The organism is Hungatella sp. L36 (assembly GCF_014288035.1).
The window spans coordinates 461,374-505,330 of the sequence record NZ_JACOPC010000004.1 but is presented as its reverse complement, the minus strand read 5'-3'; the positions used below and the strand labels follow the sequence as shown (position 1 = coordinate 505,330).

Below are 43,957 nucleotides of genomic sequence, written 5' to 3'. Positions count from 1 at the left end.
ACCTCCATCGCCAGGATCTGAAAAGAATACTGGTCCGCCAGTTCTGTCAGCATCTCCTTACATTGAATATCGATTCCATCTGTTAATACCTTCTTCCGATATTTGGTACACCAGATAAGGTGGTACTGTAAAGAATATACATATCCACGACCATATGTTAATTTTGTTTTCTCTGATATTTCATATACTTTTTCCATAAATCAATTGTACCATATGTGCATAAATTGTACAATAAAATTTTCGAATGTATGTTCTGTTTTTGTATAGAAAAATGTCTGACTATTTCAAGTACTATTTAAGATGATTTACTATGTTACAGTCAGGAAACTGACAATGGATTTTTTTAAAGCCGTGCTGACAGACACATATATTTACATGCTGCAAAAGCGAATCCGGAACAAACCCTGCCGGTTAACTCACGATTTAAATCACGAAAATGCACCGGCAAAATTTTCAAACGCCAGAACATATGATATCCGCTGTCACCCTGGATACAGTTTTTCTTAGTTTTTATTAACGCCCTCTATAACCGGTCATACCCGACGCTGTCGGCATCCACCCCAAGCTTTTTAATCTCATGATCCAGGTGGCGCTTATATGCTTCCACGAACCGGAGCATCCCATCGAGTTGTTCCTCAGTCACCTGATCGAACACCACTTTATCCCGATCCTCGAACTCCTGATGCAGTTCCTCATGAATCTCAAAGACCTGTTCGCCCTGTTTTGTAAGTCTAAAGTAGATTTCCTTCCGGTTCTCCGGTTTCTGGTAGCTCTCAACGACTCCCTTTTCCATAAGTTTCTTTGTAATTTTGCTGATTGCACTTCTGGTCATATAGAAAGCCTCAGCAAGCTTTGTCACATTAGAGTCCGTATTTTTCCCAATATATTCGATGCAGTGCACTTCCGAAGGCTTATACCCCTTCAGCAGTCTTTTCATCTTATACTCATCCAGAAAAATCCTCTTATTAAACAAATCCCAGAACCCGCCAAAAACCTGTTCTTCCTTACTCATGCCCCAGCCTCCCATTTTCCACGTGCTGCTTTATATAAAATACTTTATCAAATCTTCTATATCCCACTGCCCCTATCCTTTACTTCCCACCGCCTCCGCATTTTTTCCAGCGCAGCCGGTGCCAGCGGACCTTTCACAGCCTGGCCGCCTTCTCTTTTCCCCAACTGCCTGCGCAAAGTCCGCGTCCCCCCGTCCAGCCCTAATTCTGACTAATTACCGGCACAAACACCCGGTTACTCACCGGGTCCATTTTCCCCAGCTCTGCTTCCACGTTTTTTACCGCTTCCTCGCAGAACTGATCCTGGCTGCACACCAGCACCTTGCCGCGTTTATCCGGCTTCTCATACGTTCCATCCGGTTTCAGTATATGAGCCTTCACATTGTCCTCCAGCTGAACCTTTAAGACATGCATAACCTGTTCCTTTAAGGATTCCTCCTCCACAGGGAACATGATCTCCACACGCTTATCCAGGTTTCTCGGCATCCAGTCGGCGCTGCCCATATAGATCTCCGGACTTCCGTCATTTTCAAAATAGAAGACACGGGCGTGTTCCAGGAAATTACCGACAATGGAGTGTACCTCGATGTTCTCGCTCAAATTAGGAATGCCGGCCTTTAAGCAGCAGATTCCGCGGATCACCATCTCAATTTTTACGCCAGCACAGGAGGCCTCGTATAGCGCGGCCGCAATCTCCTTGTCGCAGAGAGAGTTCATCTTTGCCATAATATGTGCCGGTTTCTTCTTTAAGGCGTTCTGCGTTTCACGGCGAATCATCTTTAAGAACCGGTTTCTCAGCCAGATAGGCGCTACCACCAGTTTATTCCAGTGCAGCGGCTCGGAGTAACCGGACAGCATGTTAAAGACCGCCGTGGCGTCCTCGCCGATCTGCGGGTTGCACGTCATGAGCCCAAGGTCCGTATAGAGCTTTGCTGTGGAATCGTTGTAGTTGCCGGTTCCCAGATGCACATAGCGGCGGATTCCGTCTTCCTCCCGGCGCACCACCAGGGTGATCTTGCTGTGGGTCTTTAAACCCACCAGTCCGTATATAACGTGACAGCCCGCTTTCTCCAGCTTCTTTGCCCAGTTAATATTATTCTCCTCATCGAAACGGGCCTTTAGCTCCACCAGAACGGAGACCTGTTTCCCGTTGTCGGCCGCTTCAGCGAGGGCCGCGATAATCGGGGAATTGCCGCTGACGCGGTAGAGGGTCTGCTTGATGGCGAGCACATCCGGATCCTTAGCCGCGCTCTTTACGAAGTTTACCACCGGACCGAAGGTCTCGTATGGATGGTGCAGCAGAATGTCGCCCTTTCGGATATTCGTAAATATGTCATCCTCGTTCATCAGAGCCGGAACCCGCTGCGGAACGTACTTCGGAGCCTTTAAATGCTCGAAGCCCTCAAGTCCGTACATCTTCATCAGGAACGTCAGATCGAGCGGCCCTCCGATCTCATAGATGTCGCCCGAGCTGATGGAAAGCTCTCTCTTTAATATCTTCAGCAGGCTCTTGTCCATCTTCTCGTCGATTTCCAGACGGATGGCCTCGCCCCACTGGCGCTTCTTTAACTGCTTCTGGATCTCCTCCAGTAAATCAACCGCCTCTTCCTCGTCGATGGTCAAATCCGCGTTCCTCATGATACGGAAGGGACTGTAGGCGACCACATTATAGTTTAAGAACATGGAACCGATGTTGCGTTCGATGATCTCCTCCAGAAGGATCACGGAACGGCCGGATTTCCTGTCGGCTGGGATCTCCACGATTCTCGGCAGTACGCTGGGTACCTGAACCATGGCGAACTCTAAGTCCTCTTCTCCGCTCTTCTTCTGAAGAAGCGCCGCGATGTTTAACGTCTTGTTCCGGATTAACGGAAACGGGCGGGACGAGTCCACAGCCATCGGGGTCAGAACGGGATATACATTTTCCCGGAAATACTCATCTACGTAGGCGCCCTGTTCCGCGTTTAAGTCCGCATGGGTCGTGACCACACACAGGCCATTCTGCTTTAACGCAGGGAGTATTGAGCGGTTGTAGGTGGAATACTGCATGGCTACCATCTCGTGCGTCTTTACGCCGATCTTTTCCAGCTGCTCTGAGGGCTTTAAACCGGCGATATCCGGCTTCGTATATTTTGCGTGGACCATGTCCTTTAAGGAGGCGACACGGACCATGAAAAATTCGTCCAGGTTTGACGAGGTAATGCTTAAGAATTTCAGCCGTTCAAACAGAGGCAGGTTCTTATCCCTGGCCTCACTCAGCACGCGGTAGTTAAATTCCAGCCAGCTCAGTTCACGGTTTACATAATTATCAGGATTGTAGAATCTTTCATCAATATCTGCCATCAGGACAACCTCCTCTTCTGTTTTAATACAGGCCGGATTCCGAAAATTTCCTCGAAGAAATCCGCTTTCTGGGCAAATGCCACCGCCTCCAGGGTAATATCCCCTCCATAGGTCGTGGTCACCAGCAGCTGGCCTTCCTTAACACTCAGACGGCAATCGTGAAGCTTCTGCTTATGGCTCCGGTCCATGGCATTGGCCAGCCGCAGAATCGCCGTCAGCTTGGCGATCAGTATGGTCACGTCGTTATGGGTCAGCTCACCCTTTGTATCACGAAACAGGTCTTCATTAAATGTGACCTCATTGTAATCGAAATCAATGCTGTTATAGCGCACCACATTGGCGATGATCTCACGCTCCATATGGGATAAACCGATGATCTCCGTCGACATGATGATATTATACCCCGACTCTCCCGTGTACTTCATACCTATGAATTTGCCGCAGGAGTGGATGATGGCGGAGATCTGCAGCAGGAGACGCTCTCTCTTTCCCATGCCGTGGTACCGCTTCATGCTGTCAAATATATCGAGAACGTGTTTCTCCATATCCGCCGTGTGGGAAGCGTGACATTTGTAGCGCTTCGCCATGTTACGGGACGCCGCAAGGATATCCTCGGTGAAATCGTGGGTGAATTTTACCGCCCTGGTCTCCTCCGCATATTCCGCGGCAATGCCGTCGCAGAGACGGATTCCGGGTATCCAGAACATCTCGGCCCCGGTCAGCTCTAAGACTCTCCGGTAAATAATGGCCGCCGGCATTAAGAGGGCCGCGTACTCGCTGTTCACCCCGAAACGCTCTTCGATCTGGTAGAGAGGCATATCCACCAGCTTCTCATAGAATGCCTTGAAATCTTCTGCGGTCACCCGGTCCACAGGTTTCCCCGTTCCGCTTCCTCTGGATAAATAGAGGATACATTCCCCAATGCCGATTAAATTCTTGATCTCTCGGTCCTTTAAATACATCTTTTTAAAAGTCACAAGCTCATTATCCACCAGTTCCTCGATGAGAGTATTCTCCATCCGGATGTCAGCCTGGATATTGGACATCATCTCCCGTATCCTTAAGACGCCCAGGAGAAGGTTCTGGGTGGAGATCAGTGCATCCTTATCGAACAGGGATATCTGCATGCTGCCGAAGCCCACGTCCACAATGGCTGTACCTTTCTGAATTGTCTTGTTAAATTCCGCGTCCTTGGAGGCAATGGCCTTATAGCTGATAAACCGCTGTTCCGAGTTGCTGATGATCTGTACTTCAATCCCTGTCCGAACCCGGATCTGATCCAGTACGATCTGGTTGTTGCGGGCCTCGCGCATGGCGCTGGTGGCATAGGCGCGGTACTCTGAAATCTTGTAGGCCTCCATAATCTCCGCAAACTGCTGTAAGACGCCGCACATCTCCTCCACCAGTTCATAGCTGATCTTTCCATTATTATAGGTATCTTTTCCAAGGGCGATGACGTGGCGCACATGGTCTACCCGGCGGATTCCGTATTTGGGCGAAACCTCATAGATACCGAGTTCCAGTTCAAATGAACCCACGTCGATGGCTGCGAATAGTTTAATTGCCATACTTGTCCTCCTTACCGCCCAGTACGGGCAACATCCTTTCCATTATACTCTCCTTTTGTCAGGACATGTGTCAAATTTGCGTAAAATCTTCCCGGGTGCCCATCAGGTGTGTGATGAACTGGCTGGCCGTCCTTCCGGACAGTCCTCCGTGGCTTAGCTCCCACTTGTTGGCCTCCGCGTAGAGCTCCTCCAAAGGCATATTTACATGATACCGCTCCGCCAGCTCCCTTACAATGTTCTGGAACTGCTTCTTATCCGGAGAGCCAAAGTATATGGTCACGCCGAATCTGGCTACCAGTGACAGCTTCTCCTGTACGGTGTCGTTATTATGTAATTCATCATCCAGCTCCCTCTTATCACTGAACTTCTCACGGATCAGATGGCGCCGGTTGGAGGTCGCATAAATCAGCACATTCCCCGGCTTCTTTCCGAGACCGCCTTCGATGATGGCCTTTAAATACTTGTATTCCAGCTCGGAATCCTCAAAGGACAAATCATCCATGTAGATGATGAACTTGTAGTTCCTGTCCTTCACCTGCTCCTGTACCTCGGACAGGCTCTTGAACTGGTGCTTGTATACCTCGATGATGCGCAGCCCCTGCTCGTAGTACTCATTTAAAATAGCCTTGATGCTGGAGGATTTCCCCGTTCCGCTGTCGCCGAACAGAAGCACATTGTTGGCCGCTCTTCCCTGGATAAATGCCTCCGTATTCTCGATCAGCTTCTTCTTCTGAAGCTCGTAGCCGATGATATCGTCCAGATAAATGTGCTCCACATTGGTGATGGGATTAATATGGACCTCGTGATCGATCTCCTCGATTCGAAACGCCTTGTTAAGCCCGAACTTGCCGACGCCGAACCGGCGGTAAAACTCCGTCACGGCTTTTCCGAAGGCGGCTACATCCTCAGACCGCTCCAGCTCCACCGCCAGCGCCACGATCTGGTCCCGGATTCTCTTGTTGAACACGCGGCTGTTGCCATTGGCCGCGTGGTAGTCTGAAAGTGCGGACCAGACACCGCCGCCCGTCGGACCATCCCCGCCGTCCAGTGTTTGGATATCGTAATCAAACAGCTCCTTGATCACGTTGAAATCATGGGCAGCCAGTTCATTCAGAGAGCCTTCGATATGGCCCACAATTTCACATGAAGTACTGTATACATTTTCGTTGTTTGCAAGGCAGAATGCTAAAAAACAATGCCAGAGATTCCCCTCAAAGCCGTAAGTCACCGCCATGTCGATCAATTGGCTGGCACAGGCATAGGAATCCGGCATTGTTCTCGGCTTGTCGTCCGGCCCGACGGCCAGAAGTGTGGAAACGTGATCAAACAGTTCCCGGTGCTGCAGATTTCGGTAGATAATGAGTTCCTGCGATTTCATAAGTTCCTCCCTATTTTTTCGAAATGGCCAGGCAGCCTACAGCCGCCTGACCGTTCTTCGTCCCTTAATAATTGCCTAAAATTCTCATGTTAGACGCTTCTTCTTCAATTCCCTTTAACGCATTCTGAATCTGCGCATCGCCCAGGTTTCCCTCGATATCGACGAAGAACCGGTATTCCCAGTTCCTTCCGGCAATGGGCCTGGATTCGATCATGCGCATGTTCACATGATTATAGATAAAATTGCTCAGCATATTGTACAGGGAACCGCTCGTGTGGGGAAGCTCGAAGCTGATGCTCACCTTCGACGCATCCTCCCGGTATATGGGATCCCTGGACAGGATGATGAACCGGGTCGTATTATTTTTGTTATGATTGATGGATGGCTCCAGCACCTTTAAACCGTACAGCCTTCCGGCTGTCTCGCTGGCCACCGCCGCCTGATTCTTCTTCCCGTCATTCAAGACCTTCTTTGCAGACGCCGCGGTGTTCTCCACACTGTACTGCGCCCAGTCCCGATGGGAGTTTAAGTATCGGGAGGACTGCATCAGCGCCTGGGGATGGGAAAATACGGTGGTAATATCCGAAAGCTCCGCCTCCGGAAGTCCCAAAAGCGCATGGCTGACCGGGATGAAATTCTCCGCCACAATGTAATTATGGTATTTGATCAGCAGGTCGTAATTATCGCTGACCGCCCCCGCCGAGGAATTCTCGATGGGCAGGACCGCGTAATCGGCCCGGCCGGCCTCGACCTCCTTCATGGCATCTTCCCAGAACTGCACGTGATAGGCGTCCACATCACTGCCAAAATACTGCAGTGTGGCTTCATGGCTGTATGCACCTTCCACTCCCTGGTACACCACGCGGATTCCCTTCAGAGGAAGCTCCTTCACGGCCTTGAAATCCATCCTGGCTGTCAGTCCGTGTTCCGCCATCAGCTTATACTGATACCGGCGGCTGATCGTCATCATCTGGCTGAACAGTTCCTCCACGGCCTGCTTCTGGAAGCTGTCGTCTGTCATGGCCTTCACGGAGTCCAGCTTCTGTCTCTCCCGCTCTCCGTCGTAGACCGGTTTGCCGTTTTCAATCTTATATTCCGCCACGTCGCCGCATAGGCGCATGCGTTCCTCGAACAGGGTCACAATCTCCCTGTCGACCTGATCCAGTTGTTTTCTGATTTCCTGTAAATCGAATGTACTCATAAATTCTGTCCTTCTGCCAGCTGAAGCCTAAGCATGGCCTTTATCTGTTCTTCCGTGTAAGCCCCCGGGAACTTCTTCACTTCCGGAGGAAGTTCCTTTGTGTGGAACGGCTCTCCAAAGGTGATGGTCACATGGGACGGTTTGATCTTCGGAAAATGCTGTTCAAAGACTTCTGCGGTCCCTGTCAGGGCCACTGGCACCACATAGCAGCCGCTCTTTTCCGCAATCTTTAAGCTTCCCTCTTTGAACGTCAGCATATCCAGCGGGTCGTCGTTCTTATTTCTCGTTCCCTCCGGGAAAATCCATACGGAGACGCCGCGTTTCACCTGTTCAATTCCTGCAAGGATGGTCTTTAAACCTTCCTTTAAATTCACGCGGTCGAGAAAGAGGCAGTTGACCAGCTTCATCCAGGATGAAAGAAGCGGAATCTTCTCCATCTCCTTCTTGGCCACAAAACCGGTCAGGGACGGAACCGTCACATATCCCACCAGGATATCGAAATAGCTGCGGTGGTTCCCCACGTAAAGTACCGCCTGGTCAGTCGGGACATTCTCTCTTCCCTTTACCGTGATCTTCACTCCCGCCATCCAGAGGATCAGCCGGAATACACACTGGATCACGGCCAGACTCTGCACATCGCGCAGGCGGCGGTTTTTCTTACCAATCAGAAATTCCACCAGCATCAGCGGAATACTTAAAATTAAAAACAGAATGACAGTTGCTGCTACAAATATAAAACGTATCATTGGTCTTCCCCTCCATTTTTACTATTATATAAAATGAAGAGTGTAATTACAAGACTTACCCGCCTTTCTTTTTCGTAATTTGCTCAAATAAAAGCCCTGTGGCGAACCACAGCGGAGCAAAATCGAGCCGTATGAGGCCGTCGATATTCGTACTCCGTCCCGTATAGTCCCAGGGACACATTCCCCGTGACCGAAGCCACGCTCCTGAGGCGTATTCGGCCACAAAAATCAGGACCATGTAAAGCATACCGTGGCGGACCGCCAGATCCGACTTTTTTACGCTCAGTGATTTCCCCGGATTGAGCCAGTCGTCGATCCATTTGCCGATCGGTCCCAGAAGCGCTCCGCATCCGTAGATAGGGAACATCAAAAGGGACGTCCTCCCCATCAGCCTCCAGTCGTGCCTCATGATCGATTCCGCTGACGTAAAAAGGACCTCCAGGCACCAGCCTGTAATTCCGCATTTGCAAAAATTGACCGGGAGCTGTTTTAGCTGCAGCGCCGTGCTGCTGATTGTAAATTTTTTGAATGTTGTTGTGTTTAGTGTTGTCGTCTTCATAAGTACCAGTATGTACCCAAAGCGGTAATTTTATGAACAAAAAATGAGGTATAAAAAATATGGAAGCTTTTCAAATAAAGTATTCTTGTTTATCCGCTCTGCATATGATACAATGTAATTGCCAAAGAATGCAAATTCTTTCCATATATTTTAGTATGGACACCTGTATAAGGAGCGTACAGCGGTGTTTCTGGCATCGATAAAAACTTTACAGTGACATCAGTAAATGAAGGAAGCCTGGCTGTCCTGAATGCCGGATAGGTGAAAGGCCTATATGTTGGTAAAGCAACGCAACAAACCAGAATTATTCCTGACAAAGAGTTATGGAACATTCCATGACTCTTTGCTTATCTACGAAAGAAAAGCATGATATCAGAGCAAATCTTAGCTATATTACAAAGGCATATCCAAACATACGACGAAAAATGCAGCAACGATTATTTGATTGTTTTCACAACTGGGAAAAGGCATAATCCCGATTTTTGTGAAATAACATTCAACTTTTATAATTACTGGCATCTATTGGGCTGCGAAACAGCCTCTGAAGATGCCTTTTTAACGTACAAAAATTGTAAAAATTATCAGGATGTGTCAAAGGATATTAACCTTTTGTATGGATTATCCACATTTTACAGAAAAGAACGTACATTTGAACAGGTTTTTGACTTTGTTAAAAAAGCAAAATCAGTAAGACTTGGCTATACAACAATCGGACCCGAACAATATCAACTTACAATGGCAATTGGAAATAGCATCGGGATTATCGGATATGATTTTCCAAAAAGTAATGCCAGAAGATTTATGATTCCGAAAACCTGCCAGGAAAAATCACTTAGGATGGTAACAAATGAAAGCAAGAAAATTTTGTTCATACTCAGTAAAGAATCCGGCCATAAAATCTATGACCGGATTGAATATGAGATAACGAAAGATCTGTCGAAAGAATTCATGAACGGGTTACCAGAAATAATAATAAAATTATAGCAGATCGCCTACGGCACCATTTCACCATTGTGACGAAAGCTTTCGTTTTAAAGAAGCGGCGACAACAGTCTGCTGCACTGCTCCTTCACCCGGATCCACAAGTCTCTCGACGCATAGCCCTCTCTGGTTATCTCTTTGCAAAGCTTTAAATCCTCAATAAAGATATTTTCCAGTTCTTTCGTGGTCTCCTCATCGTAAATGACGGCATTGACCTCAAAATTCAGCTCAAAGCTTCTGATGTCCATGTTTGCCGTGCCATAGGAGCAGACGCGCCCGTCTGTCATCACGCCCTTGGCATGGAGGAAGCCGTTCTCATACGTATAGCACCTGGCTCCCGCTGACAGAAGATCACCCACATAGGAGTAGGTCGCCCAGTATACAAACGGATGGTCCGGCTTGCACGGGATCATCAGGCGGACATCCACTCCGGACCTGGCGGCAATAGAAAGCGCGGATAAGACGGCATCATCCGGAACAAAATACGGCGTCTGGATATAGATATGGTCGCGCGCCTTTGCGAACAACCGGATATAATTGTCCCGGATCTGCCTGCTGACAGCGTCCGGACCGCTGGCAATGATCTGAATCCCCAGCGGATGAATACCTGGATCCACCTGATCCAGCCGGAATAAATCGGCGCCGGTCTCAAAATACCTCATATCCTTAAACAGGTTTTCTCCTGCCGCGTAATTCCAGTCCAGCGCGAAACGAATCTGAAGACTCAGCACAGAACCGCCCGTCAGCTTTAAGTGCGTATCCCTCCAATAGCCGAACTTGGGGTCTCTGGAAATATACTCGCGCCCGATGTTAAATCCGCCCACGTAGCCAACCTTGTTGTCAATAACCACGATTTTCCGGTGGTTGCGGTAATTCATTCGAAGCTGGAGCCGTCCCAGGATGGGCGGAAAGAAAATCCCTACCTTCACACCGCACTGCTTCAGTTCCTCCCATTTCTTCTTCGGCATGAAACGGCCGCCCATACCGTCACAGAGAATACGGACCTCCACTCCGGCTCTGGCCCGTTCGGCCAGGATCGGGCTGATGGAATCGAACAGCTCGTCGTCCTTGATAATATAGTACTGAAGGTGGATAAAACGGTCGGCTTTTCTCAGTTCATTGCGCAGATCCGTATATTTTGCCTCGCCATCCGTAAAAATGCGGACAGTATTGTCGATGGTCAAAACCGCTCCTGAGGTCTCTAAATTGTACAGCACCAGGTCCTCATAGTCACGGGACAGATGAGACTCCAGGCTGGTATCGTGCGTCTTTAAAAACTCCTCCTGGCCGCGCACGGTAAAATAGACGCGGTCCTCCACTTCCTTGACGCGGAACATCTTGCTTTTCCCCATGTCCTGCCCCAGAAGGAGGTAAAACACGAAGCCAAAAATCGGTATGAAATACAGGACCATCAGCCAGGTCCAGACAGATTTCGGATCACGTCTTTGGAAAAATACTATTATGATTGAAAAAATCAGATTGATGTAAATTAAATGCTCCATGATCCACGACCAGACGGCTGTGACCGCCATCCATGCTGTCTCCATATGAAGTCCTCCTTTTTCCCCTTCCTTATTCTTCCTCAGTCTTCCCCGAAATAATCCATATCAATCGTATAGACCAGACGTTCCATCTCCTCAAATGTCGTAATTCCAGCCAGAACCATTTTCACCGCCTCTTCTTTCAGAGTCGTCATCCCATGGCTGCGAATTGCGTACGCTTTCAACTCGTCTTCTTTTCTGCCCTCTGAGATCATGCGCTTCATCTCCGCATCCACGCTTAAAATCTCATGGATGGCAATGCGGCCCTTGTATCCTGTCTCATTGCAGAGATAACAGCCCTTTCCCCGGCGCAGACGTACGTGTTCACCAGGAGCCGCAGGCTTTCCGTACAGAATCTTCAGTTCTTCGGGACGCGCCTCATACTCTTCCTGACAGTAGGGACAAACCTTTCTCATAAGTCTCTGGGATACGATTCCGGCTATGGAGGCCGCGGCCAGATACGCGGGAATTCCCATATCCATCAGCCTCGTAACTGATGATGCGGCATCATTGGTATGAAGTGTGGAAAATACCAGATGACCTGTGATAGCGGCGCGTGCTGAAATCTCAGCAGTCTCCGGGTCTCTTGTCTCTCCGATCATGATGATATCGGGATCCTGACGAAGAATGGAGCGCAGTCCTGTCTGGAAGTTCAGCCCCGCTCTGTCATTGACCTGTATCTGATTAATCTTCGGCAGATTGCGTTCCACCGGATCCTCTATTGTAACAATATTCACAAGGCGGCTGCTTAAATACTGAAGAACCGAATATAATGTCGTTGTCTTACCGCTTCCGGTCGGTCCGGTAAAGTAAATGATCCCGTGCGGGATACGCAGAAGCTGTTTCATCTTCCGGTAGTTATCACCGGACATGCCAAATGCGGCGCTGCGGTCAATCGGCGTATTTGTCGTCAGGAACCGAAGCACACCCTTTTCGCCGTAAAGGGTAGGTACGAAGGATACTCTCACGTTCATCTCCCTGCCATCCAGTGTGACTTTGAAGTGACCGTCCTGCGATTTCCTTTTCTCGGCAATATCCATCTTCGCCAGAATCTTGGTGCGCGCCACAATGCCCTGATGAATGGCAGGAGAAAGCGTCATGTATGGAATCAGCATTCCGTCGCGCCTCATGCGGACAACCGTCTCATTTTCGTAGGGCTCGATATGAATATCACTGGCATTTGTATTGTAGCCCTTCAAAAGCAGGCTGTTTAACAGACGGACGATCGGCGCCTGATCCTCATCGGAGCTTACCATCAGGTTTTCCGCAAAGGTTCTGGAAAATACGGCGTGTTCGCTGGCCAGTCTCGCCGCCGCTCTGGCGTCAATCCCTGAGTAATTCAGCTCGATCGCGTGGCGGATCTGCGTCCGTTCCGCCAGAATCAGCAGGATTCTCATATTGGTCACCAGACGGATGTCCTCCAGCGCATATAAATCCAGAGGATCCGCTGTCGCCACGGTTAAACAGCTTCCTTCCATGGAAACTGCCATAATATTATATTTTATGGCCAGCTGTTTCGGAATTTTCTCCACTGCACGCTCATCGATATGAAAGAACTCCAGATCAATGACTTCGAGTCCCATACTGCGTCCCAGCACTTCCATAAGCTCCCGGTCCGTTATATACCCAAGTTCCGTCAGGACTTCGGCCAGACGCCGGTCATTTGTCTCCGCTTTCAATTGCTTCAGACCTTCATTCAGTTGTTCCTTCGTGATGGCGCCCTGTTCTACCAGCACTTCTCCAATGTGTATTCCCTTCATTTCTCCAACCTCAAACTTCCAACCTCGAACTGTATTTTCAATCAATTCCCATGACGCAGACTCATTGCCTGCTGGAATATCCCGGATCTGTGTAGTAAATATAGAGGGTATTTCCGGCTGTGCCGGCTCCGCCTTCCAGATCACGGCGGATTATATCTTTGCCGTTCAGCTCTAAATTAACTAATTTTACCACAGAGTCTGCGGAATATAAAGCCGTATTCGTTCGATTCTTCCACGTAATCCGGTACTTTAAAACTGGTGCATTTCCTTCTGACGATACAGGCAGAATCTCGCAGAAGACCTTTCTCTTCCGGTAAAATTCCTCTTCGCATATCGCTTCTCCGTCGCAGTAGATCCGGCCATTCCTTGAAAACAGTATTTCATGGCCGTATTCATCACCGGTCAATTCTTCTCTGCTGATCACCAGACTCTCCGCACAGGAAATCCTGTCCTCCAGATAATCGACAACCACCTGAGTCGTTCTCCTTAAGTCGTCGGCGGAGGCGCTCGTTTCAAACATGTTTCCCGTGTAGGTATACATCCGGATCAGGAAGCTCATGAGAATAAATGCGATTGCCAGGGACGCGATCAATTCCGTCAGCGTCATTCCCCGGTCACCGCGCAGACGGCCATTCCATTTTCCACTCACGCTGCACCTCACTCCCTGAATTTCGGCACCGGCCCTACCACCTTCAGGGTGACAGGCGAGGTCTCTCCCTTACCGGTCCATGACACCCCATATTCCATGATCACTGCATCCATGGAAATTGTATGATTGTTTATTTTGAATCTGAGTTTTGTCTCTTTCGTTCTGATCGGTTCCTTTTCCAGTTCCACGCATTCCAGTGCAGCCATATACTGTTTTCTCATCACGGTTCCCCTGCCCAGGGAAGAATGTGCCATTCCCAGGCACTTCAAGAATATCGTGACCGCAATCAATAGAATGGTCCATGCCGCCAGAGACTCGATCAGAGTAAAACCAGCGTTTGATTTGCAGGGGTTTTCTGTATTATTGTGTCTTGCCATGTTACTGTGTTTTTCCATATTACTGCGCCTTGCCGTTTTACCACATTTCACGATTTGCCTCCCATTCGCGGTTATTCCACTTATGCCATCCCGTTAATTTATAAGCTGTGGTTCTCCCCGTTCATACCCGAGGACGATCCATGGCTCTTCCTCCGATTCCGGATCGTTCTGGAGATAAACTGTCATGATCTCGGTGCTGCTGCCTTTCTTCGCAGTAGCGGTCAACATAAGACAGTTCTCTTCCGGCATGTAGTATCCGGTCATCGTACAGCTTCCCATGGTGGCATCTAATTGGAACTTGATGGCGGAGATGGGAATCATGTTGATGATGTCTGAATCGTTGCCGCTGTCTTTTAGAGGCGGCTGGGGAGAAGTGGTGCCTGTTTCTGTGTTGATTTTGGAATCTGATTTATTGGCCGAATCCGTGTTGGATTGCGCGTTTAGTTCTGCTTTTGGTTCTGTGCCAAATGCTCCATTTGATTCGTTTCCAGGCTCTGCTCTGAATTCTCCATCTGGTTCATCTTCCAGTTCCGCGCCTGACTTCTCATCCGGTTCGTCTCCCAGCGCTGCATCTAACTCCTCATCCGGTTCGTCTCCCAGCTCCGCATCTAACTCCTCATCCGGTTCGTCTCCCAGCTCCACATCTGCCCCGCCACCCATAAATCCCGAAATTTCATCTAAAATGGCATCCCGCAGCTCTCCGGAACCGTTGCCTGTAAAGTCTGCAGCCGCAGTCTGTACGATGGAACGTGCCGTTAAATACGCCTGCCTGTCATTGTACTCCCTAAGACTCTGCCGATAATACGCCGAAGTGGCAAACAGAATCCCGGTCACCAGAATCATCAGTATCATGACCATAACTACGACCCAGCCGAGTACGTACCCTTCTTCCCCGTTTTTGCGCCCTGCCATTTAACCACCTCATTTCAGTTTTCTGTCTTTCAGGGCTCACTGATGATTTTCATATCGCTGTATTCACCACTGTTTTTTACTTCCTCACTGTTTTTCACTTCCTCACTGCTTTTCAACTCCAGCATTAAGCAAGTCACCGTCATAGACAGCGTTTCACCTTTGACGCTGCTATCCGTCATTTCTTCCGTTCCATCGGCCTTATCCTCTATGCTGTTTCTGGAATATGAAGTCACAGAGATCCAGTCTCTGCCGTATGCCCAGTCAAGCAGCCGGTATAAATCTTCCATTGCTCCTGATGCCTCTACATGGACAGTCGCCTTATGGATGTTATATCCTGTTTCCGCCGCATCCTTTGTTTCCAGAACCGAAACATCTTCAACCTTAATGGTCTCGGGTACAATTTCAAAGGAGGTCAGATACTCTGCAAGTTCCGGAATCAGCATGGAATTGGTGCGGTACGGCAGATAATCCTCCGTATTTTCACCGATCACGCCCTGTTCTCTGCCAATCTCCTGCTCCAGGACAGATTTTCCGGTCAGATCGTTCTCGGACTCGCGTTCCTGAAGCTGTATAATTTTCAGTTCCGCCTCTGTCCTTACCCGTTTCATATCGGATGGAATTTTCACCAGATAGTAGACTCCCGTTAAAAGCAGAAGAACTACCGCAATATAAACCAGTACCTTTTCTCTCTGCGTCAGTTTTCTCATGGTTCCCTCCTTATTCCGGCATTTTTAATACACACTCCAGTTGAAAATAATACCAGCCATCCTTTTTCTTTGTCACCGGATTGACATTGGTAAATCCGGAATACTTTACCTTCGAGAACAGTCCGCTCTCTTCCAGTCTGTGCGCATAAGCTGATATTTCCTCATAGTTCTGTGAATTTCCGTTAAAAATCAGCGAGCCATCCATGTATTCCGGTTCGGAAAGCTCCAGGCTTCCGCCCGCCGCGTCAAAGATGTACTTCCGCACAGCGCTGTTCATCTTCGCAGTCTTTACCGCCTCTTTCTTTACTGCAGCCTGCCCGGCCGTCAGGGTTCTCAGGGACATCAGTTTCTCTTTCAACTGTTTTTCTTCGGCCAGCGCCTCTTTTCTCCCTTTTTCAGACATGCGTTCTTCAAGAACATGTATCTCTTCCCTCATGCTTTTTACAGCAATCTCGTTATTGGCCGCAATCCCCAGGAAGATACTGATAATTGCCGCAGGTAAAAGACATGCCCCAAGAAAACGGGATCGTTCCTCTTCCCTGCGCCTTTCCTTCTGTTTCGCCGCTCCAATGAGATCCAGAGACTTACGGCCTCCCAGCAGACTGCCGGTGACATACATATACTGGCCCATGGCATAGCTGATGCCGTCTTTCGCTGTAATCAGCGCTTCATCACCGGGCACCGTCACGGTGATATCCTCATTTTTCACAATGCGGGGAATGAGGCTGTCCAGTTCTTCTTTCCCCAGCCCGCAGAGACAGACAAAATCCAGTTCAAATTCATCTTTCTGCATCTTGCAGAAATGGATAACGGACCGGATCACCTTCGCCATCTCTGCCGTACTCTCCTCAGTTCCTCTCTCATCAACCAGACGCATACGGTTCGTATACGTATAGACACCATCGATGTAAAGCGATGTCATCATATTCCGTCCATCCGCGATTGCCATAATAAATGTCTTATTCCGGAAAGACGGCAGGAAATCAACCAGATTATTCAAACCATCTACTGCGACGTCAATCGATTTCAGCTTCAAACCACATTCGGAGAACAGGCTCTGGTACTCAAGAATCACACTGCGTTTCATCGCCACACAGAGGATGGTACACCCTTTGTTATCCCTGTTTTTCCTCCTGATGATGCTGTAATCATAGACGTAGCTGCCCTTCTCTGAGGGCAGAATCAGATCGGAAATCTCCCGTCTCACCAGTTCCAGCATCTGGCTGTGAGGCATACGCGGAGCTCTCAGCACCTTCGTGATAATCTGGTTTCCGCCCATAGTCAAATAAACATGCCTGCGGTATTTACCATACCGCTTCCTGATTCCGTTCAGTACCTCCTTTACAGCTTCCTCTTCTGTCACAACGTCGTTGATTAAGGCGCCTTCCTTTAAACGGATGCTAAGGCAGTCCATAATCTCTATCTTTTTCCCTGACCTTCCAAGCACAGTCCTTATCTCATTTTCCCCTAAATAGACTGATAATCTCATATGTGCCCTCCTGTTTAAGGCCTTATCCGATACTCTGATAATACTGGTAAATGGGAACCATCACAGACAGCATCAAATAACCAATGATGACTGCCATGATAATAATCATAGTCGGCTCCAGAAGCGACAATAGCCGCTTTATCGCTGTCTCTGACCTTATTTCAAAGGATTCCGCGGTGCGTTTCAACATGGAATCCAAATTACCGGATTCCTCTCCTATGTAAATGCTGTGAATTAGTTCGGGACAGAACTCTCTGATCTGAGACAGTGAGTCGGAAAGAAGCATTCCGTTTTTCATATCCTCCATTACCTGACAGAGCCGTTTCTTCATATAGAGGCTGCCCAGCGCATCCGCAGTCAGTTCCAGTGCATTAATAAATGGAACGCCTCCGCCATACAGGAAACTGAAGGTCCTTGCAAATCTGCCAGCCATGATCGTCCTGAGAAGTGTCCCGATCCCCGGAATATGAAGCATCATTTTATCCTTCCATACCACTGCGCCAGGCCGGGTAAATACTCCGGCCAGAATCACTGCAGCCGAAATAATGACCGCGGCGATATCTGTAAAATGATTCCGAAGCCCGTGGCTTACTGCCATCAGAATCTGCGTGGAAACCGGTATTTGCTCCATGGATTCGAACAGCTCGAAAAAGCTGGGAAGGACGGCAGTAAACAGCAGGAGCACCACCGCAGTAACGGTCAGAAAGAGAAAGGCGGGATAGACCATGGCGGTCCCGATCTTCTTCCTCGTCTCATCTTCCCGTTCGAAGTACTCTGCCATTTTCCCTGACGCCTCTGCGAGGCCGCCTCCCGCTTCCCCGGCGCGCACCATGCCGATGAGAATAGGTGGAAATACACCATCCTGCATCTCCATCGCCTGAGAAAAATCCACGCCGTGCAGGATCATATGATAGAGTTTTCCATAGATCTCCCTTAAATCTTTTCTCGATTCCTTGACACTGATTAAGTTCAGCGCCTGCGCCAAAGGTATTCCGGAATTCAGCATGACTGTCAATTCACCCATAAATCGTGACAGAAGTCCATAGCCCAGTGGACGCCTTCTGACTTTTCCGCGCTCTTCTTTGACCTTCACCGGATACAGACCCATGGCCCGGATCTTCGTCCACGCCTGCTCAAAGTCCTGAGCCTGAATCTTCCCTCTCGTGCGCCTGCCGTTAATACTTTTCGCTGTATATTCGTAATCCGCCACAAAATCACCCTTTCTCTCATTCGGCAGTTCCAGCATTTTACCACGTTCAAGAATCTCTACCATTAATCTTTCGGCCTCTCATCCTCTTAAAAACCCCAGATACCAGGCCAGCAGCTTGTCTCCATACAGAAGGGAAATCACGACACCCGCCGCCAGAAATGGACCAAAAGCAAAATGCGATCCGCGCCCGGCCTTATGTGACGCCAGCAGCCAGATTGCATAGCAACCTCCAGACACCACAGCGAGAAAGGCGGCAGCAATGATCCGCGGTCCTCCAAGTATAAGGCCGCAGACAGCCATCAGTTTGATATCACCGCCGCCAAAGCTTTCCGGAACGGCAAGCGTCATGAGATACATGGGCAGGCTGACAGCCAGCCCTCCCATCGCTCTGCTTAAAAGAGTGATTCCTGGCTCCGTTACAAGAGACAGGAACGCAGGAATGAGAAGCGCGGCTGTCATCCGGTTCGGAATACGCATGGTTTTAAAATCCGTATATGCGATCGCCGCTAAAATCAGACATACCATCCATATCATGACTGCACGGAGGCCCAGTCCACCGCAGTGATACCAGGTTATACCCGCCAGAAAAAGGGCCACCGCAGCTGCGACGACCCTCCTGGGAATACTACTGCCCATATGCTCCTCTTCAGTCTTCATAGGTAACGCCCTTTCCGCCGGTGATCGTAATCTTCTTCCCATCTTCCGGGGTATACTCTATTTCCTCAACTTTGTTTCCGTCCAGCGTTATCTTAAAGCTGCTTCCGCTCTCCACGTCATTGCCAAGAAGCGCCTCCACTCTGGCTATGTATTTGGAACCGTCGCCTCTGGTATACTCGACAATCGAGGCCACAGCTATTCCATTATTCGTGCCTTCCTGTTCCAGAGCCGCAGCCTGTGCCGCAACATAGACATTCCGGGCCTGCGAAGTATATGACTTCTTTCTGGCATCACTGATAAACCCACTCATGGTCGGAATAGCAACCGCTGCCAGGATTGCAATAATGACCAGAACTGCAAGCACTTCTACCAGCGTAAATCCATTTCTGTCTTCTCTAATGTGTTTCCATCTGTTCATCTTTGGTATCCCTTTTTCATTTTCTGTCACGGACTTCCACTTCGGAATCATTCTTAATCTCTATTTGATAATCCTTCACATCGTAGATCATACCGTTTATCTTGCCTGTCGCCGGGTCATAAAAGATGCCCCGGATCTGTCCGCCTTTCGTAACACTGCCTTTCAGCATATCGTATAAAGCGTTCTCTTTACTCCCTACCTCCGGGTAAAATATCTCGTTATACATTTCGAAGTCATCGATCATTCCGTCGGCAGCAAGCCGGTCAATGACATACGACTGCATGGCTGCCTTTACCATAAACGTCTCCGCCACATACGACTTTTTCTTTGCATCATCGATAAATGCATTCAGCTCGGGAACGAGATTCGCTGCAAGAATCGCAATGATGGAGAGCACCGCAAGCGTCTCAATTAAGGTAAAGCCCGCATCATCCTTTTGCATACGTTTTCGTTTGCTTTTCACCCATCTAAATAAACTGGTTTTTTTCTTCATTATAATAGTAGTCAATCGAGGCCAGTCCACTGGTTATCTCTTCCTTATCAAGGCCCAGCGACAGACAGCATTCCTCCAGAGAGGGGTAATAGTCGCGAAGCTGTGTATTTAAGAAACTGAGCAGCATGACCGGGTCTTTAGGTACATTTGCCATTTCCGATTCTCCTGTTCTATATCAATGCAATTCATTCTAGCATATATCTCCGGTATTTTCAACGTGCAGAAATCGATTACGGTGCTGCTGACATCAATTTACGAAGAGAATTTTAAAAAGGCCTATACGAATGAAAAAAGTCGTGATACAATCGTTTTCAGCATCATAACAGGAGGAAATTCCATGAAAAAAATATTAATGCTCGGCACTGGCGGCACCATCGCCTGCAAACGCGGTGAATCCGGCTTAAAGCCTCTGATCTCTTCGGAAGAGCTTCTCTCATACGTCCCGGATGCGAAGCAGTTCTGCCAGGCGGACAGCCTTCAGATACTCAATATAGACAGCACCAATATGCAGCCAAAACACTGGCTCACCATGGCGGAGGCCATCGAGGCGCACTATGAAGAATACGACGGCTTTGTCATCTGCCACGGAACGGATACCATGGCCTACACGGCCGCCGCACTCTCCTATCTGATTCAGAATTCCCCCAAGCCCATCGTCATTACAGGCGCTCAGAAGCCGATCGATATGGAAAATACGGATGCCAGAATCAACTTGTGTGACAGCCTTCGTTTTGCCAGCGACGACCGTTCCTGCGGCGTCACCATTGTCTTCGATGGAAAAGCAATTGCGGGTACCCGTGGAAAAAAGGAACGAACTAAGAGCTATAATGCATTTTCCAGCATCAATTTTCCATATATTGCCATGATCCAGGATGGCCACGTCATCTTTTATCTGGATGAAAAAGAGCATTTAACGGACCATGTTCAGTTTTATCGCACTCTGAACCCCAATGTCGCCCTGCTGAAACTGATCCCTTCCATGGGCGCCGATGTGCTGGATTACATGGCGGGCCATTATGACGCCGTCATCATCGAGTCCTTTGGTGTAGGCGGACTTCCCTCCTATGACAGCGGGGATTTTTACAAAGCCATCGAGAAATGGATTTCTCTCGGCAAGACCGTCGTCATGACCACTCAGGTAACCAATGAGGGCAGCAACATGTCTGTCTACGAGGTCGGGCGTTCCATCAAAAAGGAATTCGGTCTCCTGGAGGCATACGATATGACGCTGGAGGCCACGGTGACAAAGCTGATGTGGATTCTGGGGCAGACGCAGGACGCGCATGAGATTCGTGATATGTTCTATCGCACAGTGAATAAAGATATTTTATGGCGGGGTTGAGATCACCCCGTGCTAAGGAAGTATGGCCGCTGAAGCGACCGCACTCCGGCGCGAGAGTCCGGCTCGCCGGACTCTTTCTTGTTCCTGTGAACAACGAGCCAAGTGTCATGCCTGCATGAGCATATGGCGGGCACACTGAAAGTCCAATACCCCACAGTAATCTGCGGGGTATTGGACTGCTATAATTTATTCGGGATATGCGATCAGCTGGTTTCCGTTTTCTGCTACATCGATCACAATTGTATTGCCGGCTCTCACCTCGTCTCCGAGGATGATCTTGGCGGCCAGTGTCTCCACATGCTTCTGGAGATACCGTTTCAGCGGACGTGCTCCGTAAATCGGATCGTAGCCCCGATCCACCACAAACTTCTTCGCAGCATCGGTCAGTTCAATCTTCAATTCCTTATCCCCGATCCGTCTGTTTAAATCCTGGATCATGAGATCGATGATCCCGGCAATATTGTCCTTGGTAAGAGGCTTAAACAGAATAATCTCATCCAGCCTGTTTAAAAATTCCGGACGGAAATGGCCTCTTAAGTCATTCATAACCATGGCCTCGGCCTCCGGCGTAATACTGCCCCTCTCATCGATGCCGTCTAAAAGGTACTGGGAACCGATGTTGGAGGTCATGATAATGATTGTATTTTTAAAGTCTACGGTTTTACCGGTTGAATCGGTAATACGTCCATCATCCAACACCTGCAAAAGAACGTTGAATACATCCGGATGCGCCTTTTCCACCTCATCAAACAGTACAACGGAATACGGTTTTCTGCGGACGGCCTCTGTCAGCTGGCCGCCTTCGTCGTATCCCACATATCCTGGCGGCGCCCCGATCAGACGGGATACGGAGTGTTTCTCCATGTATTCACTCATGTCGATCCTGACGATGTTATTCTCATCATCAAACAGTCTCTCCGCCAACGCTTTCGCAAGCTCCGTCTTACCCACGCCGGTAGGTCCTAAAAACAGGAAGGAACCAATAGGCTTTGTGGGATCCTTGATCCCCGCCTTGGAACGGATAATGGCCTCGGTCACTTTCTCAACCGCTTCGTTCTGACCAATCACTCTCTGATGAAGCTCTTCATCGAGATGAAGTGTCTTATTCCTCTCGCTCTCCGTCAGCTTTGCAACCGGAATGCCGGTCCATTTGGAGACAATCTTTGCAATCTCGTCCTCCGTCACATTTTCATGCACCAGGCTTAAATCCTGGCTCATGACACGGGCCTCCTCTTCCTCCAGCTCCTTCTGAAGCTGAGGCAGCCTTCCGTACTGCAGTTCGGCCGCACGGTTTAAATCGTATTTCTGTTTGGCGTCCTGAATCTCCCGGTTTAAATTCTCTATCTCTTCGCGCAGGGTCGATAAGTGTTCTACTGAAGATTTCTCATTCTCCCACTGGGCCTTAGAAACAGCAAATTCATCGTGCAGCTCCGCCAGTTCTTTCTGAAGCTCTGCCAGCCGGTCCTTACTCAGATGATCTGTCTCTTTCTTAAGAGCCGCTTCCTCAATCTCCATCTGCATAATCTTTCTGGACAGTTCATCCAGTTCTGCGGGCATGGAATCAAGTTCTGTCTTGATCATCGCACAGGCCTCATCGACCAGATCGATTGCCTTATCCGGAAGGAACCTGTCGCTGATATAGCGGTCCGAAAGGGTAGCCGCCGATACCAGAGCCGAGTCTGTAATCTTTACGCCGTGGTATACCTCGTACCGCTCCTTCAATCCACGAAGGATTGAAATGGTGTCCTCCACGGTCGGTTCCGCCACCATAACCGGCTGGAAACGGCGCTCCAGCGCCTGGTCCTTTTCGATGTACTGGCGGTATTCATCCAACGTCGTAGCGCCGATACAATGAAGCTCGCCCCTGGCCAGCATCGGTTTTAACATATTGCCGGCATCCATGGATCCTTCGGTCTTGCCTGCGCCTACAATCGTGTGAAGCTCATCAATAAACAGAATGATCTGTCCGTCACTCTTCTTCACCTCGTCCAGAACGGCTTTCAGCCTTTCCTCAAATTCTCCGCGGTACTTGGCCCCCGCCAGGAGAGCGCCCATATCCAGGGCAAACAGCTTCTTATCTTTTAAGCCCTCAGGCACATCACCGCGCACAATACGCTGTGCCAGACCTTCAACAACTGCGGTTTTACCAACACCGGGTTCCCCGATTAAAACCGGATTATTCTTCGTCTTTCTGGAAAGAATTCTTACTACGTTACGAATCTCACTGTCACGGCCGATAACCGGGTCCAGCTTCTGGTCTCTCGCACGCTCCACCATATCATAACCATACTTCTCCAGTGTATCGTACGTCGCCTCCGGGTTGTCACTCACAACCCGCTGATTACCGCGGACCGTTGACAATGCCTGAAGGAAATTCTCTCGCGTAATTCCATAGGAACGGAACAGCTCCTTTACCATTCTGGAAGGCTGCTTCAGCATGGCAAGAAACAGATGTTCCACGGAAACGTACTCGTCTCCCATGGCTTTCGCCTCATCCTCGGCGCTGATCAATACCTTGTTTAAATCATTGCTGATATAGAGCTGGCCTCCGCTCACCTTCGGCAGCTTTTCTATAGCCTGGGCAGCCTCATTTAAAAATTGTTCCTTCTGAACGTTCATCTTTGTGATGAGCTTTAAAATCAGGCTGTCTTCCACGGTTAGAAGGCTGTACAGCAAATGCTCCTGCTCAATCTGCTGGTTCCCGTATTCATAGGCCAGCTTCTCGCATTTCTGCACCGCCTCAAGTGACTTCTGTGTAAATTTATTAATGTTCATAATATCCTCCTTCTCATCCTATCCGGAGATACAAAGCATTTGTTTTAATTGTTCTATATGTACTATAACAGATGTTTTATGTGATGTCAAGAATTTTTTTATATGTTTGCTTTTATCTGTTTTTTTATCGGCTTTTTGTCTGCTCTTATATTTACTCTTATATTTACTCTTATATTTACTCTTATATTTACTCTTATATCTGCTCTTACATTAATCTTACGTTTTTTTCCGCCTTGTTGTTTTTTGAATTCCTATCCTTTATAATTTACTTAACAGTTAATGAAAAACCTGTTGTCTTACAGAAAAGGAGAGGAAAAGAATGAAATTATATTCTCATTATATAAAGATTAAAAATATAAAAATCAAAAGTATAAGGACCAAAAGTATAAAGATCAAAAGTATTGCCGTGCTTGCGGTCTGCTCCCTGTTCTTTAGCGTGGGGTCCGGAGCGATCACAAGCTTTGCTCATACCCCTGACGAATCTCGTTTTTTAAACGGGACCTGGGAAAAAGACGATCATGGATGGTGGTTTGCCAATAAGGGGAACCCTGACTATTTTACTTCCACCTGGGCCGAATATCAAGGATACTCCTACTATTTTGGTGCCGATGGCTATCTGGTTACCGGTTGGAATTATATAAATAACCACTGGTATCGCTTCAATCCGGAGAAAGGGAATCATGAGGGGGCCATGATGACAGGCTGGATCTATGATCCTGACTATAAAGGCTGGTTTTACACTAACCCCTCCGGAATCCTGGTCACCGGCTGGAATAAGATCGGCGGGGAGTGGTACTACTTTAATCCAGAATCCGACGGAACCTTGGGACTCATGGCTGTCAATCAGGTAATCGACAGCTATTACGTGGACTCCGATGGAAAAATGAATGAGCCGTAGACTGCTGAACGGCTGAATGGGTTGAATTGTTTTTGATAAAAAACAGGATTGGAATCAGAACGCATGACATATATTTCTTAAATGTCCTGTGTTTTGGTTTCAATCCTGTTTTATTGGGTACTTATTTGTTGGCTACTTATTTGTTGATTACTTATTTGTTGGCTACTTATTTGTTGATTACTTATTTGTTGGCTACTTATTTGTTGGCTACTTATTTACAGCATTTATCTTTCACATATTTTAATCATACGATTTCTTTCTCAGGAGACAGAAACCGCCCGTTTTTCGAGTCCGTGGAACCGGAGTGAAAAGACTGCGGCCCGGAATATCCAGTCAATAAACATTCCATACCATACACCCATTACACCCAAATGGAATATCCGCACGAAGAGATACGCGAACGCAATACGGAACACCCACATGGAAAATACTGAAACGGCCATCGTAAATTTTGCATCGAGAGAGGCCCTGAGTGTATACGGTATGGTAAACGCAAGGGGCCAGACAACCATGGCGATACTATGAGCTGTAATCATCTGCCTCGATATCGCAGATGCCTCAGACGACAGCCGGTATATTCCCACCAGCGGACCGCCAAACACAATCATCACGGTACACAAAACAATGAGTATGGCATAATTGATACCGGTCAGCTGACGTGTATACTGCTTAGCCTGCCCCGTCTCGCCGGCACCTACGCACTGGCCCACAATCGTGATCAGCCCCAGACCAATTGCATTTCCAGGCAAATATAAAAGGGTAACCAGATTTGACGCTACCGCGTAGCTGGCAATGGCAGCGGTCCCCAGTGACGAAACGAGACTCTGAAGAGCGATCTTTCCAAACTGAAACATTCCGCTCTCAAGACCGTTTGGAATACCGATCGATAATATATTCCTGATCATATGAAAGTTTGGCCGCAGTTCACTCAGCCGGTTAATCCTGATTATATTATCCGGCTTCTGAATGAGATACACCATCAGCACAGCCGCCACCATTCTGCCTGCCAGCGTTGGATATGCCACACCGGCGACGCCCATATGAAGTCCGAAGATACAGACCGCATTTCCTACCACATTGATTGTATTCATGACAATGGATATTACCATGGATATCCTGGAATTCCCCATCGAACGGAACAACGCTGCGCAGGAATTATAGACGGCAATAAAGGGATAAGAAAGAGCCGTAATTCCAAAGTAAATCACCGCGTCATTCATTACCGCTGTTTCCACTTTTCCAAACACAACCCCCAGGAGATGGCGATTTCCAATTAAAGCCGCCATTGTCACGATCAGAGACAGTATTGTTGTAACTCCAACCAGCTGGCCCGCCGCCCGGCAGGCATTTTCCGATTGTTTTTTCCCCAGATACTGAGCCGACACCACCGCTCCCCCAGTGGCAAGCGCCGCCAGAATCTGAATAATCAGAACACTGATGGAATCTACCAGGGATACCCCCGACACCGCTGCCTCACCGACTGCAGCCACCATCATGACATCGACCATTCCGACCAGTACGGCCAGTATCTGCTCCACGATCAGCGGAGCCAGTAATTTCATTAAATCTTTTCTTGTAAACATGCCTTCTGCCTCTGTGAACAGCCCATTGTTAAACACCAATGAGCTTCCTGCTTCTGCGACCTCGTAACCGACAATCTCCGCAGGCGTTTATTCGGGCAGTCCCTGCCCTATAGATACGTGGTTTTATGCTACTTGTTTTAGATGTTCCCATGCCATAGTATACCACAAAAATACACTCTTGGCTATCTTACCCATTACTCAAACGGATACCGGATTCCCCACTGTTCTCTCAAAGCATCCATGGTCTCCATCATACGAATGGTGACATGGTGGGGCATCTCAGGACATTCCAGACGCTGCTCCCGAATCGCCTTTCGGCTGGCTTCTATCTGGTACTCGTATCCCGATATCTGCTCCGGCCTCGTATAGGTTTCCTTTAACCTGCGTTTTTCATCGAATACCTTAATGGATTCGAAATTATTTATATTTTCAACTTCTATGTATCCTTTTGTACCATAAATAATCCCTCTTCTGTCTGAAAGGACATGGATCGAGCTGTTTAATACCGCCATCTTCCCGCCCGGATAGCAGAAAGTCATACTGTTCTGGGAATCTACCCCGGACTCAGTCTTGATGACAGCGGAATTGATGGAAGTAATCTCATCACCAAATACTAAGGATGCAAATGCGATGGTATAAACACCAACGTCGAGAAGCGCTCCCCCTGCCAGATTTGGATCTACCAGTCTCTGAATCTTATCGATCAGGTAACACAGACTGGCCGTCAGTGTCATTGGCTCCCCTATCACGCCGGAATCGAGCACATCTCTTAAGGTCTTTGCCATCGGCATGTAACGGACCCACATCGCCTCTGTAATAAGCAGTTTCTTTTCTTCCGCCAGAGCAATCATCTCCTTTGCCTGGGCTGCGTTCACCGCAAAAGCCTTTTCACACAGAACATGTTTTCCATGTTCCAGGCAAAGAATCGCATTCTTATAATGCTCCGAATGAGGGGTTGCTATATACACCAGCTCTATTTCCGGATCTGCTACAAGTTCCTCGTAAGAACCGTATGTGCGTTTAACGCCAAACCGCTCTCCAAAATCCTTCGCTTTCTCCAAACTTCTCGACGCCGCACCGTAAAGCTCCACTCCGGGCATCCGGTTCATCGTATCTGCCAGAGTTGCCGCAATCACTCCGGTTCCCAGTATCCCTATCTTAAGCGCTTCCATCCCTTCTCCTCCTGTTTTACGATTGTGATTTTGTCATTCAGTATAACACAACAGCACTGCGTGTACAATCACTCTTTTCCCTTTTCCCAGGCATGTGGACAGTGTAATAAGCGAATCTGTTATTTCAGGCTGGCTGCCCGTTGTATAGAGGGATTTACTTTCCACACTCTTTAAATACGTCTGTTTCTCCTCCTCACTGATAAAATGACTCTGGTATATCCCCATCTCCTCTTCCCGGGCAGTATAGCAGGAAAATATCACATACTGCTGCCAATCCCCCTGTCGGTATATCCATATGCTCCTATGGTTCTGAAAGTAAGCTTCACTCCGATACTGTTTCAAATCTGCAAACATACTTCCATCCTTCATATTATGGCCATAGATAATCTGGTTCTCGGCTTCCTCCAGACAAAATATGGTGCCACAGGGATTTTCCTCTCCACTGAATGTGTGGTTTAAGTAATAACCCGGAATTGTATTTTTTACTGTCGGATAGTTGATGTTCGTCCCCGGAATCCAAATCCAAAATACATAATCCGGATTCCGGGAAGTCATCATGCGCGTCCATTTCTCCTCCTTCTCCATATTCACTTTCGGCGCTGCCGCATCATCGGTTGTACTGCCTGCTGCCAATTCAAACTGCTCCTGCAGCTGCCTGTATTCCTCCCGTCCAGTCTCATAGCTTGTAAGCCTGATAGTCAAGCAGAAGGCAGACAGCCCAAAGCCTGTCAGGAGCATAATTGTTGTTACAAAACGTTTTACTCTGTTCATCTGCTGCCTTCTCTGTCATGCTTTCGAGAATCTGTCCGTCTTAATCTGTATACAAGTCCTGCCAGACATAAGAGCATAGCTGCCAGAACAGCACCAAGCGGATACTCATCTCCAGTCCGTTCACCGGTCGGATGGCTGGTTTCCTCCGCCGCACAGATCATGCCTCTGAATCCCGATTTATAACTGGCCGTTATTCTTCCAACCCGCCTGGTATCATCAGGTTCTTCCGGAGGAAGAGGCTGATCCGCCACCAGAATCATACTATCCCCGGTAACTCTTCCATTCAAGATTGTAAAGGTATAGGTTTCCTCGGATATAAGATATCCAGCCTTTCTTTTTGTCTCCCGGAATGTATAGATCCCATCCGACGGCATAGAGAATTCAGCTTTCCCCTCTTTGTTGGTAATAACGGTATAGGTGTTTCCTCCGGGTCCCGTAACCGTAAATTCAAAGCCTTCCAGCCCCTTTCCTGTCTCTGCGTCCGTCTTCATCAGATACATGGTATTAATTTCAGAATCATGCCGCTTCAAGTCTATCATCGTAACCTCTATCTGCTGATTCTTTCGTGGAACTGTAAATGAAATATCGGCTGCCGGAAGATAACCAGGGGGCGACTGCTTTTCGTGAAGATAATATGTCTCTCCAGCCGTCAGTTTTCCGGTAACCTCCACGGGTTCTCCAGTAGTTTCAAATTCGAATATGATCTTATCTTTTTCGAACGTAAGAACCTGCAGTACAGCTCCTTTTACGGTATTTCCTGACTCATCCTTTTTATTGATCCGTACTCTGGTCATATCATTTTTCATTTCTACCAGATCGGTGCTTCCGTCCTCACTCACGGTAAAAGGAACTTTCTCCGCATAAGCATAGCCAGCTTCCGGAGTTTCCTCGCACAGATAATACGTTTTCCCAGCTATTAATTTTGCTGTAATGTCATGAGGTCTTTCACCGGAAATCCAACGTTCCAAAACCTTGCCGTCTTCATCAAGAACAGCCATATGGTTACCCGGCAGTTCCCGGCTCCCGGTAAGTTCTTTTTTCGACAGTACCACATGGGTAGGCTTATCAACCATAATCACAATATCATGACTTCCATCTCTGCCTACCGTAAACGGCACGTCTTCCGCAAATGCATAACCATCGCGTGGTTTTACTTCATGCAGCCAGTATTCACCGCCTGCTGCCAGCTGACCGCTGATGGTCTTAAATTCCAGCTCTGTAGTAAAGACCAGCTCTTCGCCTGCTTTAAATCCGGAGAAGTCTCTCACCGCTTTAGCAGGACTTTTGTCTTTATTCAGGATCTGTAGTATAAATCCTGGCTTTTGGCGTTCCGCATCCGACGGGCTTGCATTTGCCGGAGACGGCAGAGTGAGCTTCTTCACAATAATTTCTGTTTTTTTATCTTTCATACGTACGGTAATCGTCTCAGGTTCCAATGGAACGGTGAAAACAATGCTTTCGCAGTATCCATAACCCGCCGGCGGCTTTTCTTCTGCCAGCTCATACGTCCTGCCGGCTGCCAGAATTCCCTCTGCCAGAACCGGCTTACCGGAGGCAGTATAACAGAAGACTGTTTCGCCGCTCTCTATATCTCTTACGCAGTAATAGCCGCCTGTAACGGATTCCCCAGTGTCGGCATCCAGCTTCTCCAAATATATTCTGGTCTTTCTATCCTGCATGATTATTGTTTCCGGAATCCCCGCCTCATTGACCGTAAACCGTATATCTTCCTCCCGTGAATAACCGTCAGGCGGCGTACCCTCGCGAAGAATGTACTCTTTTCCTGGTATCAGTACATCTGCCGGAATAAGAACCGGTACAGACTCCGCTTTCGTAAATCTGTAAATCTCATTTTCAGTTTCTGCATCCACCACTGCATAGATACCTCCGGAAATTTCGTCGCCAGCAGCAATATCAATTTTGGAAAAGTATAATTTTACCGGCCGGTCCTCCATGTCCACATTATCAATTTTTCCGGATTCATTTAATGTGAACCGGTATATCCCTGTAGTCTGCTCCATACCGTCCGTGTATCCCGTTGTTTCAGTCAAACGGTAATTGCCTCCTGCAGTCAGAACTTCCCTGACCGTCTCATCGTTTCTGTTATTTTCAAAGACTGCCCCTCGTGCCTCCTTTGATATTGCTCCGGCGAGTTCTCTGGTTACTGTTTCATAATCTCTGTTCACTTCCTGGATAATTGCATATTCAGTCCCATAGGGAAGACCGGGAAAAATAACATACTCGTCCCCCTTCAGGGTAATTTGTCCCATTCCCTTTATCCTGCCTTCTTTTGTTCCGGTATAATTCTGATAACCGGACAGCAGCTTACCTGACGAATCAAGGAAACGCATCTGATATGTAAAGGTATCCTGTGGATTCCTTCCCGTCCCGGAAATGTGATTTCTGACCGTTAGACTTCCTTTCGGTGCGATAGGATTTTCCAATATAGTTTCCGTGAGATTCGTTGGAGAACTGACAGTAAATACCGCTCTTGCTGACGCTCCCATCTGACCGCTTACCAGTGCAGCCAACTCCAAGTGCCCAACAGAGTGTGGTTCTGCATCATGAATCTGCCATGTCAGTATACCTTCAGTTTTTACAGGGTTCCCGGATGATCTCATAAACTCCAGGCCTTTTTCCAGTTTAGTACTGACAATCAGATCCGCTTTTTCAAGACCAGAATTTTCGTATGTGATGACGTACTTTATTACATCGCCGTTTGTGACCGGCATCTGGCCGTTACCCACAGTTCCCGTGACCTCTGCGACGGCACGTTCCTTTGTAACAGGATTTTCTATTACATGCTTAAAACTTCCATTCTCCACGGTCCATGTATCAAGCTCGTCCCGAGCCTGGTTTTCCAATTGAAGCCTGGTTCCAAGATATGTCCTGGATGGCAAAAGAAATGTCCCATTCTCATCAAACCAGATTCTCCTCGTCTCTTTTTTACTCATCTCCGTATTACCATCTGAATAGCGGGTATATTCGGTTATTTCGTACAAATGGCCTTCCTCTATTCCATCATCAGCCGTAAGTAAAATATCAGTACTGCTGATGATATCAGGCAGCACCTCCCCGGTATCCAGGTCCTTCAAAACCGTAAAGGTCTTATCCGCGGCCCTGCCAAAAACAGTGAGTGACTCAATGGTTCCGCCGGCAGAGGAACATTCCAGTACACTGAAATTATTTCTTATATTACTGATGCCGGTTCCAGCCTGATTCACTGTAAAGATAACCGGAGGCGACAAATGGATGCCGGTCGGTGCCTCCATTTCTTCCATAATATAGACATGACCGGCTGATAACTTCTTTTTAATTGTAAATCCCTCCGGCCCGGATCTATTAATTTCAATGGCTTCTCCATTTTTTACGTATTCTCCGTCTATAGCTACTGCATGATAGACAGCTATTTTGGCACCTTCCAACGCCATGCCGGTATCAAAATTGGTCTTTTTGAAATGTATTTGTGTGGGATAGTTTTCCACCGCATGGGTATACGTAACAACCTGACTGTCAGCCGTTCCATCAAAGGTAAAAAACTTCTTTCCCCCCGAGATCTGATAATAATCAGGCGGCGAGACCTCCTCAATTGTATAAGTATAAGGATTTATTGTTCCATCTGCCCGAACTTCGCCTACTGCCAGATTTTTAAGCTCTGCACGTCCATTATGACCGGTCGTAATATACCATTCCTCCTTTGTGTCTCTGTTCGTGATCAGGAATCTGGCATTTTCCAGCAGTTCTCCCGTATCGGCCGCCTTCTTAAGCAGTTCCAGGCGTCCCTGAGCCGGTTGATTCACCACACGGATTATCGTAGCCGTATCACCGCCAATCTCAATTTTTACCGGTTCCCGTTTTGCCATATATGGCGGAACCTCCTCCTCAACAATATAGTAAGTACCATCTGGTATCTTACTGATTTGATGGGGTCTTATATCTCCGACCCGAAAGCCTTCCGGAATATTTCCCAAAAACCACTCTTCTTCTGTAAATCTTCCATCGGCACCCGAAATCCAACGTTCTATCAGATTTCTCTCATCATGAATAAAGCTTCCATCTGTTCCTGGCCGATAGAGGGCCATTTTTACCCCTTCCACGGCATATTCATTGGTTCCGTCAGAAATCACTTTCAATATGGATACATACTTTTCCACATTCTCCAGGCTGAATCGCTGTACACTCCCATTCTCCTCCAGTACAACAGCCTTGGGCTTTGTACGTTCAAAGCCTTCTGGGACCTCAGCCTCAATCAGAACGTAATTACCCACTTTTCGGCCATCTTTTATATCCGTAAACGGCAGATAATCGATTCTGTGAACCCCTTCCAGTGTATCGTAGCTCTTCAGCCCTGCTGCCAGCTCCCGGTAGTTGAACTGATATTCGAAATTCAGGGGAAGCTGTCCGTCTTCATCCAGAGAGCCGTTATGGACGTTTCGATATATGGTGATTCTGATCATCTTACCGTCATCCGTTCTCCACAACTGTACCGCGCTGTCTGTGACGTCCATCTTTATGGAAGAAATTCTCTCTGCGGATTTTTTACCTGCTTTTGTATGCCATGTCAGCCATACAAAATTATCTCCCAACTTCCGGTATGTATTTTCAAAATCCAGTATAAAACTGGATTGATTCACTGCAAGTCCGAAAAAGGCCTTCATGCGGTCCAGCCATTTAGGACTTATCTCATAGTCTTCTGTATAAGCTTTGAGATCGTCCGTCATCCATTCATCTATTAGCTGGTCTTTTACATATTGTGGCTCTCCTCCATTCATCTTAATATTTCCATCTTCATCCGTCTCGGCTCTGTAGAGTGCCAGACCTGCGGAATATTCCATTGGCAGCGGTATCATATTTCCATTCCCATCCATGCAGTATTTAAAGACTTCAAGCTTGGTATGGTCGTCTTTCATATGGAATGTCTGAACTTCTCCTGTTTTCTTGACCTCCAACTCCATGGAATGACGGACATAACCACTGGAAGCTTCTATTTCTTCCAGAATATAGTCACCTGCCGGAATCCCTTCAAAATATTTCGGCTTTCCATCTGTAATCCAGTCTGCTGTCACTATGACTGGTGAATTATCTTCCGAGTTTTCTACAGTCCACTTTGCAGGTGTATTTTCTGTTTTCTCCAGGTAGTAGCCAGAGGGATAAGTGACAGTATCTGTCGTATACTTCCTCCGGGCCTTATAAAGAGCCAGATGGGCCCCTGAAATCTGACCATAGCTGTAAGCGCCCTTTGGTTCCGTTGTCTTCAATATCCCCTGATAATCGCTGATTACATCTATGCGGTACTGATCCGCAGCATCCGTTTTCACGATCTCGATCTTTATTTTTTCATCTTCCAGCTCCGCATTCTGCACCTGTTTTGTTTCTTTCACTGTGATACCAACTGGAAATCCCTTTACATACCCAGCCGGAGGCTCCACCTCCTCCATAATATAAGTTCCCGGAATCACGCGTTTCAGCATGTCTGCCCGCCCTGTCGTAAGATCGACATTAAACGGATCGTTGGGATATTCATCTCCTGACATCCACGTGTTTTCCATAATCCACGCTTCCCCCTGACGATGAAACAATTTCTTATCATCTGCCGGATCTTCCTTTTCGCCTACATTTCGTAAATCCCATTGGTTATTAATCCGGTAAGCGTTCCGGTTAAACGCAGGCAAAAGATCATAGTACCGATACCTCACATAATCGTGGTCAATATCATACACAGGCTCTCCTTTTTTATATACCTGGTCTGATCTCTGATAATAATCCGGAAGGCCATGGCTTCCAACTACCGGATTTACAGACTTTTTAAGCATGGTTCCATCGTAAGTTCCAATCGTATACTCCGCCTCTGTATCTGCGTGAATCGACGCAATCCGGTATGTCTTTATTTTTTCCTGTGCGATAACAGCGCCATTTACCGTCTTGGATACGTTGACTGGCCAGACCAGAATCCGTTCATACTTCTTTCCCCTCTGGTCCGTCCCCACCTCCGTAGTATAGGCCATTCCTGTTGCAGGGTCGATCTTTGCATCTCTGTTTCCATCTGAATCCACATGGTAAAGTTTAGTCCCTTCCTGTAGCTTAAAACATTTATCCAGGGACGAATAGACTGCATGTTCCAAATCTCCACCGGTGAGTTCAAAGACAGGATGGCCGTTTTTTATAGCATAAACGGATTTCTGATTACGCACCTGAATACGGTTTCCATCACGGTCATAGCCATACACATTTCCGTCTCTTCCCAGTTCTGTAACCCTTAGGCCGCCCAATGAATAGTAAAGAATATCCGTATCCTTCCGCTCAACCGTTCGGTAAGTCCAGGTACCGTGACCGGTACTTCCACTAAGGCTTCCTTCAATATCAACTAAATTGACAAACTCCACGGTGTTTCCTGCATATCCTTCCAAAAGCTTTATACTCTGCACATTGTTATTGCGGTCCCGCAACACCTCTACGCCGTCGTAGCCGTAATCACCGCTGTCTCCATTTGATTTGACCTCGACCGCATCATACAAAGCCATCTTCGCCCCCGAAACGTAACGGTTTGTATCATCTGCAGTGTCCAATGGGCGTGTTATCAGGCCGTAACCAGCAAATATGCCATCTATACAGACTGGTTCTACCGCGTCTCCTGCCAGTTTACGGCTCTCTAAGTATTCTGCGGTTCCCTTATACCAGGCATAGTTCAAATAGCTTCCCTCTTTATAAGCAAACTCCAGATTCTCCTGACCATATTTGGCCTTTAGCTCCGTTTCACTTCCGTCAACTCGTGTTTGGGTACGGTAAGTAACGGTCCTGTCCCGGTCCTTTAACTTGGATATCTCAAGCCGTATCGGTGTATTTCCCACATAAACCCGCGCAGTATCTTTTGCCCCCTCCGGCCTCAGTACGGTACCATCCTCATAGACTGCCGCGACAACCCGGCCGTCCTGGTTTCCATTAAGATAGTAGGAAATCTTATCGGAATAAATTTCTATGGCGACCGGCTTCGTTCTGACATAGCCGGACGGCGGCCTCATTTCACACAAAACGTAGGTCCCCGCTCCCAATGGCTGGGGAGTGATCAGATAGCCTGTATTCTGATCCTGCCAGGATTTTTCTGACGGGTTCTCTTCCTCCGCCTGAAGACCATCCCGCGTCGTCGTATACGCTTCAAATCCCCCTGTTCTGCGCCCGTTTGCATTCGTCATGATAATCTGCTCCGACTCTCTGCATACAGGGGTTCCCGCCTCCACAATTCCAGTCCACAGGCCGCCGATTCCCGGAAGTGCTCTGGCCGCCTTTGTAATCTCTTTCGCACCCATCGCCTCTAAGAATTCTCTGGACCCCTTTATCAGGGTATCCGTCTTATAAAACTTTACCCGACCATCTGTTTTCTCTCCATCTTCACGTTCTGCCGCATACACTGTAAAAACTGCCCCATCATGGAGAATATTTTCCCCAGTCTCCGAATCCAATTTTTCTATGCGCAGGCGGCTTCTGTAAAAGGTATTTCGAAATTTCCGGTATCCATATCCCACCCCGGAGGCTGAACCATCCGGGTTCTGTATGGTATCATGTTCTTCACTTACAGGTTCTGTTATGGTCCATGGTACCAGCATGGAGGCATATTTACCATCATAGGCCGTCTGCATACCTTCCATAGCAGATACGTGATCCTGGTATTGCGCTTCATACTCTCCAGAATAAGAAACGGCATCATACGTCTGCTTATTTTCAGAAACAGAACCATAACGGTAGATCCGTTCTATGCCGTCACGTTCGTATTCCGTTCCATTAGGCGCAGTTACCCCATGATTAACATCATCAGCCAGGTAGTGGCTGTTCGGATTTCCTCCGTCTTCTTCCGGAAAAACAATTGTATGATAGTAATCTTTCAGCGGATCATATTCACTCTGAGTAATCTCAAAATGCGGTGTTTTGTAAGGATCTCCCAATGCAGTTCCTGCTATTTTATTGAGATCAAGTCCATACTTATAAATCTCATAATCCCCCAGATATCCATGAGCCTTGATTACATAATCCTTTACGTTTTCATCAATTTCTCCCGGCCACTCCTCATTAAAACGGATAAAATATTTCGCTGTCAGGTCTGCCGCAGACAGATTCGTGTTGTAATTATAGTAACGGCTCAGTCTTTCCGGAGTTATGCCATCCCCTGTTTTTTCGTCTTCATAGACAGCCGGTAACTCAATTTCCTTTGGCGCATCAATTGCATAATGTTTGTTGAGGAAATCTCCCAGTTCCTTATCCATGGGCTGCTGTTCCACTGTTACATAGGTTCCGTAAGGAAGGTATTCCGATATGCCATAACAGTATCCGAAAGCGGCCTCCTCCTTATCCGCACTCAGGGTTGTTTTGTCTTTATCCCTGCCTCCATCTGATTCACTGTCCCACTCAATAGCATAAATCTCATCCAGGTCATAATGAAAGAATGGTTTTAAATAATTTTCGGCCTTTATTACAGCCGCTTTCAGAGCAGTATCATATACCTCATCCTGATAGCCTTCATGGCCGGCTGCAATTTCCGTTTCACCTGTGAAGTTTTCTCTCACCAGTTTTTCTACTTCTCTGTCCAGATACCATTGAATAGCAAATTGCCTAACTGAATCAGATCGGTCACTGTTTTCTTTTGCAATTACAGAAGTATTGGCTTTATTTTGGATTTCCGTATTATTATGCTCTGCCGGATAAATACACTCTGAACCGGCAGTTCCAAACAGAAGGCGTCTGATGAATGCGAAGGGCTTAAAAGAAGTACGCTCCTGTTTTGCTTTGTCCCACTTATCCTGATTTGCAACCCTTACCGCATCAAAAAACTTCTCATAATTAAGTCTTCTGGTCTCCTTCTCATTTCCATTGGCATCCGTTTCATGAGACAGAGTGGTCTCCAGTATTGCAGTATATCCCGTCTCCTGATTTTCATTGATCAAACCATCCGTAAAACCATAAAGTTCCTGGTTGGCGATTGCGTCTCTATTGGATCTTCTGGAATGTAAATCCGTACGATGCAGTACCTTCGTATAGATTTTTTGTACTCTTGCCGGATATGCCGCCCGATACGCAGCAGCATCAACAGTATTCCCGTTTCGATCAAGCCATTCAATCTCTCCATCTTCCGTTCGATACAATTGCTCCAGATTGGATCTTAAATAGATCTTGAAACGGAAATTAGGCCTGAACGATACGTTATCCTTCGTCCCACCCCCGTTCTGTGTAAAATAGTCCTCATGGCCGGAATCAGCAAATGTATTGTCCTCATACCTGGCTCCTTCTTCAACAAGAATATCTTTCACAACCTTTATCTTCTGCATAATAGGACGTTCCATCACATCGGCAGGTTCTGTTCTTGTATTTCCATCCTGCCACGGCTGATCGATGGTCGGCGGTGTAAGTGTTACATTTTGAATATAGGAATCCGCCTCCCGCTGCAAGGGCTGGCAGGCAAAGAAGCTCTGGTCGATGTACGCCTGCTTGATCGAATACTTCCCACTCCCGTCATCAGATACTTTAAGCCTGACAGTATCCGTCTCTTTAAAAGCATCGGATGGAAGCGTAACCACATAGATTTCTTTTGCGGTATCATATGTAGAAGTAAGCCTGATCTTCTTTTCAACCGTCTTAAAGCCCTCCTGCTCCACATAATCCACGATAGTCTCTTCGGAGTATTTAAAATTTCCCGCGTCATCGATCTGCTGCTCACCTGGCGCATATATCCAGTATGATGGTGTCCGGGCGGTCACCATGGCAAATGATTCAGGGAGTTTTGACGGGTAAGACACATTCAGTCCATCAATATTTTGCTCTTTTAATGTCGCCCGCTCCAAAAAACCATTCTTCATACGATAGGACAGTACTGCCGGATTGGAGGCCGGTTCATCGTACGGAACATATACAAAATATCCATTGCCACTGTCTTTTTTTACATAAAGACAGTCTTTCTCCGGATTATAAACAGCATCATCCCGGCTGTCATCGTAAATCTTCCATTCATAACGCATAATAGCATAGAGCTCTCCACCTGTCTGCTCCATATCAGAGATCCTCAGACTGTTAAAATACTGCAGGCTATGCGCTTTCATAGCTTCCGTAATAGAGAGGATCCATTCTGTATCCGTAGTTCCGCTTAATTTTACGCGCACCCATGGAGCATCTGCCTCCGGTTCTTTATATCCAAGGTTGTCGAGTTCCATATTATAGAGTGCTTGAAAGTCTTTCGGAGATCCTCCTGAAAAGAGTTCTGTCACTGCAGGTGTTCCCATAGTATGATAATTCATCGGTTTAACACCAATTGTCTTTTCTTCCCGAGCTGACACGGCATTAACACGGTAACTCTGCCCTTCAGGAAAGGTTACAACATCTCCCCGGACGGCAGCCACTTTCTGTCCCGACTGGTAGACAAAGGTACCTGCCGCCGCCATAACCGGTTTTAATACAGTCCTGTAAACAGGCACCGTAATTTTTTCCGGCACTTTCTCACTGGTGGATAGTTCGAACACCGCTCCTTCCGGAAATTTAATCCCGTGCAGCGTAATATCATGATCCGCCTGATAAGCAGTCACATCAAAATAGTTTCCATTTCCCACCATATCGAGAGTGATTTTTCCAATAGCAACGTCAGCCTCTTGATACTCTCCTTCATAGTTATCTCTGCCATTTGTAATACTATTTGTTTTTCCATTGACGGAGAGCTCATATCCTTCTGATCTGGCCAGTTCCTTTACATAGTATGTGGTTCCATTCTCTTCCACAATTAAAGGCCGCCCTATCCAGCAGTTTCCATTATTCTTATCATTATCCGATACCGGGTATGCAGCATAGCTTCCTTTCAAGCCTTCAATACCGGACTGATTGGAAGAGAATTTCCAGTATCCCGATCCATCACCTGCCACGGAATCTGTCAGATGTATAAAATTGCCTTTTGAATCAAAACCAACATAATTTTCAATATCTTTGACCTTATCCGCATCTGCTCGGTTCCGACAGAGGTTCTGAGGCCCCGGGAATGCTTCCGGCCTTTTTTCAATCTTCCCAGATTTATAATTCCATATCATCCCCGGAGCTTCTGTGAAAGCCATAAAGGAAGCATCACCATTTCGGTCTGTCGACGCCACTGCAACTAAATCATCTTTTTGGTATACGGTACCGGTGCAGCCATCAGGGTGATTAATATCTTTAAGGGCATACAGGCCGTATACCGCGCCCTCCAGGGTACCATCTCCCATCGAATCACCATATGCATAATAATCTTTGTTTTCCCCAGCCTGCAAATAAAGATCACGTTTGTTGATATGTATCTCACCTTCAGTCCGGTGATCATAGACAATAAATGTATGGTCTGTAATCCCTTTATCGCCCGGTACATGCGTCTCCACCTCGGAGGGTTCAAAATTTACGCGTTTCATGACTTCCTCATCGTCAATGAGTAAAGATCTATTATTTATGTTTCGCTCAATCAGAGTTCTTGGCACTTCGAATAGTGCCTTCAGTTTAGTCAAAAGGCCGGTCCTTTTCTTTGCATTGGAGGCGGTGGCATTGGAAGCTGCGGTATTGGATGGTGTGGCGTTAGAAGGGGTGGCGTCAGATGATGTGGCGTCAGATGATGTGGCGTCAGAAGGTGTAGCTATTTTGTCCAATGCTTCCTTTTCCACAAAATTGTTATTTTTCTCTGGCGCAAATGCATCTGATGACTCAGTCCCTTGCGGTTCGTCTTTTGTCTTATGTAAACTTAATTCCTTATTATACACACCGTCCTTATACTCTGAGGACGTAACCGTTTTGATCTCAATTGGAATATCGTCTGTATGGCTTCCATGATTTGTATATCCCGGCCGTGGAGTCAATTCTACTGCTGAGTATTCGTATTTCAGGGAAATAAACTGATTATAGAACTTATCCCGGTCAGCTTCCAGCTGCTCTTTCGCTTCTCCTGCATCAAGGGAATGAAAAAAGCCGCCCTGTTCTGCAAGAGTCTCGCAGTAGTCCACTTCTTTTTGCCATGCCTCCTTCGCAGCAGCTTCATTTTCAGCGTCAATATCCGGATCACCACTTTCTTCTATTTCCGGTTCCGGATGACCGCCGCAGTACCCCTTCGTATAGGTATAAACCTTGGTATCGGTATGCGCCCTCTGTTCAGAAGCATTTTCCTCATTATCCCCCAGCATGAGAATGCCGTCCTCATTTGTTACATTGATATCCCAGGAACACGGATTATTTGCAGCGTCTCCGTCCGGATTCCCTTCTCCGTAATCCCAACCATCCCACTTCAGGAACTGACTCCCGCCCCTGTTTGCCCAGTTATCAGAGGTTTCCAGTGATGTATCGTCAAGCTGGGTATCATCGAATGCTTCAAGAATATCCCACTTAGAACCGGCAAGCGGTTGTCCTGTCTCAGAATCATATTTTCGAAGTTGAATATTATAATGCGCTTCCCAGGTCTCCGTATGCTCATATCGGTGAACATCTATTTCCCAATCCCCGCTCGGTTTTAAAGGAACCCGACCGCCCACAAGAAGCTCTAACGGTTCAGATACTGCGGAAAAATACACCTGCGTATTACCCCAGCCAAAATCGCCGTTTTTACCTCTTTTCGCACAACCGCGGAATCCGGCCAGGCCGCCAACGCCGAAACCACAATTATAAAAACGATCTTCTTCCGAATTTTCCTGAAGTTTCAGAGTTGCTATTGCGTTTCCATCTGACACACCATCTGCTGACTTAAAATCAATGGTACTTCCATCATTGGAATACGCCCAGCCCGGCGCCAGGTTTTCCGCTGTCATTCGTCTGTATACCTCTTTCTCATAATCACTGAGATCCCCATAGCGGAACGTCATATGATACATGCCATCCCCGTCCAATGCAGGCTCTGAAACCGGCAGTACGCTCCCCATATCGACAGAATAATCAAACGACGACAGAAACTTTGCTGCTTTCCAGCAGTTAAAAAAATACTTCTGTGCAGGACCTTCATCTCGAAACGCATCGTAAATTGCCGTACTTCCATATGGATCTGGATTTAGCCTGGAGTTCAGCATTGTCCGTACAAAATACTGGATAAAATCCCAGTCACCCTCCGGCGACTCTCCTGTGAACATGCCCTGATCCACATACTTATCGTTACTCCAGATAGAAGCCCACAGGAGATAATAATACATGGACATCCGATCAGAATCCCTCAAATCCGCTGTAGATGGAGTCTCATAAGCGGCGCTTATCAATGCGACAAGAAGGAGGGCAAACTTTTTTGTCTTCATATCCATAGGGGCATTTTTTAAGAAATCCGGATAGTCACCCAGGTTATTGGTGGGATAATACATCTTTTGGAAGGCGATTTGTGCGCCTACAGGTGCAAAGAAACCGGTGTTATGACTGTCTGCACAGGCAAAGTAACGGTGATGAAATTTTGAAAAATCGAGTTCTGCCGATGTACCGGGAATTGTTATTGTTTTGGCCTTTTCGTCCTGAAACCAAAACTTACTTGTATAGCCTCCCATCAGTGCGGTTTCCTGCTGTGATAATCCGGTGGGAATTAGCCCGACCGATGGAGCCAATGCTGCCGCCTCTCCTTCTGCCTTCCAGGTCCAATTTTTTATTTCCATTGCATCCGCAGAAATGGCATCGGGCCAGTAATAAGTATGAACCGCAAAAACCGGCGGCGCCACTGTCGTTGTCAAAATCATACCGGCCAGCAAAATAGATGACAGCCTTTTTGCGGTTTCCTTCCACATTCCTTTTCTCATAGCGCCTCCTTTGGGGATTCCATTATCATTCGTCGGAGTACCATTCTCTCAAACAAATAACTTATATTTTCATGAGCGGAACTTAAGTTCCGCTCATTGTTTACTACTCTATCAGTTTTTCAGTATCCATTTTTAAAGTACCTCATCGCAGATTTTGCTGTTGACTCATGAAATCCACTGTCCCTTCTCATTAACGCTGTAGATTCCGTCAATTATGGTATTGGTTAAAAGCTTACCCACTTCCCCAGTCGAAGATGGATTAAAATAATACCAGGTTCCATCAATCTGCTGCCAGCCAGTAAGCATTTGCCCCTGTGTCCCGTCCGTTACCGGATTCAGGTAATAACTGCTGCCATACTGATCTGTAAACCAGCCTGTGATCATAAATCCTTCCTCATCAAAGCGAAACCAGGACGCCCCTTGCTGATTCCCGGTTGCATAGGGATTGCTGATGTAGGCCCATTCATTTGCATAGGTCCTGTCTGACGCAAATATCCATTTACCATTTGCTGTCTGCGTCCAGGTTCCGGTTACTGCACCATTTGCTGTGGTCTGTCCAGTAGTCTTACCGGAAGGAGTTACACCGGTAGTTGTTCCCGTGCTCCCGGCACTGCTGCCTCCGGAACCTCCGGACGAGTAGGTATGGTCGATCACCTTGAAATTTAATTCAATCAATACAGAATCCTTCATTTTTCCATTGAGTGATGCCGCATTTACCCGGACACGTTTTGTACCACTGGAGGCACCAGATTTTAACAGTTCCCTGATCCAGGGCGCCTTCAATTCATTATTATCATCCAATAATACCGGAGCCACGGTTCCATCCTGTAATACAGTCACCAATGCCGGATCCTCAGTGGACCAAACGCTGCGATTTAAATCCGTATTATTGGAATAAATAGTTGCCTTCAACGGTTTAGGCTCCTGCCCGCTATAGGTTAATATCGGCGCCGAGCGCCGCCCGGTCAAAGTAAGGGTTATCGGAAATGCTTCTTTTTCCGGTTCCACCTCGATGCAGTTTGCCTGGAACTTAAGTGTTACCCTGCACCTGTCTGCCTGCATACCATCACGGGTCATTCCTGTGATATCCACCGTTTTCTCCGCCTGATACGGAGGCCTCGACTGTGCTTCCAGAATCCATGGTGCTCCGTCATTTACTGTGAGGTTTCCATCTGTGTCCACCGTCAGCGCCGCCGGATCTGAAGAACTCCAGGTTACGCCGCGGTCGTATGGCCTGTGACTCTCACCATCCTCAATATCAGGATAGACCATGGCATTCAAAGTGCGTTTATCAAACCCACTCTTTCCAGTAGTTTCTGAATGAATGTTTCCGGCTTTGTCATAGATTAAATGGTATTCCATGGCTTGCTGACTTAATTTAATTGCTTCAGGATTGACCCTGGTCCTGTCTTCTGTCACAAAACGAACGGTAATCATACACTCTGCTGCTGCACGGTTGCCAAGCTTATCCTTTCCTTCAACAGTAACCCACACACTCCGCTCACCATTTCCAGAAAGCAGCGCATATCTGTCATTCTCCCTCTTCCCATCATCTGACGCAATAATATCCCGGATCCATTTTGCGTCTTTATAGGCGGATATGGAAGCTTCTTTATAGGATGTTTCTTCTTCGTCTACCCTGATTACGGCCGGGTCACTGGTCATCCATGATACC

Annotated in this window: 29 protein-coding genes (1 of these 29 cut by a window edge); 3 read left to right on the top strand and 26 right to left on the bottom strand. The window is 47.5% G+C overall.

What is annotated here, in order from left to right; translation table 11 throughout:
- The 8 genes from H8S80_RS13770 to H8S80_RS13735 all read right to left on the bottom strand — a co-directional run.
- On the bottom strand, positions 1-197 hold a 197-nt coding region (locus tag H8S80_RS13770), incomplete at its 3' end, for a transposase (RefSeq protein WP_187049053.1).
- 326 nt (positions 198-523) lie between these two features.
- Positions 524-1,012 carry a MarR family transcriptional regulator gene (locus H8S80_RS13765; RefSeq protein ID WP_117621032.1) on the bottom strand — a complete coding sequence of 163 codons (489 nt, stop codon included), beginning with the start codon at positions 1,010-1,012 and terminating at the stop codon, positions 524-526.
- Between the two features lie 199 nt (positions 1,013-1,211).
- Positions 1,212-3,353 (bottom strand): RNA degradosome polyphosphate kinase, encoded by a 2,142-nt coding sequence (locus H8S80_RS13760; RefSeq protein ID WP_117621033.1) that lies wholly within the window; start codon positions 3,351-3,353, stop codon positions 1,212-1,214.
- Positions 3,353-4,921: a Ppx/GppA phosphatase family protein gene (locus H8S80_RS13755; protein WP_002601670.1), complete on the bottom strand. Its 1,569-nt coding sequence runs from the start codon at positions 4,919-4,921 to the stop codon at positions 3,353-3,355. The genes H8S80_RS13760 and H8S80_RS13755 overlap by 1 nt, the downstream gene beginning before the upstream one ends.
- Before the next feature lie 70 nt (positions 4,922-4,991).
- Positions 4,992-6,299: an ATP-binding protein gene (locus H8S80_RS13750; protein ID WP_117631304.1), complete on the bottom strand. Its 1,308-nt coding sequence runs from the start codon at positions 6,297-6,299 to the stop codon at positions 4,992-4,994.
- A gap of 64 nt (positions 6,300-6,363) precedes the next feature.
- Positions 6,364-7,500 (bottom strand): prephenate dehydratase, encoded by a 1,137-nt coding sequence (gene pheA / locus H8S80_RS13745; RefSeq protein WP_002601672.1) that lies wholly within the window; start codon positions 7,498-7,500, stop codon positions 6,364-6,366.
- On the bottom strand, positions 7,497-8,246 hold the full coding sequence (locus H8S80_RS13740) for a lysophospholipid acyltransferase family protein (protein WP_002601673.1): 750 nt from the start codon (positions 8,244-8,246) through the stop codon (positions 7,497-7,499). The genes pheA and H8S80_RS13740 overlap by 4 nt, the downstream gene beginning before the upstream one ends.
- Positions 8,247-8,301: 55 nt before the next feature.
- Positions 8,302-8,805 carry a putative ABC transporter permease gene (locus H8S80_RS13735; protein ID WP_025531115.1) on the bottom strand — a complete coding sequence of 168 codons (504 nt, stop codon included), beginning with the start codon at positions 8,803-8,805 and terminating at the stop codon, positions 8,302-8,304.
- A gap of 366 nt (positions 8,806-9,171) precedes the next feature.
- On the opposite strand from H8S80_RS13735, the gene H8S80_RS13730 reads away from it, so the two are divergent.
- Positions 9,172-9,789, top strand: a complete 618-nt coding sequence (locus tag H8S80_RS13730; RefSeq protein ID WP_025531114.1) for a PBECR4 domain-containing protein — start codon at positions 9,172-9,174, stop codon at positions 9,787-9,789.
- A 47-nt stretch (positions 9,790-9,836) separates the two neighbouring features.
- On the opposite strand, the gene cls is transcribed toward H8S80_RS13730, so the two are convergent.
- The 12 genes from cls to H8S80_RS13670 all read right to left on the bottom strand — a co-directional run bounded on the left by cls (position 9,837) and on the right by H8S80_RS13670 (position 20,153).
- Entirely contained in the window at positions 9,837-11,333 is a 1,497-nt protein-coding gene (gene cls / locus H8S80_RS13725) for a cardiolipin synthase (RefSeq protein WP_117631302.1), read from the bottom strand.
- 35 nt (positions 11,334-11,368) lie between these two features.
- A complete protein-coding gene (locus H8S80_RS13720; protein ID WP_117631300.1) occupies positions 11,369-13,087 on the bottom strand; it encodes a GspE/PulE family protein in 1,719 nt (572 codons plus the stop codon).
- 61 nt (positions 13,088-13,148) lie between these two features.
- Positions 13,149-13,736 (bottom strand): PulJ/GspJ family protein, encoded by a 588-nt coding sequence (locus tag H8S80_RS13715; RefSeq protein WP_002601678.1) that lies wholly within the window; start codon positions 13,734-13,736, stop codon positions 13,149-13,151.
- A gap of 8 nt (positions 13,737-13,744) precedes the next feature.
- Positions 13,745-14,164, bottom strand: coding sequence for a prepilin-type N-terminal cleavage/methylation domain-containing protein (locus H8S80_RS13710; protein WP_243010350.1), 420 nt, complete (start codon positions 14,162-14,164; stop codon positions 13,745-13,747).
- Between the two features lie 42 nt (positions 14,165-14,206).
- Positions 14,207-15,025, bottom strand: a complete 819-nt coding sequence (locus H8S80_RS13705) for a hypothetical protein (RefSeq protein ID WP_118090459.1) — start codon at positions 15,023-15,025, stop codon at positions 14,207-14,209.
- Between the two features lie 29 nt (positions 15,026-15,054).
- Entirely contained in the window at positions 15,055-15,732 is a 678-nt protein-coding gene (locus tag H8S80_RS13700) for a hypothetical protein (RefSeq protein WP_117631294.1), read from the bottom strand.
- 10 nt (positions 15,733-15,742) lie between these two features.
- The gene (gene pilM / locus H8S80_RS13695) at positions 15,743-17,221 is read right to left on the bottom strand and encodes a pilus assembly protein PilM (RefSeq protein WP_117631292.1); all 1,479 of its coding nucleotides are present in this window, start codon (positions 17,219-17,221) and stop codon (positions 15,743-15,745) included.
- A gap of 22 nt (positions 17,222-17,243) precedes the next feature.
- Positions 17,244-18,494, bottom strand: coding sequence for a type II secretion system F family protein (locus tag H8S80_RS13690; protein ID WP_002601684.1), 1,251 nt, complete (start codon positions 18,492-18,494; stop codon positions 17,244-17,246).
- 15 nt (positions 18,495-18,509) lie between these two features.
- The gene (locus H8S80_RS13685; RefSeq protein WP_117621039.1) at positions 18,510-19,088 is read right to left on the bottom strand and encodes a prepilin peptidase; all 579 of its coding nucleotides are present in this window, start codon (positions 19,086-19,088) and stop codon (positions 18,510-18,512) included.
- Complete coding sequence (locus tag H8S80_RS13680) at positions 19,078-19,506, bottom strand: prepilin-type N-terminal cleavage/methylation domain-containing protein (RefSeq protein ID WP_117502083.1); 429 nt, start codon at positions 19,504-19,506, stop codon at positions 19,078-19,080. Before H8S80_RS13680 ends, H8S80_RS13685 begins: the two co-directional genes overlap by 11 nt.
- A gap of 16 nt (positions 19,507-19,522) precedes the next feature.
- Entirely contained in the window at positions 19,523-19,948 is a 426-nt protein-coding gene (locus tag H8S80_RS13675; protein WP_002601687.1) for a type II secretion system protein, read from the bottom strand.
- A gap of 25 nt (positions 19,949-19,973) precedes the next feature.
- Positions 19,974-20,153, bottom strand: coding sequence for a DUF4250 domain-containing protein (locus H8S80_RS13670; RefSeq protein ID WP_002601688.1), 180 nt, complete (start codon positions 20,151-20,153; stop codon positions 19,974-19,976).
- Positions 20,154-20,336: 183 nt separating this feature from the next.
- On the opposite strand from H8S80_RS13670, the gene H8S80_RS13665 reads away from it, so the two are divergent.
- Positions 20,337-21,341, top strand: coding sequence for an asparaginase (locus H8S80_RS13665; protein ID WP_002601689.1), 1,005 nt, complete (start codon positions 20,337-20,339; stop codon positions 21,339-21,341).
- A gap of 186 nt (positions 21,342-21,527) precedes the next feature.
- Here the strand turns inward: H8S80_RS13665 and clpB are convergent, their stop codons facing one another.
- Positions 21,528-24,116, bottom strand: coding sequence for an ATP-dependent chaperone ClpB (gene clpB, locus H8S80_RS13660; protein WP_002601690.1), 2,589 nt, complete (start codon positions 24,114-24,116; stop codon positions 21,528-21,530).
- A gap of 319 nt (positions 24,117-24,435) precedes the next feature.
- Here clpB and H8S80_RS13655 point away from each other — a divergent pair, with 319 nt between their 5' ends.
- Positions 24,436-25,014, top strand: a complete 579-nt coding sequence (locus H8S80_RS13655) for a hypothetical protein (RefSeq protein ID WP_002601691.1) — start codon at positions 24,436-24,438, stop codon at positions 25,012-25,014.
- 260 nt (positions 25,015-25,274) lie between these two features.
- Here the strand turns inward: H8S80_RS13655 and H8S80_RS13650 are convergent, their stop codons facing one another.
- From H8S80_RS13650 to H8S80_RS13630, 5 genes are all read right to left on the bottom strand, one after another.
- On the bottom strand, positions 25,275-26,597 hold the full coding sequence (locus tag H8S80_RS13650) for an MATE family efflux transporter (protein ID WP_025531104.1): 1,323 nt from the start codon (positions 26,595-26,597) through the stop codon (positions 25,275-25,277).
- A gap of 194 nt (positions 26,598-26,791) precedes the next feature.
- The gene (locus H8S80_RS13645) at positions 26,792-27,769 is read right to left on the bottom strand and encodes a Gfo/Idh/MocA family protein (RefSeq protein ID WP_002601693.1); all 978 of its coding nucleotides are present in this window, start codon (positions 27,767-27,769) and stop codon (positions 26,792-26,794) included.
- A gap of 33 nt (positions 27,770-27,802) precedes the next feature.
- Positions 27,803-28,540: a class B sortase gene (locus tag H8S80_RS13640; RefSeq protein WP_117631290.1), complete on the bottom strand. Its 738-nt coding sequence runs from the start codon at positions 28,538-28,540 to the stop codon at positions 27,803-27,805.
- Positions 28,537-42,282 (bottom strand): SpaA isopeptide-forming pilin-related protein, encoded by a 13,746-nt coding sequence (locus tag H8S80_RS13635; protein ID WP_117631288.1) that lies wholly within the window; start codon positions 42,280-42,282, stop codon positions 28,537-28,539. The genes H8S80_RS13640 and H8S80_RS13635 overlap by 4 nt, the downstream gene beginning before the upstream one ends.
- Before the next feature lie 165 nt (positions 42,283-42,447).
- Positions 42,448-43,957, bottom strand: the final stretch of a protein-coding gene (locus H8S80_RS13630) for an N-acetylmuramoyl-L-alanine amidase family protein (RefSeq protein WP_117631286.1). The gene runs 2,585 nt beyond the window's last position; only the last 1,510 of its 4,095 coding nucleotides appear in the window; the start codon falls outside the window, past its right edge; its stop codon occupies positions 42,448-42,450.

What these genes read in the sequence shown, in the direction of transcription:
- H8S80_RS13765 (WP_117621032.1), bottom strand. Translation starts at nt 1,012, where the DNA reads ATGAGTAAGGAAGAACAGGTTTTTGGCGGGTTCTGGGATTTGTTTAAT.
- H8S80_RS13635 (WP_117631288.1), bottom strand. Translation starts at nt 42,282, where the DNA reads ATGAGAAAAGGAATGTGGAAGGAAACCGCAAAAAGGCTGTCATCTATT.
- cls (WP_117631302.1), bottom strand. Translation starts at nt 11,333, where the DNA reads ATGGAGACAGCATGGATGGCGGTCACAGCCGTCTGGTCGTGGATCATG.
- H8S80_RS13680 (WP_117502083.1), bottom strand. Translation starts at nt 19,506, where the DNA reads ATGAACAGATGGAAACACATTAGAGAAGACAGAAATGGATTTACGCTG.
- H8S80_RS13700 (WP_117631294.1), bottom strand. Translation starts at nt 15,732, where the DNA reads ATGAGAAAACTGACGCAGAGAGAAAAGGTACTGGTTTATATTGCGGTA.
- H8S80_RS13645 (WP_002601693.1), bottom strand. Translation starts at nt 27,769, where the DNA reads ATGGAAGCGCTTAAGATAGGGATACTGGGAACCGGAGTGATTGCGGCA.
- H8S80_RS13670 (WP_002601688.1), bottom strand. Translation starts at nt 20,153, where the DNA reads ATGGCAAATGTACCTAAAGACCCGGTCATGCTGCTCAGTTTCTTAAAT.
- H8S80_RS13640 (WP_117631290.1), bottom strand. Translation starts at nt 28,540, where the DNA reads ATGAACAGAGTAAAACGTTTTGTAACAACAATTATGCTCCTGACAGGC.
- H8S80_RS13740 (WP_002601673.1), bottom strand. Translation starts at nt 8,246, where the DNA reads ATGATACGTTTTATATTTGTAGCAGCAACTGTCATTCTGTTTTTAATT.
- H8S80_RS13720 (WP_117631300.1), bottom strand. Translation starts at nt 13,087, where the DNA reads ATGAAGGGAATACACATTGGAGAAGTGCTGGTAGAACAGGGCGCCATC.
- H8S80_RS13705 (WP_118090459.1), bottom strand. Translation starts at nt 15,025, where the DNA reads ATGGCAGGGCGCAAAAACGGGGAAGAAGGGTACGTACTCGGCTGGGTC.
- H8S80_RS13685 (WP_117621039.1), bottom strand. Translation starts at nt 19,088, where the DNA reads ATGAAGACTGAAGAGGAGCATATGGGCAGTAGTATTCCCAGGAGGGTC.
- H8S80_RS13690 (WP_002601684.1), bottom strand. Translation starts at nt 18,494, where the DNA reads ATGGTAGAGATTCTTGAACGTGGTAAAATGCTGGAACTGCCGAATGAG.
- H8S80_RS13750 (WP_117631304.1), bottom strand. Translation starts at nt 6,299, where the DNA reads ATGAAATCGCAGGAACTCATTATCTACCGAAATCTGCAGCACCGGGAA.
- H8S80_RS13735 (WP_025531115.1), bottom strand. Translation starts at nt 8,805, where the DNA reads ATGAAGACGACAACACTAAACACAACAACATTCAAAAAATTTACAATC.
- H8S80_RS13665 (WP_002601689.1), top strand. Translation starts at nt 20,337, where the DNA reads ATGAAAAAAATATTAATGCTCGGCACTGGCGGCACCATCGCCTGCAAA.
- pilM (WP_117631292.1), bottom strand. Translation starts at nt 17,221, where the DNA reads ATGAGATTATCAGTCTATTTAGGGGAAAATGAGATAAGGACTGTGCTT.
- H8S80_RS13675 (WP_002601687.1), bottom strand. Translation starts at nt 19,948, where the DNA reads ATGCAAAAGGATGATGCGGGCTTTACCTTAATTGAGACGCTTGCGGTG.
- H8S80_RS13755 (WP_002601670.1), bottom strand. Translation starts at nt 4,921, where the DNA reads ATGGCAATTAAACTATTCGCAGCCATCGACGTGGGTTCATTTGAACTG.
- H8S80_RS13730 (WP_025531114.1), top strand. Translation starts at nt 9,172, where the DNA reads ATGATATCAGAGCAAATCTTAGCTATATTACAAAGGCATATCCAAACA.
- clpB (WP_002601690.1), bottom strand. Translation starts at nt 24,116, where the DNA reads ATGAACATTAATAAATTTACACAGAAGTCACTTGAGGCGGTGCAGAAA.
- H8S80_RS13760 (WP_117621033.1), bottom strand. Translation starts at nt 3,353, where the DNA reads ATGGCAGATATTGATGAAAGATTCTACAATCCTGATAATTATGTAAAC.
- H8S80_RS13650 (WP_025531104.1), bottom strand. Translation starts at nt 26,597, where the DNA reads ATGTTTACAAGAAAAGATTTAATGAAATTACTGGCTCCGCTGATCGTG.
- H8S80_RS13655 (WP_002601691.1), top strand. Translation starts at nt 24,436, where the DNA reads ATGAAATTATATTCTCATTATATAAAGATTAAAAATATAAAAATCAAA.
- pheA (WP_002601672.1), bottom strand. Translation starts at nt 7,500, where the DNA reads ATGAGTACATTCGATTTACAGGAAATCAGAAAACAACTGGATCAGGTC.